The sequence below is a fragment of the Kitasatospora sp. NRRL B-11411 genome, from assembly GCF_000721345.1.
Taxonomy (GTDB): Bacteria; Actinomycetota; Actinomycetes; order Streptomycetales; family Streptomycetaceae; genus Kitasatospora; species Kitasatospora cineracea.
Genome location: NZ_JOGH01000017.1, coordinates 1 through 56355, shown reverse-complemented (window position 1 = coordinate 56355; position 56355 = coordinate 1). Strand labels below are relative to the sequence as shown.

General features: G+C 74.8%; 50 protein-coding genes, 2 pseudogenes and 1 riboswitch (1 of these 53 only partly in view). Of the genes and pseudogenes, 31 read left to right on the top strand and 21 right to left on the bottom strand.

The features are described 5' to 3' along the window. The 6 genes from IH44_RS0111240 to IH44_RS0111215 all read left to right on the top strand — a co-directional run. Nucleotides 1-1212, top strand: partial view of a protein meaA gene (locus IH44_RS0111240; protein ID WP_030459330.1) — the 3' portion only. 813 nt of this gene lie to the left of the window's left edge; 1212 of the gene's 2025 nt are visible here — the last part of the coding sequence; the start codon falls outside the window, past its left edge; the stop codon is at nt 1210-1212. A gap of 19 nt (nt 1213-1231) precedes the next feature. After that, complete coding sequence (locus IH44_RS0111235) at nt 1232-2191, top strand: CoA ester lyase (protein ID WP_030459329.1); 960 nt, start codon at nt 1232-1234, stop codon at nt 2189-2191. A 3-nt stretch (nt 2192-2194) separates the two neighbouring features. Further along, entirely contained in the window at nt 2195-2692 is a 498-nt protein-coding gene (locus IH44_RS0111230; protein WP_030459328.1) for a MaoC family dehydratase, read from the top strand. Nucleotides 2693-2833: 141 nt separating this feature from the next. Beyond that, nucleotides 2834-4036 carry an acyl-CoA dehydrogenase family protein gene (locus IH44_RS0111225; protein ID WP_030459327.1) on the top strand — a complete coding sequence of 401 codons (1203 nt, stop codon included), beginning with the start codon at nt 2834-2836 and terminating at the stop codon, nt 4034-4036. 432 nt (nt 4037-4468) lie between these two features. Then, nucleotides 4469-5146 (top strand): phosphatidylserine decarboxylase, encoded by a 678-nt coding sequence (locus tag IH44_RS0111220; RefSeq protein ID WP_030459326.1) that lies wholly within the window; start codon nt 4469-4471, stop codon nt 5144-5146. Further along, entirely contained in the window at nt 5133-6011 is an 879-nt protein-coding gene (locus tag IH44_RS0111215; RefSeq protein ID WP_369794935.1) for a phosphatidylcholine/phosphatidylserine synthase, read from the top strand. Before IH44_RS0111220 ends, IH44_RS0111215 begins: the two co-directional genes overlap by 14 nt. A gap of 83 nt (nt 6012-6094) precedes the next feature. Here the strand turns inward: IH44_RS0111215 and IH44_RS0111210 are convergent, their stop codons facing one another. The 4 genes from IH44_RS0111210 to IH44_RS0111195 form a co-directional block, all read right to left on the bottom strand. After that, on the bottom strand, nt 6095-7534 hold the full coding sequence (locus IH44_RS0111210) for a hypothetical protein (RefSeq protein ID WP_232794900.1): 1440 nt from the start codon (nt 7532-7534) through the stop codon (nt 6095-6097). A gap of 291 nt (nt 7535-7825) precedes the next feature. Further along, nucleotides 7826-8947 carry a S9 family peptidase gene (locus IH44_RS0111205; protein ID WP_030459323.1) on the bottom strand — a complete coding sequence of 374 codons (1122 nt, stop codon included), beginning with the start codon at nt 8945-8947 and terminating at the stop codon, nt 7826-7828. 112 nt (nt 8948-9059) lie between these two features. Further along, nucleotides 9060-9746 (bottom strand): helix-turn-helix transcriptional regulator, encoded by a 687-nt coding sequence (locus tag IH44_RS0111200; protein ID WP_107066510.1) that lies wholly within the window; start codon nt 9744-9746, stop codon nt 9060-9062. Nucleotides 9747-9857: 111 nt separating this feature from the next. Next, nucleotides 9858-10226 carry a VOC family protein gene (locus IH44_RS0111195; protein ID WP_030459321.1) on the bottom strand — a complete coding sequence of 123 codons (369 nt, stop codon included), beginning with the start codon at nt 10224-10226 and terminating at the stop codon, nt 9858-9860. 63 nt (nt 10227-10289) lie between these two features. Between IH44_RS0111195 and IH44_RS0111190 the strand changes: the two genes are divergently transcribed. The 7 genes from IH44_RS0111190 (at nt 10290) to IH44_RS0111160 (ending at nt 17903) form a co-directional block, all read left to right on the top strand. Beyond that, nucleotides 10290-10748, top strand: coding sequence for a MarR family winged helix-turn-helix transcriptional regulator (locus IH44_RS0111190; RefSeq protein WP_030459320.1), 459 nt, complete (start codon nt 10290-10292; stop codon nt 10746-10748). Nucleotides 10749-10801: 53 nt separating this feature from the next. After that, on the top strand, nt 10802-11011 hold the full coding sequence (locus IH44_RS49660) for a hypothetical protein (protein WP_369794934.1): 210 nt from the start codon (nt 10802-10804) through the stop codon (nt 11009-11011). Nucleotides 11012-11127: 116 nt separating this feature from the next. After that, nucleotides 11128-11211, top strand: a riboswitch (cobalamin riboswitch). 53 nt (nt 11212-11264) lie between these two features. After that, nucleotides 11265-12203, top strand: coding sequence for a cobalamin biosynthesis protein (locus IH44_RS0111180; RefSeq protein ID WP_030459319.1), 939 nt, complete (start codon nt 11265-11267; stop codon nt 12201-12203). Nucleotides 12204-12324: 121 nt separating this feature from the next. Then, nucleotides 12325-13875, top strand: a complete 1551-nt coding sequence (locus IH44_RS0111175) for a cobyric acid synthase (protein WP_030459318.1) — start codon at nt 12325-12327, stop codon at nt 13873-13875. Nucleotides 13876-13910: 35 nt separating this feature from the next. Next, nucleotides 13911-15914, top strand: a complete 2004-nt coding sequence (locus IH44_RS0111170; RefSeq protein WP_051816768.1) for a putative cobaltochelatase — start codon at nt 13911-13913, stop codon at nt 15912-15914. Between the two features lie 5 nt (nt 15915-15919). Next, nucleotides 15920-16516, top strand: a complete 597-nt coding sequence (gene cobO / locus IH44_RS0111165; protein WP_030459316.1) for a cob(I)yrinic acid a,c-diamide adenosyltransferase — start codon at nt 15920-15922, stop codon at nt 16514-16516. A gap of 13 nt (nt 16517-16529) precedes the next feature. Further along, nucleotides 16530-17903 (top strand): cobyrinate a,c-diamide synthase, encoded by a 1374-nt coding sequence (locus IH44_RS0111160; RefSeq protein WP_030459315.1) that lies wholly within the window; start codon nt 16530-16532, stop codon nt 17901-17903. Between the two features lie 70 nt (nt 17904-17973). Here the strand turns inward: IH44_RS0111160 and IH44_RS49070 are convergent, their stop codons facing one another. Continuing rightward, nucleotides 17974-19587 (bottom strand): DUF4190 domain-containing protein, encoded by a 1614-nt coding sequence (locus IH44_RS49070; protein ID WP_030459314.1) that lies wholly within the window; start codon nt 19585-19587, stop codon nt 17974-17976. 148 nt (nt 19588-19735) lie between these two features. Here IH44_RS49070 and IH44_RS0111150 point away from each other — a divergent pair, with 148 nt between their 5' ends. The 5 genes from IH44_RS0111150 (at nt 19736) to IH44_RS0111130 (ending at nt 26011) form a co-directional block, all read left to right on the top strand. Next, the gene (locus IH44_RS0111150) at nt 19736-20386 is read left to right on the top strand and encodes a GntR family transcriptional regulator (protein WP_030459313.1); all 651 of its coding nucleotides are present in this window, start codon (nt 19736-19738) and stop codon (nt 20384-20386) included. 5 nt (nt 20387-20391) lie between these two features. After that, complete coding sequence (locus IH44_RS0111145) at nt 20392-20874, top strand: OsmC family protein (RefSeq protein WP_030459312.1); 483 nt, start codon at nt 20392-20394, stop codon at nt 20872-20874. A gap of 96 nt (nt 20875-20970) precedes the next feature. Continuing rightward, a complete protein-coding gene (locus IH44_RS0111140; RefSeq protein ID WP_030459311.1) occupies nt 20971-21699 on the top strand; it encodes a WXG100 family type VII secretion target in 729 nt (242 codons plus the stop codon). After that, nucleotides 21696-25499, top strand: a complete 3804-nt coding sequence (locus tag IH44_RS0111135; RefSeq protein WP_051816763.1) for a DUF6531 domain-containing protein — start codon at nt 21696-21698, stop codon at nt 25497-25499. The genes IH44_RS0111140 and IH44_RS0111135 overlap by 4 nt, the downstream gene beginning before the upstream one ends. Then, nucleotides 25496-26011, top strand: coding sequence for an SUKH-3 domain-containing protein (locus IH44_RS0111130; RefSeq protein WP_030459309.1), 516 nt, complete (start codon nt 25496-25498; stop codon nt 26009-26011). The genes IH44_RS0111135 and IH44_RS0111130 overlap by 4 nt, the downstream gene beginning before the upstream one ends. A gap of 7 nt (nt 26012-26018) precedes the next feature. Here the strand turns inward: IH44_RS0111130 and IH44_RS0111125 are convergent, their stop codons facing one another. Both IH44_RS0111125 and IH44_RS0111120 read right to left on the bottom strand, forming a co-directional pair. Further along, entirely contained in the window at nt 26019-27650 is a 1632-nt protein-coding gene (locus IH44_RS0111125; protein ID WP_030459308.1) for an ABC transporter permease, read from the bottom strand. Beyond that, nucleotides 27647-28561 carry an ABC transporter ATP-binding protein gene (locus IH44_RS0111120; protein WP_030459307.1) on the bottom strand — a complete coding sequence of 305 codons (915 nt, stop codon included), beginning with the start codon at nt 28559-28561 and terminating at the stop codon, nt 27647-27649. The genes IH44_RS0111125 and IH44_RS0111120 overlap by 4 nt, the downstream gene beginning before the upstream one ends. Before the next feature lie 104 nt (nt 28562-28665). Here IH44_RS0111120 and IH44_RS0111115 point away from each other — a divergent pair, with 104 nt between their 5' ends. Next, a complete protein-coding gene (locus IH44_RS0111115) occupies nt 28666-29148 on the top strand; it encodes a GbsR/MarR family transcriptional regulator (RefSeq protein WP_035954719.1) in 483 nt (160 codons plus the stop codon). A gap of 7 nt (nt 29149-29155) precedes the next feature. Here IH44_RS0111115 and IH44_RS0111110 read toward each other — a convergent pair whose 3' ends face one another. From IH44_RS0111110 to IH44_RS0111100, 3 genes are read right to left on the bottom strand one after another with little or no spacing between them, the layout of a single operon-like run. Continuing rightward, nucleotides 29156-30250 (bottom strand): TolB family protein, encoded by a 1095-nt coding sequence (locus IH44_RS0111110; protein ID WP_369794933.1) that lies wholly within the window; start codon nt 30248-30250, stop codon nt 29156-29158. Nucleotides 30251-30291: 41 nt separating this feature from the next. Continuing rightward, the gene (locus tag IH44_RS0111105) at nt 30292-31578 is read right to left on the bottom strand and encodes an MFS transporter (protein ID WP_030459304.1); all 1287 of its coding nucleotides are present in this window, start codon (nt 31576-31578) and stop codon (nt 30292-30294) included. 6 nt (nt 31579-31584) lie between these two features. Then, on the bottom strand, nt 31585-32478 hold the full coding sequence (locus IH44_RS0111100; protein WP_030459303.1) for an alkaline phosphatase family protein: 894 nt from the start codon (nt 32476-32478) through the stop codon (nt 31585-31587). Between the two features lie 203 nt (nt 32479-32681). Here IH44_RS0111100 and IH44_RS0111095 point away from each other — a divergent pair, with 203 nt between their 5' ends. Further along, nucleotides 32682-33182 carry a cobalamin biosynthesis protein gene (locus IH44_RS0111095; protein WP_081966829.1) on the top strand — a complete coding sequence of 167 codons (501 nt, stop codon included), beginning with the start codon at nt 32682-32684 and terminating at the stop codon, nt 33180-33182. Beyond that, a complete protein-coding gene (cobC, locus tag IH44_RS0111090; RefSeq protein WP_035954717.1) occupies nt 33179-34237 on the top strand; it encodes an Rv2231c family pyridoxal phosphate-dependent protein CobC in 1059 nt (352 codons plus the stop codon). The genes IH44_RS0111095 and cobC overlap by 4 nt, the downstream gene beginning before the upstream one ends. Before the next feature lie 13 nt (nt 34238-34250). On the opposite strand, the gene IH44_RS0111085 is transcribed toward cobC, so the two are convergent. Genes IH44_RS0111085 through IH44_RS0111070 form a run of 4 tightly spaced genes read right to left on the bottom strand, consistent with a single transcriptional unit; the run spans nt 34251 to nt 37688 of the window. Further along, nucleotides 34251-35027, bottom strand: coding sequence for an MOSC domain-containing protein (locus tag IH44_RS0111085; RefSeq protein WP_030459300.1), 777 nt, complete (start codon nt 35025-35027; stop codon nt 34251-34253). Continuing rightward, nucleotides 35024-35560, bottom strand: a complete 537-nt coding sequence (locus IH44_RS0111080; RefSeq protein WP_030459299.1) for a hypothetical protein — start codon at nt 35558-35560, stop codon at nt 35024-35026. Before IH44_RS0111080 ends, IH44_RS0111085 begins: the two co-directional genes overlap by 4 nt. Continuing rightward, complete coding sequence (locus IH44_RS0111075; protein WP_030459298.1) at nt 35560-36717, bottom strand: M48 family metalloprotease; 1158 nt, start codon at nt 36715-36717, stop codon at nt 35560-35562. Before IH44_RS0111075 ends, IH44_RS0111080 begins: the two co-directional genes overlap by 1 nt. 29 nt (nt 36718-36746) lie before the next feature. Beyond that, nucleotides 36747-37688, bottom strand: coding sequence for a MerR family transcriptional regulator (locus tag IH44_RS0111070; RefSeq protein WP_030459297.1), 942 nt, complete (start codon nt 37686-37688; stop codon nt 36747-36749). Between the two features lie 88 nt (nt 37689-37776). Between IH44_RS0111070 and IH44_RS0111065 the strand changes: the two genes are divergently transcribed. Further along, a complete protein-coding gene (locus IH44_RS0111065) occupies nt 37777-38538 on the top strand; it encodes an N-acetyltransferase (protein WP_030459296.1) in 762 nt (253 codons plus the stop codon). A 94-nt stretch (nt 38539-38632) separates the two neighbouring features. Here the strand turns inward: IH44_RS0111065 and glnII are convergent, their stop codons facing one another. Beyond that, on the bottom strand, nt 38633-39655 hold the full coding sequence (gene glnII, locus IH44_RS0111060; protein WP_030459295.1) for a glutamine synthetase: 1023 nt from the start codon (nt 39653-39655) through the stop codon (nt 38633-38635). A gap of 209 nt (nt 39656-39864) precedes the next feature. Further along, nucleotides 39865-40803: an SCO1860 family LAETG-anchored protein gene (locus IH44_RS0111055; protein ID WP_035954714.1), complete on the bottom strand. Its 939-nt coding sequence runs from the start codon at nt 40801-40803 to the stop codon at nt 39865-39867. A 350-nt stretch (nt 40804-41153) separates the two neighbouring features. Between IH44_RS0111055 and IH44_RS47860 the strand changes: the two are divergent. Then, a pseudogene (locus IH44_RS47860) lies at nt 41154-41720 on the top strand (ATP-binding cassette domain-containing protein); the annotation flags it as partial. Nucleotides 41721-41945: 225 nt separating this feature from the next. Then, nucleotides 41946-43046: pseudogene (locus IH44_RS47855) on the top strand (SpoIIE family protein phosphatase); the annotation flags it as partial. A gap of 27 nt (nt 43047-43073) precedes the next feature. Here IH44_RS47855 and IH44_RS0111045 read toward each other — a convergent pair. Both IH44_RS0111045 and IH44_RS0111040 read right to left on the bottom strand, forming a co-directional pair. Continuing rightward, on the bottom strand, nt 43074-43748 hold the full coding sequence (locus IH44_RS0111045) for a uracil-DNA glycosylase (protein WP_030459292.1): 675 nt from the start codon (nt 43746-43748) through the stop codon (nt 43074-43076). Nucleotides 43749-43824: 76 nt separating this feature from the next. Continuing rightward, a complete protein-coding gene (locus tag IH44_RS0111040; protein ID WP_030459291.1) occupies nt 43825-44910 on the bottom strand; it encodes an amidohydrolase family protein in 1086 nt (361 codons plus the stop codon). Between the two features lie 125 nt (nt 44911-45035). On the opposite strand from IH44_RS0111040, the gene IH44_RS0111035 reads away from it, so the two are divergent. Then, nucleotides 45036-46124 carry an aminotransferase class V-fold PLP-dependent enzyme gene (locus IH44_RS0111035; protein ID WP_030459290.1) on the top strand — a complete coding sequence of 363 codons (1089 nt, stop codon included), beginning with the start codon at nt 45036-45038 and terminating at the stop codon, nt 46122-46124. Nucleotides 46125-46411: 287 nt separating this feature from the next. Further along, nucleotides 46412-48001 carry a TauD/TfdA family dioxygenase gene (locus IH44_RS0111025; RefSeq protein ID WP_030459289.1) on the top strand — a complete coding sequence of 530 codons (1590 nt, stop codon included), beginning with the start codon at nt 46412-46414 and terminating at the stop codon, nt 47999-48001. On the opposite strand, the gene IH44_RS0111020 is transcribed toward IH44_RS0111025, so the two are convergent. Further along, the gene (locus IH44_RS0111020; RefSeq protein WP_157852260.1) at nt 47998-50301 is read right to left on the bottom strand and encodes a PP2C family protein-serine/threonine phosphatase; all 2304 of its coding nucleotides are present in this window, start codon (nt 50299-50301) and stop codon (nt 47998-48000) included. The genes IH44_RS0111025 and IH44_RS0111020 overlap by 4 nt on opposite strands. An 86-nt stretch (nt 50302-50387) precedes the next feature. On the opposite strand from IH44_RS0111020, the gene IH44_RS0111015 reads away from it, so the two are divergent. Next, complete coding sequence (locus tag IH44_RS0111015; protein ID WP_030459287.1) at nt 50388-50639, top strand: hypothetical protein; 252 nt, start codon at nt 50388-50390, stop codon at nt 50637-50639. Here the strand turns inward: IH44_RS0111015 and IH44_RS0111010 are convergent. Together IH44_RS0111010 and IH44_RS0111005 are read right to left on the bottom strand one after the other, a co-directional pair. After that, entirely contained in the window at nt 50588-50995 is a 408-nt protein-coding gene (locus IH44_RS0111010; RefSeq protein ID WP_030459286.1) for a RidA family protein, read from the bottom strand. The genes IH44_RS0111015 and IH44_RS0111010 overlap by 52 nt on opposite strands. 139 nt (nt 50996-51134) lie before the next feature. Next, nucleotides 51135-51902: a GntR family transcriptional regulator gene (locus tag IH44_RS0111005; RefSeq protein ID WP_030459285.1), complete on the bottom strand. Its 768-nt coding sequence runs from the start codon at nt 51900-51902 to the stop codon at nt 51135-51137. Nucleotides 51903-52252: 350 nt separating this feature from the next. Between IH44_RS0111005 and IH44_RS0111000 the strand changes: the two genes are divergently transcribed. The 4 genes from IH44_RS0111000 to IH44_RS0110985 all read left to right on the top strand — a co-directional run. Continuing rightward, nucleotides 52253-53422, top strand: a complete 1170-nt coding sequence (locus IH44_RS0111000) for an ABC transporter substrate-binding protein (RefSeq protein ID WP_030459284.1) — start codon at nt 52253-52255, stop codon at nt 53420-53422. Nucleotides 53423-53430: 8 nt separating this feature from the next. Then, a complete protein-coding gene (locus IH44_RS0110995; protein WP_030459283.1) occupies nt 53431-54387 on the top strand; it encodes an ABC transporter permease subunit in 957 nt (318 codons plus the stop codon). Further along, nucleotides 54375-55202, top strand: coding sequence for an ABC transporter permease (locus IH44_RS0110990; protein ID WP_030459282.1), 828 nt, complete (start codon nt 54375-54377; stop codon nt 55200-55202). The genes IH44_RS0110995 and IH44_RS0110990 overlap by 13 nt, the downstream gene beginning before the upstream one ends. Before the next feature lie 23 nt (nt 55203-55225). After that, nucleotides 55226-56355: ABC transporter ATP-binding protein (locus IH44_RS0110985; RefSeq protein WP_232794899.1), on the top strand; the 1130-nt coding region annotated here is incomplete at its 3' end.

Below are 56355 nucleotides of genomic sequence, written 5' to 3'. Positions count from 1 at the left end.
CCGGAGAACAACGTCCAGCGGATCGTGCTGGAGATGCTGGCCGTCACCCTCTCCAAGGACGCCCGCGCCCGCGCCGTCCAACTCCCGGCCTGGAACGAGGCGTTGGGCCTGCCGCGGCCGTGGGACCAGCAGTGGTCGCTGCGGATCCAGCAGGTGCTGGCGTACGAGTCGGACCTGCTGGAGTACGGCGACCTGTTCGACGGCTCGCACGTGGTCGAGGCGAAGACCGCCGAGCTGCTGGCCGGCGCCGAGGCGGAGATCGCCAAGGTGCTGGGGATGGGCGGGGTGATCCCGGCCGTCGAGTCCGGCTACCTGAAGTCCGAGCTGGTCGCCTCGCACGCCGAGCGGCGGGCCCGGATCGAGGCCGGCCAGGACAAGATCATCGGCGTCAACTGCTTCGACAGCACCGAGGACAGCCCGCTCACCGCGGACCTGGACACCGCCATCATGGTGGTCGACCCGGCCTCCGAGCGCTCGGTGCTGGCCAACCTGGACGCCTGGCGCGGCAGCCGCGACGAGGCCGCCGTCCAGGGTGCGCTGGCCCGCCTGAAGGAGGTGGCCGCCACCGACGAGAACCTGATGGAGGCCACCCTGGCCTGCGCCCGGGCCGGCGCCACCACCGGCGAGTGGTCGTTCGCGCTGCGCGAGGTGTTCGGCGAGTACCGGGCCCCCACCGGCGTCGGCGGCGCCCCGGTCGCCGTCGCGGCCGAGCCGGGCGGCGAACTCGCCGCCGTGCGCGCGGCGGTGGCCGCCACCGCCGCCGAGCTCGGCACCGGCAAGCTGCGCCTGCTGGTCGGCAAGCCCGGCCTGGACGGGCACTCCAACGGCGCCGAGCAGATCGCCGTCCGGGCCCGCGACGCCGGGTTCGAGGTGGTCTACCAGGGCATCCGGCTGACGCCCGAGCAGATCGTCTCGGCGGCCGTCGCCGAGGACGTGCACTGCGTGGGCCTGTCCATCCTCTCCGGGGCGCACCCGGAGCTTGTGCCCGACGTCATACAGCGGTTGGGCCGGGCCGGGGTGGAGGATGTGCCGGTGATCGTGGGCGGCATCATCCCGGCAGCCGACGCGGAGGTCCTGCGGGCCGCCGGGGTGGCCGCCGTGTTCACGCCCAAGGACTTCGGCATCACCACCATCATCGGCCGGATCGTGGACGAGATCCGGCTGGCCAACAGGCTCCAGCCGTGGGCCGCGGCCACCGCCGCGACCAGCTGACCCGGAAGGAACACCCTCAATGACCGTGAACCGCCTCCGTCCGCGCCGTTCCTGCCTGGCCGTGCCGGGCAGCAACCCGCGCTTCCTGGAGAAGGCCCAGGGCCTGCCCGCCGACCAGGTCTTCCTCGACCTGGAGGACGCCTGCGCCCCGCTGGTCAAGGAGAGCGCCCGGCACCACATCGTGGACGCCCTGAACAACGGCGACTGGGGCGGCAAGACCCGGGTCGTCCGGGTCAACGACTGGACCACGCACTGGACCTACCGCGACGTGATCACCGTCGTCGAGGGCGCCGGCCAGAACCTGGACTGCATCATGCTGCCCAAGGTGCAGGACGCCCAGCAGGTGATCGCGCTGGACCTGCTGCTCACCCAGATCGAGAAGACGGTCGGCCTGGAGGTCGGCAAGATCGGCATCGAGGCGCAGATCGAGAACGCCAAGGGCCTGATCAACGTCGACGCGATCGCCGCCGCCTCGCCCCGGCTGGAGACCATCATCTTCGGCCCGGCCGACTTCATGGCGTCCATCAACATGAAGTCCCTGGTGGTCGGCGAGCAGCCGCCCGGCTACGGCGCCGACGCCTACCACTACATCCTGATGCGCATCCTGATGGCCGCCCGCGCCAACGACCTCCAGGCGATCGACGGCCCCTACCTGCAGATCCGCAACCAGGAGGGCTACCGCGAGGTGGCCCGCCGCTCGGCCGCGCTCGGCTTCGACGGCAAGTGGGTGCTGCACCCGGACCAGGTCGGCGCCGCGAACGAGATCTACTCGCCCGCGCAGGAGGACTACGACCACGCCGAGCTGATCCTGGACGCCTACGACTGGTGCACCTCGGAGGCCGGCGGCGCCAAGGGCTCGGCGATGCTCGGCGACGAGATGATCGACGAGGCCAGCCGCAAGATGGCCCTGGTCATCGCGGGCAAGGGCCGGGCCGCGGGCATGGAGCGCACCACCAAGTTCGAGATCCCGGGAGCCTGAACCATGCAGTTCGGACGCACCTACGAGGAGTTCGAGGTCGGCGCGGTCTACAAGCACTGGCCCGGCAAGACCGTCACCGAGTACGACGACCACCTGTTCTGCCTGCTCACCATGAACCACCACCCGCTGCACATGGACGCCAACTACGCGACCACCACCGTGCAGGGCAAGAACGTCGTGGTCGGCAACTACGTCTACTCGCTGCTGCTCGGCATGTCCGTCCCGGACGTGTCCGGCAAGGCGATCGCCAACCTGGAGATCGAGTCGCTGCGGCACGTCGCGCCGACCTTCCACGGCGACACGCTGTACGGCGAGACCGAAGTTCTCGACAAGCGCATGACATCCAAGCCGGATCGCGGCATCGTGTACGTCGAGACCAAGGGCTACAAGCAGGACGGCACCGTCGTCTGCACCTTCCGCCGCAAGGTGATGGTGCCGACCGAGGCGTACGTGAAGGAGCGCGGCGGCGAGCAGCCCGGCCGCCCCGAACCGCTCGCCTGACAGCCCTCAGAGCCCCGGACGGGCGGGCCGCCGTCATCGGCCTTCGCCCCTACCCGGTTCCCGGGGGCTCCGCGGCAGCCACGCGCCGCGGAGCCCCCCAACCCCCACCCTCATCTTCACGAGCATTCACGGAGCCGCACGATGGGACGCCTCGCACAGACCGACGGCCTCACCGAGATCCAGCGGGACATCCTCGCCACCGTGCGGGAGTTCGTCGACAAGGAGATCATCCCGGTCGCCACCGAACTCGAGCACCGGGACGAGTACCCGACCGCGATCGTCGAGGGCATGAAGCAGCTCGGCCTGTTCGGGCTGACCATCCCCGAGGAGTACGGCGGCCTCGGCGAGTCGCTGCTCACCTACGCCCTGGTGGTGGAGGAGATCGCCCGCGGCTGGATGTCGGTCTCCGGCATCGTGAACACCCACTTCATCGTGGCGCACATGATCAGCGCGCACGGCACCCAGGAGCAGAAGGACCACTTCCTGCCGAAGATGGCGGCCGGCGAGCTGCGCGGCGCCTTCTCGATGTCCGAGCCGGGCCTGGGCTCCGACGTGTCGGCGATCTCCACCAAGGGCGTCAAGGACGGGGAGTTCTACGTCCTGAACGGCCAGAAGATGTGGCTGACCAACGGCGGCACCTCCAGCGTCGTCGCGGTGCTGTGCAAGACGGACGAGGGCGGCAGCACCCCGTACAAGAACATGACCACCTTCCTGATCGAGAAGACCCCGGGCTTCGGGCCGAACGAGACGGTTCCCGGCCTGACCGTGCCCGGCAAGATCGAGAAGATGGGCTACAAGGGCGTCGACACCACCGAGTTGGTGCTGCAGGACGTCCGGATCCCGGCCGACCGGATCCTCGGCGGCGTCCCCGGCAAGGGCTTCTACCAGATGATGGACGGCGTCGAGGTCGGCCGGGTCAACGTGGCCGCCCGCGGCTGCGGGGTGGCCCGCCGGGCGTTCGAGCTGGGCATCGCCTACGCGCAGCAGCGCACCACCTTCGGCAAGAAGATCGCCGAGCACCAGGCGATCCAGTTCAAGCTGGCCGAGATGGCCACCAAGGTCGAGGCCGCGCACCAGATGATGGTGATGGCCGCCCGCAAGAAGGACAGCGGGCAGCGCAACGACCTGGAGGCCGGCATGGCCAAGTACCTGGCCTCCGAGTACTGCAAGGAGGTCGTCGAGGACTCCTTCCGGATCCACGGCGGCTACGGCTTCTCCAAGGAGTACGAGATCGAGCGGCTCTACCGGGAGGCCCCGATGCTGCTGATCGGTGAAGGTACGGCGGAGATCCAGAAGATGATCGTGGGACGCCGGCTGCTGGAGGAGTACCGGCTCGCCGACTGAAGACCCTCTCCCCGCACGGACGGTGGGCGTGCGGCCCGCCGTCCGTCGCCCGCCGCGTCCGGCCCCCGGCCTGGTCAGCCGACCCCGGGCCGGACCGGCGCCCGAGGCGACCCACCGGCGCGTTTCCCCAGGTGCGCGCCGGTGGGTCGCCTCCGCACACCGCGTGTCACGCCGCCGTCACTGAGACGTGAATCACCCGTGACCCGGGACCTCTTGGGGAACCGCCTCCGCTCCGGTTACGGTCGTATGCATAGCAGGTGCCCGACTCCGCAGGCAGGCGTAGTTCGACTAGCAGGCGGCTTGCCCAGATACGGGCAGGTCCCGATAGCATCCACCCGGACAGCAGCCGTCCACACAACTCGATCCCCGCGGTGGCCCCCAGTCCAGGGGCCATTCAGTGTCCCCGCGCGGGGCCGCGACTAAAGGTCCTCGATGCCCATCAGCCCGTCCCCTCACACCTCCGCCCAGGGTCCCGGACCCGAGGGTCGGCGTCCCCGCGTGACCATCGCGCGCGGTGCCACCCCCTGGTTCGTTCCCACGCTGGCCACCGCCGCCGTGACGACCGCCCTCACCCGGCGTTCCGGCAAGTGGGCCCTGGCGGCCGTGCCCGCCTGCGCCCTGAGCGCTGGCATGCTGTGGTTCTTCCGCGACCCCGAGCGCGAGATCGGCGCCGGCCGAGTCATCTCCCCGGCCGACGGCGTGGTCCAGTCCATCGACGAGTGGCCGGACGGGCGCACCCGCGTCGCCATCTTCATGAGCCCGCTCAACGTCCACGTCAACCGCGCGCCGCTGCCCGGCACCGTGACGTCCGTCGAGCACGTCGCCGGTGGGTTCGTCCCGGCGTTCAACAAGGACAGCGACCGCAACGAGCGCGTCGTGTGGCACTTCGACACCGAGCTCGGCGACATCGAGATGGTGCAGATCGCGGGTGCCGTGGCCCGCCGCATCGTCCCCTACGTGGACGCCGGCACCAAGGTCGAGCAGGGCGAGCGGGTCGGTCTGATCCGCTTCGGCTCCCGCGTCGACACCTACCTGCCGGCGGGCGTCGAGGTCGGCGTCACGGTCGGCCAGAAGACCACCGCCGGGGTGACTCGCCTTGACCGTGACTGATCCGGAAACCCTCATCGAGCTCGACGACGAAGAGTCGACCGAGCTCCGCCGCCGCCGCTGGGCCCGGGACCGCGAGCTGCGCGCCCCCCGCTCCCCCCAGCACCTGTCCACCGCCGACTTCCTGACCCTCGGCAACGCCGTCTGCGGCTTCCTGGCGATCTACTCGATCACCACCGGGATCCTCATGCCGCACCTCACCGACGAGTCGGCCGCCCCGGTCAAGCACAGCGCCGCCACCGCGGTGACGCTGCTGCTGATCGGCTCCATGTGCGACCTCTTCGACGGCCTGGTGGCGCGCAAGCTGCGCTCCTCCGCGCTCGGCGCCGAGCTCGACAACCTGGCCGACCTGATCAGCTTCGGCATCGCGCCGGCCTACTTCGTCGCGGTGTGGGGCCTGGTCTCCCCCGGCAGCAACCAGCAGCTCTCCGCGTTCATCGCGCTGACCGTGCTGCTGGCCGTGGTGCTGCGGCTGGCCCGCTTCTCGGCCGTGAAGATGCGGCCGGGGATCTTCCAGGGCATGCCCTGCCCGATGGGCGCGATGACCGTGCTGGCCATCGTGCTGCTCGACCCGCCGTTCATCCCGGGCCTGCTGATGATCCTCGGCGTGGCCTACCTGATGGTCAGCCGGATCGAGTACCCCAAGCCGCAGGGCCTGCTGGCCACCGCGACGCTCGCCTGGATCGTCGTCTCCATCGGCTGCCTCGCCTCCTGGGCGGCGGGCCTGCCCGGCGGCGACACCCTGATGCACATCGGCGCGGTCGCCCAGATCGCGCTGGCCGCGATGGCTCCGCTGCTGGTCATCCGCCGCAAGGTCGGCGAGAAGGTCGGCGTGGTGCGGGCGCGTCGCGCGGAGAACCGGGGCTGACCCGAGCCGAGACGCAACGCGAGGAAGCCGCCCTCCCGGAGATTCTCCGGGAGGGCGGCTTCCTCGTGTGCGGGTGTGCGGGCTCAGGCGCCGCCGTTGTGGACGGAGAAGGCGCTGCGGCGGGCGGCGCGGGCGACCGCCGGGTCGGGGTGGACGGAGGCGACGGCGGTCAGCACGCTGGCGGCGCGCGGGTGGCCGGACTGGCGGGCGCGGTGGAACAACCGGACCGGCTCGCCGGCCGAGGCGCCCTCGACGTGGCCGACCAGCAGGGCGGTCTCGCCGTGGTCGAGCACGGCGGCGGCGGTGTCCACCCACAGCCAGGCGGCGTCCTCGGCGCCCAGCACGTCGGCCGGGGACACCCCGTCCTCGTCCAGCTGTTCGGCCAGCCAGAGCAGCGCGTAGGGGCGCAGGACGGGCTCGTCGACGGCGGCCCGCACGCCCTGTTCGGCGGTGGAGCCGGCCACCACCCGGAGCGCCTCGAAGGCCAGGCCGCGGACGAGCGCGTCCTCGCCGCGGGCGGCTTCGAGGAGTTCGGCGACGGCGCGGTCGGCGGGGCGGGCGGCGACCCAGGCCCGGAACTCGGCGCGGGCCGGGCCGGGGCTGTAGTCGGCGCAGGCGCTGAGCAGTTCGGCGGCGCTCTGCTCGATGTGGCCGGCGGCGGTCTGCGCGACGGTGCAGATCTCCTCCAGCTTGGCCCGGACCGCCCAGTGGCCGAGCGGGGAGAGCTCGGCGGCCTCGTCGCGGCGGCCGAGCGCGCCGACGGCGGCCAGGCCGTCGAGCATCCAGTCGAGGACGGCGGCGACGTCGGCGGGCGAGTGCGGGGTGTCGATCTGCGGTTCGCGGCAGGTGCCGCGGACGGCGGAGACGGCGAACGCGGCGTGCGGGACGGGAGACAGCGGGAAGGTGCCGGAGCTGGGGCCGAGGCGGCGCTCGTCGAGGCCGCGGCGGAGCAGTTCGAGCAGTTCGCTGTCGACCACCGGGCCGTCCACCAGGTGCAGGAAGGACAGCAGCTGGGGGGCCTGGTCGACGGCCTGTCCGGCCAGCTGGGCGAACACGCCGCGCAGGGCGGCGGGCGGGACGGGGGCGAGCAGCGTCCAGGCGTCGAACAGCGCGGACCAGCCGCGGATCACCGCCTCGTCGTCGTGCTCCCAGGCGTGCAGCCGCCAGCCGGGCCCGGCGCCGCCGTCGCGGAGCTCGACCAGGCCGACCAGCAGGGCCTGGCCCCAGGCGTTGGCGGCGGCGCCGACGGTCATGGCGAGGGCGCGCCCGGCGGCGCGGGCGTCCTCGGGCAGGAGTTCGCCGCGCTTGTCGACCTCGGAGAGCTCACCGGCCCAGCGGGCCACCCGGACCGCGTCGGCGAGCATCCGGCGGGCCAGCGGGGCGAGCTCGGAGGGGGCCGGGAAGCCGTCCGGGACGGGCACCCGGCCGCGCCCCGGCTTCGCGGGGACCCGGCGGCGGTTGGCGGCGGCGGGGGGAGTGCCCTCCACACGACCGACGGCCGCCGTTCCGGGCAGACGGGTCACCGTCGCACCGGTGCGGTGGGGCGGGTGCGGGGCATCACGGTCGCGCGGGTTCCGAGACGTCACGCCGTGCAGTCTTCCCCTTGTACGGGCCTTCTGTCACATCGACTGCCGAGCTGTCTCGGCCCGATGTCCGAACGGATCGAACGGCGGGGGGACGAGTCGCCGCGAAACGGGAGGAATCACTCCGCTTTTCGACGTGGACATGGCGAATAAGGTGACCACTCCGTGACGGAGACGCGGTGCGCCGGGTTCCGGTTCCCGCTCCGGCCCGGCGCCGGGCCCTCCGCCGGGTCAGAGCAGCGGGGTGAGGAAGCGGCGCAGCGCCTCGGTGTACCCGTCCGGGTCGGCGTTCCACAGCGCGGCGTGCTCGGCGTGCGGCACCGGGTGCAGGCTGACCAGGTCGTCGCGGCCGTCGGCGAGGCGCTGCGCGGCGCTCCACGGGGCGACCGGGTCGTCGGGGCTGTGCAGCAGCAGCGCCGGCGAGGGCAGGTCGGCGCCGGAGGCGATCCGGGCGAAGTCGGCGAGGTCGACGCCGGTGCGGCCCCGGGCGGCGAGCGTGCCGAGTTCGCCGAGGGCCGGGGAGGACCAGGTCCGGGTGGTGCCCCGGCGGACCGTCTCGGACCAGTCGAGCACCGGGGAGTCCAGCACCAGCCCGGCGATCCGGTCGCGCCAGGTGGAGCGGGCGGCAGTGTGCAGGGCGATGGTCGCGCCGACCGACCAGCCGTACAGCACCACCTGGCCCGCGCCCTGGGCCAGCGCGTACCGGACGGCGACGTCGACGTCCTCCCACTCGGTCTCGCCGAAGTGGCCCAGGCCGTCCGGCGAGGCCGGTGCGTCCGCGTCGCCGCGGTAGCTGACGGTCAGGGTGGGCAGCCGCAGCGCGTGCAGCAGCGGCAGCACCGGCAGGGCCTGTTCGCGGTCGGCGCCCGGGCCGTGCACCAGGAGCACCCAGGTGCCGCGGATGCCCGCGGTGCGCCAGGCCGGCAGGTTGCCGAGGTCGCCGGCCACCGCGACGTCCGCGTAGTCCAGCCCGAGCGCGGTGCGCGGGTCGCCGAGCAGCACCCGCGGGGTGACCCGGACCTCGGTGCCGACCGCGAGGGTGCCGCCGTCGGCCCGCTCCAGCCGCCGGGTGACCCGGCCGCCGCCGCTGCCGAGCACCTCGCCGACCACGGCGTGGCCGTCCTCGCCCCACTCCAGCGCGTAGTGCCCGCGGCGCAGGGTGTCCGGCGTCGCGGTCAGCACCACCCGGCCCGGTCCGAGGTCGTGCACCTCGACCGGGGCGGGCGCGAACACGACCTGCGCGGAGCCGGGGCGCACCACCCGGTCCGAGACTCTCCGGCCGAGCAGCAGGAAGGCCGCCGCTCCGGTTCCTGCGGCGGCGGCTGCGACGACGGCTGCGGTTCCCCAACGCATGGCGGTCTCCCGGGTGCTGGCGGTCCTGTGCTCCCAGTGCACCTGCCCGGAGGGCGGACGGCGAATCGGGGCGGCGCTGCGGGTGACCGGCCGGGGCGGCGGCGCGGGGCGGTCAGGGCGTCCCGTCGGCCTCGGCCTCGGCCTCGGCGAGCAGGTGCCAGAAGCGGGCGGTGGGGTCGGGGCGGGTCGGGGCGGGGGCGGCGCCCCAGGAGGTGGGGGTGTGGTGCTCGGACTGGAGGGCGGCGAGGACGTGTTCGAGGACGGCGGGGGCGACCGGGACCAGGCGGGCGACGGGGTGGAGCTGGGCCTGCCAGCGGCCCTGGACGACCTGGCGGAGGCGGGCGTCGAGGTCGGCGGTGCGGCCGGTGAGGCGGATCAGGGTGGGCAGGTCGAGGGCGAGGACCCGGGCGAGCAGGCGGGTCTGGTCCTCGTTGCCGGTCCAGCGTCCGGTGGTCTCGGCCTGCCGGTAGGTGGTGGGAGTGAGGCCGAGCAGGCGGGCGGCCTGGTCCTGGGTGAGCTCGCGGGCGATCCGGTGGTCGCGCAGGGTGGCCGGGGCGGTGCCCATCAGCCGGGCGGGCGGGCACCACAGGGTGCGGGCGAGGGCGGTCAACTGCTCCTCGGTGGGCGGGAGCAGGCCGTCCTCCCAGCCGAGGACGTGCCCGGGCAGCAGCCGCACGCCGTGGGCGGCCAGCCCGTCCGCGACCTGCTCGACCGTCAGGCCGAGCGCGGTGCGGTGGGCGCGGGCGGCGGCCGGGGAGAACGGCACCGGCGCGGGGGCCGGCGGCTGTCTGCGTCGCATGCCTGCCGACGCTAGGCGCGGGGGGCGGTCGGGCCACAGCCGCGGATGGCACGAAACGGGGGCGCGGCCGGGGCGGGGCGGTTGGGCGAACCGACGACCGGGGCGGGCGGGTCAGGCGCGGTCGTGGAGGGTGATGTGGTAGCCGTCGGGGTCGGCGAAGGTGAAGGTCCGGCCGAAGGGGCCGTCGACCGGTGCGGAGACGATGGGGTGGCCGTCGGCGGCGAGGGCGTCGTGGACGGCCTGGACGTCGGTGGCGTGCAGCCAGAGCGCGGTGCCGAGGCCGGGCCGGGCGGCGGAGTCGAGGTCGGTGCCGGGGACGAGGTCGCGGAGGGCGAACGCGATCGGCCGGGTGGTGAAGACGACGGCGTGCGGGGGGCCGGCCGGTGAGCGGACCAGGCCGAGGTAGTGCTGGTAGAACGCCTGCGCGGCGTCGAGGTCGCGGACCTGCAGCGAGATGAAGTCGGGGCCGGTGACGGGCATGGCGGTGTTCCTCTCCTCTGTGTCAGATTCCTGACACGGATCAACGTATGTCAGACTTCTGACATGAGTCAAAGCGGCGGCGGCATCGATCTGGACACCTCACTGGGCTACCTGCTGAAGGAGGCTTCGAGCGTCCTGCGCTCGGCCATGGAGGAGGTGCTGCGGCCGCTCGGCATGACCGTGACGCACTACTCCTGCCTCGAACTGCTGGCCCAGCGGCCGGGCATGTCGAACTCCGAACTGGCGCGCGGCGCGTTCGTGACCCGGCAGTCGATGAACGTGCTGCTCCAGCACCTGGAACGGGAGGGGCACGTGGTCAGGCCCGCGGCGGCGCCGGTCGGGAAGGCCCTGCCGGCCCGGCTCACGCCCCGCGGGCGGCGGAGCCTGGAGAAGGCGAGCGCGGCGGTCCGCTCGGTGGAGGTCAGGATGCTGGCCGGGATGACCGCGGCCGAGCAGGCGGACGCGCTCCGGAGCCTGCGGAGCATGATCCACTCCCTGCGCGGGGGAAGTGCCGACGGCTGAGCCGGCGGCGCCGATCGGGTCCTCGACTGCCGCTGGGACAAGGCCGGTTGAGGATGCGGCGGCGACGGGAGGGAGGAGACCGGCTGCGGGGCGACGGCCGTGGACGACGGCGGGCGCGGCGGATCACCACGCCGGTGCACGGCGTCCGGTCCCGGGAGGCGGTGGCCCGGCAGAACACCGCGTACGACCAGCCGTCGCACCCGGGATTCTTCCGCGGCGACGGCGTGCCGGCCGCGCCGCGGCCCGCCGTGCACCCGCCCTGACCTGCCACCTTGCCCCGTGGCGGCCCCGGTGGCCGTATGTGACCAACCACTCCACCCGCTCGGTTGACTGCCCCGAACCGGGCGTGGTGGGATCTTTGGGCCAAACGGAGGCAAGCAGAGGAAGCCGGTGCGAGTCCGGCGCGGTCCCGCCACTGTGACCGGACCACCCCGCGCGGGGGTGACCGGAAGTCAGGAGACTCTGGCCCCCGTTCCGTCGATCCAGGGCGCGGACCCTGAGTGAGGACACGACGCCATGGGGGCTGCCCCGTACCTGGTGGGCGCGGCCGCGGGATACCTCGCGGACGCCCGGCTCGGAGACCCCCGGCGCGGACACCCCGTCGCCCTGTTCGGCACCGCCGCGGCCCGGCTGGAGCGCCGCCTGTGGCGCGACCACCGCGGGGCCGGGGCGCTGCACACCGCGCTCGCCGTCGGCACGGTCGCGGCCGGGGCGGCGCTGGCCGTCCGGGCCGCCCGGCGCTCCCCCGTCGCCACCGGGGCGCTGGCCGCCGGGGCCGCCTTCACCGTGCTGGGCGGGACGTCGCTGACCCGGGAGGCCACCGCGATCGGGCGTTCGCTGGCGGACGGCGACCTGGCCGCCGCGCGCGAGCGGCTGCCGCACCTGTGCGGGCGCGACCCGTCGGGCCTGGACGAGCAGCAGGTGGCCCGGGCGGTGGTCGAGTCGGTCGCCGAGAACACCGCCGACGCGGTGGTCAACGCCCTGGTGTGGGGCGGCGTCGCGGGCGTGCCGGGGCTGCTGGCGTTCCGGGCCGTCAACACGCTGGACGCCATGGTCGGGCACAAGTCGGCCCGCTACCGGCGCTTCGGCTGGGCCGCGGCCCGGCTCGACGACGTCGCCGGGTGGCCGGGGGCGCGGCTGACCGCGCTGCTGGCCGTCGCCGCGTCCGGCGCGCCCGGGCGGGCCTGGCGGGTCTGGCGGCGGGACGGCTCCGCGCACCCGAGCCCCAACGCGGGCCAGGCGGAGGCCGCGTTCGCGGGGGCGCTGGGCGTGCAGCTGGGCGGCACCCTGCGGTACGGCGAGCGGGTCGAGCACCGGCCGGTGCTGGGTGCGGGCCTGCCGCCGGTCGGCCCGGCCGACATCGAACGGGCCTGCCGCCTCTCGCGCCGGGTCGGCGCGCTCGCGCTGGCGGCCACGCTGGCCCTGCGGGCGCTGGGCGGACGGCGGCGCAGGTGACCCCGCCGCGGTGCGGGCTGATGGTGCAACTGACAGTGATGGCACGGGACTTCGGCATGCCGCCGTCCGCCGCGTGCGGTTCCGCGAGCCCCGGTCGGGGCGTCTCGAAAGGAGTTCGCCGGTGAACGGCGCGCTGCTGGTGGCCGGTACGACCTCGGACGCCGGGAAGAGTGTGGTGACGGCGGGGATCTGCCGCTGGCTGGCCCGGCAGGGGGTGCGGGTGGCGCCGTTCAAGGCGCAGAACATGTCGCTGAACTCGTTCGTGACGGTCGACGGGGCGGAGATCGGGCGGGCGCAGGCGATGCAGGCGCAGGCCGCCGGGGTGGCGCCGGAGGCGGCGATGAACCCGGTGCTGCTGAAGCCGGGCGCGGACGGGCGCAGCCAGGTGGTGCTGCTGGGGCGGGCGGTCGCGGAGGTCGGGGCACTCGACTACCGGGAGCGCAAACCGGTGCTGCTGGAGCGGGCGCTGGAGTGCCTGGCGGACCTGCGCTCGCGCTTCGACGTGGTGGTGTGCGAGGGCGCGGGCTCCCCGGCGGAGATCAACCTGCGGGACCGGGACATCGCCAACATGGGCCTGGCCTCGGCGGCCCGGCTGCCGGTCGTGGTGGTCGGGGACATCGACCGCGGCGGGGTGTTCGCGTCGATGTTCGGGACGCTGGCGCTGCTGTCGCCGGACGACCAGGCGCTGATCGCCGGGTGGTTCGTCAACAAGTTCCGCGGTGACGCCCGGCTGCTGGCGCCGGGTCTGGAGATGCTGCGGCAGCTGACGGGGCGTCCGGTGCTGGGGACGTTCCCGATGCTGCCGGGCCTGTGGCTGGACGCGGAGGACTCGCTCGGCCTGGCGTCGGTGGCGTCCCGCCCGGCGGCGGGCGGGCCGGCGGGCGCGGAGGTGCTGCGGGTCGCGGTGGTGCGCTTCCCCCGGCTGTCGAACTTCACCGACGTGGACGCGCTGGCCCAGGAGCCGGGCGTGCTGGTGCGCTGGGCGACCCGCCCCGAGGAGCTGGCGGACGCCGACCTGGTGGTGCTGCCCGGCACCCGGGCCACCGTCGCGGACCTGGCCTGGCTGCGCGCGCAGGGCCTGGCCGGGCCGCTGGCGGCCCGGGTCGCGGCGGGGCTGCCGGTGCTGGGGGTGTGCGGCGGCTACCAGATGCTGGGGCGGGAGATCGTCGACGCGGTGGAGTCGAAGTCGTCCGGCCCGGTGGCCGGCCTGGGGCTGCTGCCGACCCGGGTGGTGTTCGGCGCGGACAAGGTGCTGGCCCGGCCGTCGGGGGTGGCGCTGGGCGAGCCGGTGGAGGGCTACGAGATCCACCACGGGGTGGTGGCGGTGGAGGGCGGCGAGGTGTTCGTCGCGGACGCCGCCGGGCGGGCGCTGGACGGCTGCCGGACCGGCCCGGTGTGGGGCACCACCTGGCACGGCCTGCTGGAGAACGACGCGTTCCGCCGGGCGTTCCTGGCCGAGGTGGCCCGGGCCGCCGGGCGCTCCTTCGTCCCGGCGCCGGACACCTCGTTCGCCGCCGCCCGCGAGCGGCAGCTCGACGCGCTGGGCGACCTGGTGGCCGAGCACGCCGACACCGACGCGCTGTGGAAGCTGATCGAGAACGGGGCACCGGCGGGTCTGCCGTTCGTGCCGCCCGGGGCCCCGGCCCCGCTGGAGAGGGGAAGTGCCAAGTGACCGAGGCCCGTTATCCGTTCACGGCGATCGTGGGCATGGACGACCTGCGGCTGGGGCTGCTGCTGAACGCGGTCTCGCCGGCCGTGGGCGGGGTGCTGGTGCGGGGCGAGAAGGGGACGGCGAAGTCGACGATGGTGCGGGCCCTGGCGGGGCTGCTGCCGTCGATCGGGGTCGTGGCGGGCTGCCGGTTCGCCTGCGACCCGGCGGCGGTGGACCCGCAGTGCCCGGACGGGCCGCACCTGGGCGCGGACCGGGGCGAACGGCCCGCGTTCCTGGTGGAGTTGCCGGTCGGCGTGTCCGAGGACCGGGTGGTCGGCTCGCTGGACCTGGAGCGGGCCCTCGCCGAGGGCGTGAAGGCGTACGAGCCGGGGCTGCTGGCGAAGGCGCACCGCGGGGTGCTGTACATCGACGAGGTGAACCTGCTGCAGGACCACCTGGTGGACCTGCTGCTGGACGCGGCCGCGATGGGGCGCTCGTACGTGGAGCGCGAGGGCGTGTCGGTGCGGCACGCGGCCCGGTTCCTGCTGGTCGGGACGATGAACCCGGAGGAGGGCGAGCTGCGGCCGCAGTTGCTGGACCGGTTCGGGCTGACGGTGGAGATCGCGGCGACCCGGGACGCGGACGAGCGCGCCGAGGTGGTGCGCCGGCGGCTCGCGTACGACGCCGACCCGGCCGCCTTCGCGGCGCGCTGGGACGGGCCGGAACGGGAGCTGGCCGAACGGATCACCGCCGCACGGGAGTTGCTGCCGGACGTCGAGCTCTCCGACCTGGCGCTGCGTCAGATCACCGCGGTGTGCGCGGCGTTCGAGGTGGACGGCCTGCGCGCGGACATCGTGATGGCGCGCACCGCGGTGGCGCTGGCCGCCTGGGCGGGGCGCACCGAGGTGCTGGAGGAGGACGTCCGGACGGCGGCCCGGCTGGCGCTGCCGCACCGGCGGCGGCGCAACCCGTTCGACGCGCCCGGGCTGGACGAGGAGCAGCTGGACCGGACGCTGGCCAAGCACCAGCAGCCGGAGGAGCCGGACGGGCCGGACGGGCCGGAGGACGACGGCCCGGGCGACGGCGGTCCTGACGGCGGTGGCCCGGACGGCGGTGGCGCACCGGAGCCCGGTGGTCCCGACCTGCCGTCCTCCGGGGAAGCGGGTGCGGACGAGGCCCCCGTCCCGCCGCAGCAACGCCCGGGCGGCGGGCGGGAGTCGGCGCCGGTCGCGGCCGACCAGCCGTACCGCACCCGGCTGTTCAAGGTGGACGGCACCGGCCGGGGCGCGCAGGGCCGGCGCTCCCCCGCCGAGACGGACGCCGGGCACACCATCCGGGCCCGCCGTCCGCAGGGGCGGCTGTCCCGGCTGCACCTGAGCGCGACGCTGCGCGCGGCCGCGCCGCACCAGGCAGCGCGCGGGCGGGCCGGGCGGGCGCTGGTGCTGCGCCGGGACGACCTGCGCGAACAGGTGCGCCGGGGCCGGGAGTCGAACCTGGTGCTGTTCGTGGTGGACGCCTCGGGGTCGATGGCGGCCCGGCAGCGGATGACGGCGGTCAAGGGCGCGGTGCTGTCCCTGCTGATGGACGCCTACCAGCGGCGCGACAAGATCGGCCTGGTGACCTTCCGCGGCACGGGCGCGGAGCTGGCGCTGCCGCCGACCTCCTCGGTGGAGGTGGGTGCGGCCCGGCTGGAGCAGTTGCCGACCGGCGGCCGGACGCCGCTGGAGGCGGGCCTGCTGCGGGCGCGCGAGGTGCTGCGGGTGGAGCGGCTGCGCGACCCGGACCGGCGCCCGCTGCTGGTGGTGGTGACCGACGGCCGGGCCACCGGCGGCAAGGACGCGCTGCCCCGGGCCCGCCGGGCGGCCGGCCTGCTGGCCGCGCAGGGCGTGGCCGCGGTGGTGCTGGACTGCGAGTCCGGCCCCGTCCGGCTGGGCCTGGCACGGGAGTTGGCCGCGCACCTGAACGGTGACGCGGTGAGCCTGGACGAGCTGCGGGCCGAGGGTGTGGCCTCGCTGGTGCGGGAAGCACGGACGACGACGATGACGCGAAAGGCGGCGTGAGCAGCATGCCCAAGGGAGTGGCGGAGAACGTCCCGGACGACGGCCTGACGACGCGTCAGCGCCGGACCCAGCCGATCACGGCGGTGCACACCGGGCCGGGCAAGGGGAAGTCGACGGCGGCGTTCGGGATGGCGCTGCGGGCCTGGAACCAGGGCTGGCCGGTCGGGGTGTTCCAGTTCGTGAAGTCGGCGAAGTGGAAGGTCGGCGAGGAGAACGCGCTGCGGGTGCTCGGCGAGTCCGGGCAGGGCGGCACGGTGGCCTGGCACAAGATGGGCTCGGGCTGGTCCTGGGTGCAGCGCGACATCGAGTCCTCGGAGGAGGCGGCCCGGGAGGGCTGGGAGCAGGTCAAGCGGGACCTCGCCGCCGAGACGTACCGGTTCTACGTGCTGGACGAGTTCACCTACCCGCTGCACTGGGGGTGGATCGACGTGGCCGAGGTGGTCGAGGTGCTGCGGGAGCGGCCGGGCAGCCAGCACGTGGTGGTGACGGGCCGGTACGCGCCCGAGCCGCTGCTCGAACTGGCCGACCTGGTCACCGAGATGACCAAGGTGAAGCATCCGATGGACGCGGGCCGCAAGGGCCAGCGCGGCATTGAGTGGTAGCGGGTTGAGCAGCGTGATTCCCCGGCTGGTGGTGGCCGCGCCGTCCTCCGGGGCGGGCAAGACGACGGTGGCCACCGGCCTGATCGCGGCGCTGGCCGCGCGCGGGCTGAAGGTCTCCCCGCACAAGGTCGGCCCCGACTACATCGACCCCGGCTACCACGCGCTGGCCGCCGGGCGCCCGGGCCGCAACCTGGACGCCTGGATGAGCGGCCCGGAGCGGATCGCCCCGCTGTTCGCGCACGGCGCGACCGGGGCGGACGTCGCCGTGGTCGAGGGCGTGATGGGCCTGTACGACGGGGCCGCCGGGCGGGGCGAGCTGGCGTCGACGGCGCAGGTGGCGAAGCTGCTGCGGGCGCCGGTGGTGCTGGTGGTGGACGCCTCCTCGCAGTCCCGGTCGGTGGCGGCGCTGGTGCACGGCTTCGCGTCCTGGGACCCGGAGGTCCGGCTGGCCGGGGTGATCCTGAACAAGGTCGCCTCGGACCGGCACGAGACGCTGCTGCGCGAGGCCCTGGAGGAGGGCTCGGGCGTGCCGGTGCTGGGCGCGGTGCGCAGGGCCGGGGCGGTCGACACGCCGTCCCGGCACCTGGGCCTGGTCCCGGCCGTGGAGCGGTCCGCGGAGGCGCTGCGGGCGGTGCGCGAGATGGGCGAACTGGTCGCCCGGTCGGTCGACCTGGACGCGGTGCTGGCGCTGGCCCGGACCGCCCCGCCGCTGACCGACCGGCCCTGGGACGCGGCGGCCGAGGTCGAGCCGGTGGCCGGGCCCCGGCCGCGGATCGCGCTGGCGGGCGGTGCGGCGTTCTCCTTCTCGTACGCGGAGAACGCCGAACTGCTGGCCGCCGCCGGGGCCGAGGTGGTGCCGTTCGACCCGCTGCACGACGAGCGGCTGCCGGAGCGGACGGCCGCGCTGGTGATCGGCGGCGGCTTCCCCGAGGTGTACGTCGCCGAGCTGAGCGCCAACGCGGCGCTGCGGAAGGCGGTCGCCGAGCTGGCCGCGAGCGGGGCGCCGGTGGTCGGCGAGTGCGCCGGACTGCTGTACCTGGGGCGGGAGTTGGACGGCCTGCCGATGTGCGGGGTGCTGGACGCGAACGCCCGGATGACGCCCCGGCTGACCCTCGGCTACCGGGAGGCGGTGGCGCTCGCCGACTCCCCGCTCGCCGCGGCGGGCTCCCGGGTGCGCGGCCACGAGTTCCACCGCACCGCCACCGACCCGGCGGCCGGCCCGTCCCCCGCCTGGGGCTGGCGCACCCCCGCCGGACCGCACACCGAGGGCCACCTGCACGGCTCGGTGCACGCCTCCTACCTGCACCTGCACTGGACGGGCGCGCCCGCGCTGCCGTCCCGGCTGGTCCGGCACGCCGCCACCTGGGCGGCCGGGCAACCGGGCTGAGAGCGGCCGGGGCCGGGTGACGAGGTGTCACCCGGCCCCGGCGGCAGGCAGCGATCGGTGGCGGCGGCGGTCAGACCGCCTGGTTCGAGGGGTGCTTGGTCGGCTCCTCGTCCAAGGTGGACAGGCCGAGCTGGCGGCGCAGGTCGAGGATCAGGTCGTCACCCAAGTGCTGGTAGGCGGTGTTCAGTTCGCGCTCGGTGGCGGCGTCGTCCGGGGCGTTCGCGGCGGCCCGGAAGTGCTGGGCGGCCACCTTGGACTCGTTCACCAGCCGGTCGACGGTCGCCCGGTCGGCGGTGGTCCACCGGGCGTTGGACAGCGTGGCGGCCTGCTGGTCGGCCGCGGTGGCCAACTGCCCGGCCCAGGTGCGGAAACCCGCCGGGTCGTCCTGGACGTCGAGGTCCGTGCCCGGGCCCTCGCTCCAGGCCCGGTCGAACTGGTCGGTGGCCAGCAGCAGATGCAGCTGGTCGTAGGTCAGGTTGGTCTGGTCCTTGCGCAGCGAACCGGTGAGCTGCCCGCTGCCGGTGAAGAAGCAGACCAGCCGGCGGCCGGAGACCGCGTCCCAGCTGTTCCGGTCGGGGTACAGGTAGCGGTAGTCCATCGAGTCGCCGAGCGTCCAGGTGTCCATCACGTACTGGTCGACGTGGTCCTTGCAGCCCTTCTTCGCCTCGGCCTCCAGCACGCTGGGCAGCGGGTAGTCGCCCGTCTCCACCGGGATGCCGGTCCAGAAGACCTCGCCCTTGTGCGGCTTCGAGCAGTCCACCTTCTTGGCGACCAGCGTTCCCGCCAGGTCGAAGCAGTCGCCGACGTCCAGCCGCAACGGGGAGGCCGCCGGCAGGACCGGGGAACCGCTGTGCCGGGACGACGTGAAGCCCGAGGAGCCGTCCTCGCCGGTGTCGACGGAGAAGGCGTTGCCGACCACCCCCGCCGCGAAGACCACCAGCCAGAGCGAACCGATCACGATCCCCGCGATCGCCAGGCCCCGGCCGCGCTCACCGGTCCGCTTGATCTGGCGCAGCGCGATCGCGCCCATGATGATGCCGGCCGCGCCGACGAAGCACAGGAAGCTCACCACCAGCGAGGCGATCGCCAGCCCGTTGGTGTACAACTGCCGCTGCGCGTACGCCGGATGGACGGGCATCCCGTACGGCGCCGTTCCCGGCGGGAACGCCCCCGGCGGCAACGCGCCGCTCCCCCACGGCTGCTGGCCGCCGGGCGCCGGGGCCCACGGGTTGCCGACGGCCGCACCACCGGCCTCCGCCGGGCCGGGCACGGGACCGGGCACGGGGCCGGGGATCGGCGCGCCGGGGGCGGGGGGTGCCCACGGGTTGGCGGAGGCCGGTGGTGCGGCGGGAAGCGGGGTGCCAGGGGCGGGGGGCGCCCACGGGTTGACGGGGACGGCGGGCTCGACGGCTGTCGGGGCGGGGGCGGGGGCGGCATCCGCAACGGGAACGGCGTCCGCAGCGGGCTCGGTCGGCTCCACGTCCACGCCCGTGTCCGCGCCTGCCTCCGTGTCCGCGTCAGGCTTCGTGAACGAGACGGCCGGGGCGGGCTGTGCGGCGTCCGCGACGGAGTCGGCGGGCTCGGTCGGCCCGGTCGGCTCGGCGGGTGTTCCGCGCTTCTCCAGCGAGAGGGCGGGCGGGGCGTCCGGGCCGTCCTTCCCCGTGCCCTCCTGGTCGAGCGGCATGGCTAGTCCCCCCTGGGAGTGAAACGGTTCGCGGCTGCGCGAATATAGCGGACCGCGCCACCGGGGTCCCAACGGGTTCCGGACCTGCGGCCGGGCGCCTTGCGCACGGTCATTGCATACATTGCATACAGCGTTCTACGCTGGCCCCGTGCAGACCGAGAGCACCCGCGCGCGACTGCGGGAATTGATCCTGGACGGCCGCTACCCGCCGGGGGCCCGGCTGGGCGAGGTGGAGGTCGCCGGGGCCCTGGGGGTCAGCCGCACGCCGGTGCGGGAGGCGTTCCGGGCGCTGGCCTCGGACGGGCTGCTGGCGCCCGCCGGGCGGGGTGTGCGGGTGGTGCGGCTGGACGGCGCGGAGCTGGCGCACGTCTACCGGGTGCGGGCCGCGCTCGAGGCGCTGACGGCGGAGCTGGCCGCCGAGCGGCAGCGGGCCGGACGGCTGGCGCCGGCCGAGCTGGCCGATCTGTCCGCGCTCGCCGACCGCACCCACCGGGCCACCGCGGACGGGGAGTTCACCGCCGCGGTCCGGCTGAACCGGGCCTTCCACCGGCGGGTCGCCGAACTGGCCGCCAACCCGGTGGCGCTGCACAGCCTGGACCGGCTGTGGGACCAGATCCAGGTCTCCACCCGGCGCACCCTCGGCCCGCCCGAGCGCACCGCCCTGGTCGACGCCCAGCACCGCGACCTGCTCGCCGCGGTCACCGCCGGAGACCCGGACGCCGCCGCGGCGGCCGCCCGGCGGCACGTCCTGGACACCTGCGCGGCCGACCGACCGGCCGCGTCCGACGAAACGGAGTGATCCGCATGGCCTTCTCGCACGCCCACCACTACGCGGTCCGGGTCGAGTGGACCGGCAACCTCGGCACCGGCACCGACCACTACCGCTCCTACGCCCGCGCCCACACCGTCTCGGCCGAGGGCCTGCCGGACCTCCTGGGCAGCTCCGACCCGACCTTCCACGGCGACCGCACCCGCTGGAACCCGGAACAGCTGCTGCTGACCGCGCTCGCCCAGTGCCACATGCTCTCCTACCTGCACCACTGCGCGGCCAACGGCGTCGTCGTCCTCTCCTACGCGGACGACTCCACCGGCACCATGCACACCGAGGGCAACGGCGGCCGGTTCACCGAGGCGATGCTCCGCCCCCGGATCGAGGTCGCCGAGGAGTCGATGCGCGAGCAGGCGCTGGCCCTGCACGGCCCGGCGTCCCGGGACTGCTTCATCGCCTCCTCGGTGAACTTCCCGGTCCACCACGAGCCGGTGGTGACCGTTCACTCCGTCGGGTGACGGACCCACCCCTCGCCGGGCAACCGTTCCGCCGGTCGGCACGTCCGAGTATTTTGACTCCGACGCGCAGGTGCATATCAGGAAAACGGGGGCACTATGGCGATCGAACTGCCCGGTGAGGTGGTGGACTTCCTGTCCGTCATCGGGATCAACTGGCCGACGGTGAACGAGGACAAGGTCCGCGAGTTCGCGGGCCACGTGCGGGAGTTCGCGGACAACGTGGACGCCTCGCACCAGCAGTCGACGGCGACGATCCAGCAGCTGGGACAGGCCTACGAGGGCGCCTCCTACGAGGCGCTGCTGGCGAAGTGGGCATCGGTCTCCGACCAGCACCTGAACGAGTTGGTGCAGGCGTGCCACGTGGTGGCGACCGCGCTGGACGTGGCGGCGGACGTGATCGTGGCGATGAAGGTCGAGACGATCGGCGAGCTGATCGCGCTGGCCGCGGCGTTCATCGCCGACCAGGCCGCGGCGGTGGCGACGCTGGGCGCGGCCGAGGCGGCGGTGATCCTCATCGAGGAGGCCGCCAAGCGCCTGATCAACTACCTGGAACAGCAGTTGGAGCAGTACATCATCGGCCAGGTGATCGAGGCCGCGATCGGCCCGTTGGTGGACACGGTGGCGGGTGCGGTGTCGGGGATGGTGTTCCAGGCCGCCGAGTCCGCGCTGGGCGTCTCCGGCGGCGGGGGCGGGGGCGGGACGGGTTTCCGGATCGATCCGGACGCGCTGGACGAGCACGCGCGGATGATGCACGAGCACGCCGAGACCGTCGCCGGGCACGCGCAGGCGTTCCAGTCCAAGCTCGCCGGGGTGAGCTTCGAATGAGCAACCAGATCGTCAAGGCCCTCGAACACGGCGCGCAGAAGCTCGGCAAGACGCTGGCCGAGGACGCCGGGAAGGCCCTGAAGGGCTTCTACCGCAAGGCCGGCGACAACCTGAAGACCGTCGCCAAGAACACCCGCGAGATCGAGGAGAAGCACGCCAAGGACCTCGCCAAGATCCTCAAGGGCGAGGGCAAGGACGGCGTCCCCCACCCGCGTTCGAGCCCCGGCGGCGGGCGCGGTTCCGCCCCGCACAACGAGGGCCGGGGCCGGGACCGGGTCGCGGACCCGCACAAGCCGGGCCGGCCGCCCGAGTCGCGCTGCCAGGGCGGCGAGCCGGTCGACATGGCGACCGGCCTGATGTTCATCGAGCAGCAGGACCTCATGCTGCCCGGCGTGCTGCCGCTGCTGTTCAAGCGCTCCTACGAGTCCGACCACCAGGCGGGCTGGTGGATGGGCCCGCGCTGGTCCTGCACCTTCGACGAGCGGCTGGAGATCGACGCCGAGGGCGTCGTCCACCTCACCCCCGACCGCACCGCCCAGGCCTACCCGCACCCCGCGCCCGGCGAGCCGGCCCGGGCCGCCGTCGGCTCCCGGCTGGACCTCGAACTCGCCCCGGACGGCGGCTACACGCTGACCGACCACGCCGGCGGCCTGGTCAAGGAGTTCACCCGCCGCCCGGCCGGGGACGTCGCCCTGCTGACCGGCATCCGGGACCGGACCGGCCACCGGGTCGACCTGGTCCACGACGCCGACGGCGCGCCGCTGAGCATGGCGCACTCCGGCGGCTACCGGGTGCTGGTGACCGTCGACGCCGGCCGGATCACCGCGCTGCGCCTGGCCGGCGCGGGCGAGGAGGGCCGCGACCTGCTGCTGGCCCGGTACGGCTACACCGACGGGCACCTGAGCTCGGTCTACAACTCCTCCGGCAAGCCGCTGCGCTTCACCAACGACGCCACCGGCCGGATCACCGCCTGGACCGACCGCAACGGCACCGAGTACCGCTACACCTACGACGACCGGGACCGGGTGGTCGACGAGGGCGCCGCCGACGGCACCCTGCGCTTCCACTTCACCTACGGCGAACCGGACCCGGACACCGGCCTGCGGACCACCACCGAGACCAACGCGCTGGGCCGCACCACCACCTACACCGTCAACGAGCGCCACCAGATCACCGCGATCACCGACCCGCTCGGCCACACCACCCACTACGAGCGCGACGAGTACGACCAGCTCCTGTCGCGCACCGACCCGCTCGGCCGCACCACCCACTACGAGCGCGACGGCGTCGGCGACCTGATCGCCGTCACCCGCCCCGACGGCCTGCAGTCCACCGCCGCCTACTTCGGCGACACGAACCTGCCCACCGAGATCACCCGGCCCGGCGGCCAGACCTGGCTGCAGACCTACGACGAGAGCGGCCTGCGCACCTCGGTCACCGAACCGACCGGCGCCACCACCCTGTTCCGGTACGACGAGCACGGCCACCTGGCCGCCGTCACCGACCCGCTCGGCCACACCACCCTGGTCCGCTGCAACCCGGCCGGCCTGCCCGTCGAGGTCACCGACCGGGCCGGCGGCACCAGCCGCTACCAGCGGGACGCCTTCGGCCGGGTGGTCGCCGTCACCGACCAGCTCGGCCACACCACCCGGCTGGCCTGGACCGCCGAGGGGCTGCTGAGCTCGTACACGGCGGCCGACGGGGCCGCCGAGAGCTGGGCGTACGACGACGAGGGCAACCTGCTCGCGCACACCGACCGCCTCGGCCGGACCACCACGTACGAGTACACCCCGTTCGAGACGGTGGCCGCCCGGACCGACCCGGACGGCACCCGGCTGGCCTTCGGCTACGACGCCGACATGAACCTGGTCTCGGTCACCAACCCGCTCGGGCAGACCTGGACCTACACCTACGACGCGGCCGGGCGGCTGGTCGGCGAGCAGGACTTCCACGGCCGGACCGTCGGCTACCGGCTCGACGGGGCCGGGCAGTTGACCGCCCGCACCACCCCGACCGGCGGTCAGGTCCACTACGCCTACGACGTGCTGGGCCGGCTGACCGCCAAGGACGCCGACGGCGCCCGCACCGTCTACGGCTACGACCTGGCCGGGCACCTGGTCCGGGCCACCGGGCCGGACGCCGACGTGCTGCGCACCGTCGACCCGCTCGGCAACCTGCTCACCGAGACCGTCGACGGCCGCACCCTCACCCACACCCGCGACCCGCTCGGCCGCAGCGTCCGCCGCACCACCCCCGGCGGCCACGCCAGCGACTGGTCCTACGACCCGGAGGGCCGCCGGACCTCGCTGGCCACGCCGGACGGCGCCCTGGAGTTCCGCTACGACGCGGCGGGCCGGGAGCACGAGCGCACCATCGGCGAACGGCTCACCCTGGCCAGCAGCTGGGACGCCGAGCAGCGGCTGACCGGCCAGATCCTCCGCTCCGAGCACGGGGTCCTGCAGCGCCGCGACTACCGCTACCGCGCCGACGGGGTGCTGACCGGCATCGACGACCGGCTCAACGGCCTGCGGGAGTTCGAGCACGACGCCGCGGACCGGGTCACCGCCGTCCGGGCCGGCGACTGGCACGAGTCCTACGCCTACGACGCGGTCGGCAACCTCACCGACGCCGACTGGCCCGCGACCGGCGGCACCGAGGCCGCCGTCGGCGCCCGCACCTACAGCGGCTCGCAGCTCACCACCGCGGGCCGGGTCCGGTACGAGTACGACGCCGCGGGGCGGATCGTGCTGCGCCAGGTCACCCGGCTCTCCCGGAAACCCGACACCTGGCGCTACACCTGGGACACCGAGGACCGCCTCACCGGCGTGACCACCCCGGACGGCACCCGCTGGCGCTACCTGTACGACCCGTTCGGCCGCCGGACCGCCAAGCACCGGCTGGCCGCCGACGGGATCACCGTCGAGGAGCGCACCGAGTTCACCTGGGACGGCTCGGTGCTCGCCGAGCAGACCACCGAGGCCCCCTACCTCCCGGGCCCGCACACCCTCAGCTGGGACCACAAGGGCCTGCAGCCGCTCGCCCAGACCGAGTCCCTCACCGACCAGGACCAGGTCAACCGCCGGTTCTTCGCCATCGTCACCGACCTGGTCGGCACCCCCACCGAACTCGTCGACCCGGCCACCGACGCCATCGCCTGGCGCGCCACCCCCACGGTCTGGGGCCACACCACCTGGCCCTCCGACAGCACCACGTACACCCCGCTGCGCTTCCCCGGCCAGTACTTCGACCCCGAGACCCGCCTCCACTACAACCTCAACCGCTACTACGACCCCGAGACCGCCCGCTACACCAGCCCCGACCCGCTCGGCCTCTCCCCCGCCCCCAACCCCGACGGCTACGTCCACAACCCCCACACCTGGTGCGACCCGCTCGGCCTCACCGGCGAGGAGATCCCCGACCTCAAGAAGCACCTGATGGATCTGGGGAAGAAACGGGTCGCCAAGGTCGGGGAGGGCCTCGGCGAGAACGACAAGCCGCCGGGCGCCTACACGGTCGGCCGGGACCGCACCACCGGTAAGGTCTACTACGGTGAGAGCGGCCCGGAGACCGGGCACCACCAGAAGGTGTCCGAGGCGCTGCCGTCCGAATCGCAGCGGGAGGACCACCGCCCGCCCGGGGTGTGCGGCGAGCCCAGGATGTTCACCAACGCGATCAAGGACGGCGCGGATCCGAAGAACATCGACCTGGTGACCGTCAACCCCAAGGGCAAGAAGTTCAAGATGTGCGAGAACTGCGGAAGTTGGGTTCCCGACTTCGGAGGCGAGGTGCTGACCGGATGACCGGCAACGACGAGCGCGAGGGCCTCCCGGCCCTCCGGGAGACGCTGGGCGACGCGGCCCGGATCGAGGTGCATCCGCTCGACGTCGCGGACGCCTGCCGGCAGTACGTCGAGGACGGCTACGAAGTCACCGGCCTGCTGCGGGAGTTCCTCGCCGCCTGGGGGGAGCTCACGGTGACCTGGCAGTTCCGGGGGCGGGACGTGGTGCTCACCACCGCGGTCGGGCCGACGCTGGAGGCCGCCCACGCCACGCCGCGCAACCTGGGGATCTTCGGCCGGCGGCTGGGGCGGCGGGTCGCCCTGGTCGGGACGGTGTTCGACACCGAGGAGGCCGTCCTGTTCACCGAGGACGGGGACGTCCTGCTGGTCGGCGACGTCGGCTTCCAGCGGGTCGCCAACGGCTTCGCGGAGGCGCTCCGGCGGCTGGTCGCCGCCGACTACGACCGGACGTTCTTCTGGCCCGACCCGCCGGAGCCCGCCGCCGGACAGGACCCCCGCCGCAACCTGGGCTGACGGGCCGTCAGCCCAGGTCGCGGCGGCGCAGCGCGGCCAGCGCGACGGCCGCCGTGAGGGCGGTCAGCGCGGTGATCCAGAGCAGCGGGGCGGCGTCGATCCGGCCGCCGGGCAGGTGCGGGAGGTGGCTGAACGGGGAGAGGTCGAGGACGGCCTGCGGGAAGCGGAGGATCGGGCCGAGCCAGGCGACCAGCACGAACACGCCGTACCCGGTCCAGCCCGCGGCCGCCCGGTGCGGCAGCAGGGCGTACCCGGCGAGGGCGACGGCAGCGGTCAGCCAGACCGCGGGGAGCTGGACGAGGGTGGCGCCGAGCATCCGGCCGACCGCCGGGCCGGTGCCCCGGCCGAGCGCCAGCCCCTCGGCCAGGCCCGCGGTGAGGCCGGCGGCGGCCAGCAGCAGGGCGGTGCCCAGCAGCGGGAAGAGCAGGTGCCCGGCGGCCCAGCGCAGCCGGGAGACGGCGCCCGCCAGGACGGGTTCGGCCCGGCCGGAGACCTCCTCGGCGCGCATCCGCAGCACCGCCTGGACCGCGTACACGGCGGCGACCATGCCGAACACGGTGGCGATGCTGGACAGGTAGGCGTTCAGTACGCCCTGCTGCCCGCCCATCCGGGCCAGCACCTCGGCCATCTGCCGGTTGTCGCCGACCAGGTCGGTCACGCCCTTGGCGACGCCGCCGAACACCGCGCCGCCGGCCGCCAGGGCCGCCGTCCAGCCGAGCAGCGGGCCGCGCTGCAGGCGGCGGGCCAGGGCGGCGGCGCTCGCCAGCGCGGGAGCGGCGGCGGCCGGGCCGGGGCGCTGCGGGAGCAGTCCGGCGCCCAGGTCGCGGCGGGCGACCAGGGTGCGGGCCAGGGCGGTGAGCAGGGCGGCGCCGGCCAGCGGGAGCAGCAGCACCCACCAGCGGTTCCCGGCGAACGCCCGGACCTGCTCGGACCAGCCGATCGGGGACAGCCGGCCGAGCCAGCCGGTGCCGGTGCCGGAGTCGCCGATCGCGCGCAGCACGAAGGCGGCGCCGATGGCCGCGCCGGCCAGGCCGTTGGCGGCCCGGGCGGTCCCGGCGAGCTGGGCGGTGACGGCCGCCAGCGCGGCGAAGAACAGGCCGGTGGCGCCGAGCGCGAGGCCGAACGCGAGCGATCCCGCGGCGTCCTGACCGGCCGCCAGCAGGGCGGCGGCGACCAGCGCGGCCAGCGCGGTGTTGGCGGTGAGCGCGGCGGCCAGGGCGGCGGTGAGCGGGGCGCGGCGGCCGACGGCGCCCGCGCCGACCAGTTCCAGGCGGCCGTCCTCCTCCTCGGCGCGGGTGTGCCGGACGACCAGCAGGGTCGACATCAGGGCGGCCAGCACCGCGCCGAACACGCCCATCCGCCAGGCGGTCAGGCCGCCGGTGGTGGAGCCGTCGAAGACCGGGCCGTACAGGGCGCGCAGCGAGCCGTTGCCGTCGATGCCGGCCGCGAAGGTCCGCCGGGAGGCTTCGTCGGCGTACAGCTTGTCGAAGGAGAAGGCGGTGGAGGCGACCATGGCGGTGCCGAGGTACACCCACACCGGGAGGGCGATCCGGTCGCGGCGCAGGGCGAGGCGGTAGAGGACGCCGGTGCCGGTGAGGTCGTGGCCGCCGCCGGTGGCGGTCGGGGCGGCGCCGCTCACCGGACGGCCGCCGCGGCGGGTTCGCCGGTGCCGCCGCCGTCGCCCTCGTAGTGGCGCAGGAACAGCTCCTCCAGCGTGGGCGGGCGGCTGGCCAGGGTGCGCACGCCCACCGCGTTGAGTGCGGTGAGGAGTTCGCCGAGCCGGTCGGTGTCGACCTGGCAGCGCAGCCGGTGGCCGTCGACGACCAGGTCGTGGGCGTAGTCGGGGCGGGGCGGGGGCCCGGCGAGTTCGGCGTCAATCGAGGTGCGGGTGAGGTGGCGCAGGCCGGCCAGGGTGCCGGTCTCCACGGTGCGGCCGGCCCGGATGATGGAGACCCGGTCACACAGGGCCTCCACCTCGGACAGGATGTGGCTGGAGAGCAGCACGGTGGTGCCCCGGTCGCGGGCCTCGGCGACGCAGGCCCGGAACACCTCCTCCATCAGCGGGTCGAGGCCGGAGGTGGGTTCGTCCAGGATCAGCAGGTCGACGTTGGAGGCGAACGCGGCGACCAGGGCGACCTTCTGGCGGTTGCCCTTGGAGTAGGCGCGGCCCTTCTTGGTCGGGTCGAGTTCGAACCGCTCCAGCAGGGCGGTGCGGCGGGCCGGGTCCAGGCCGCCGCGCAGCCGCCCGAGCAGGTCGATCGCCTCCCCGCCGGAGAGGTTGCGCCACAGCGTCACGTCGCCGGGCACGTAGGCGAGCCGGCGGTGCAGCGGCACTGCGTCGCGCCAGGGGTCGCCGCCGAGCAGGACGGCGCTGCCGGAGTCGGCGCGCAGCAGGCCGAGCAGGACGCGGATGGTGGTGGACTTGCCGGAGCCGTTGGGCCCCAGGAACCCGTGGACCTCGCCCTGTTCGACCGTGAGGTCCAGACCGTCCAGGGCGCGGGTGCGGCCGAAGGCCTTCACCAGGCCGGACACCGAGATGGCGGTTGTCATGGGATCGACGCTACTCTTGTTTCACAGATTCGTGAAGTTACTGAAAGCTGTGGATCTCCGCGGGTCGGCGGGGAGCCGCGGAGCGGGCGAGAGGCGGGCGGGACGTGGGCGACGTGGACGGGAGCGGGCAGCGGGATCCGGCGGTGGTGGCCGAGTTCGTGGAGCGGTTCGCCACGATCCTGGTCGACGCGGGCTTCCCCCGGATGCCCGCCCGGGTGCTCACCGCCCTGCTCACCTCCGACTCCGGCCGGCTCACCTCCGCCGAGCTCGGCGAGCTGCTCCGGGTCTCCCCCGCCGCGGTCTCCGGCGCCGTCCGCTACCTCGCCCAGGTCGACCTGGTCAGCCGCGAACGCGAACCCGGCTCCCGCCGCGACCGCTACCGGGTCCACGACCACGTCTGGTACGAGGCCACCGCCAACCGCGACCGCACCCTGCTCCGCTGGGAGGCCGGCCTGGCCGACGGCGTCGAGGCGCTCGGCGCGGACACCCCCGCCGGGCGGCGCCTCGCCGACTCCCTGGAGTTCTTCGGCTTCCTGCGGGTCGAGCTGGCCGGCATGATGCAGCGCTGGCGCGAGTGGCGCGCCTGACGGACCGTCAGCCCAGGTAGGCGGGGGCGACGGCGGAGCGGACCAGGCGGACCGGCGCGCCGGTGCCGTCGGCGGGGACGGTCCACAGGTCGGAGCCGTAGTCGCCGGGCATCGAGTACAGCAGGGTGCGGTCGTCGGACCACAGGGCCTGGTCGTCGATGTCGCGCTGCTCGGCGGTCGCGGTCTCGGCCATGGTGGCCAGGTCCAGCACGTACAGCCGCCAGGGGGCGGCCGGGTCGGCGCCCTCCACCCGCTTCTTGTAGGCGATCCGGGTGCCGTCCGGCGACAGCGAGGGGCACTCGACGTTCTGGTGCAGGGTGGTGAGGGTGCGGGTCGCCAGGTCGCCCCTGACCAGGTGGGTCCGGCCGCCGGTGGCGACCGTCGCGTAGAAGCCGCCGTCGTCGGCGAAGGTGACGCCCCAGACGTTGACGTCGGACGCCTGCACCGGGTGCCCGTCCTCGATCAGCCGGAAGTTCTCCAGGTTGTCGTAGAACTGCCAGGTGCGGGTGTCGACGATCGCGGTGCGGGTGGAGAAGTTCGTGCCCGCGTACGAGTCGCCGCTGACGAACACCGTCCAGCCCACCAGGTGCCCCGACGGGGAGACCCGGGCCCGGGTCGGGATGCCCGGCGCGGGGAAGCGCCTGACCTCGTGCAGCGAGGAGTCCAGCACCGAGGCGTGGTACGTGTCGTCCAGCGCTCCGTGCTCGGCCTGCAGGCAGATGCCGGTGCCCGCGGCGGCGTGGAAGCGCAGGCACTTCACCCCGGAGGCGGTGCGCGGGCCGTCCGGGTCGGCGGCGGGCACCGCGGCGATCTCGTCCCGGTGCGGGCCCCAGGCCAGGTTGCGCAGCAGCAGCTGCCGGCCGCCCGCCCCGTCCAGCGAGACCCGGCCCTCGCGGACCGGCGGCCCGCCCGCCTGCTCCTGGTCCCGGCGGTCGGCGCGCTGCCCGGCCCACCACACCGCGCCGGTGCCGACCCCGGCCAGCAGCAGCACGGCGACCAGCAGCACCAGCAGCTTGCGCCGGACGGACACCGGCGCGGGCCCGTCCGGGCCGGGCTCGGGCGTCCCGTCGGAGACGGGGTCGACGGTGGCGGGAGCGGTCATGCCGGGTCCTCCGGGCGGGTGGGGGGAAGGGTGACGGGTGGTCAGCGGGCCGTGGGGCGCAGCAGCCAGGTCGCGGCGAGGGCGGCGGCGGCGAGGGCGGCCGCGGTGGCGGCGAGGGCGGGGCGGGGGCCCCAGAGCGACCAGGCGGCGCCGAAGGCCAGCGAGCAGGTGAAGCGGGCCAGCGCCTGGCCGGTGCCGACCAGGGCCTGGCCGGCGCCCTGCTGCCCGTCGGGGACGGTGGCGGCGGTGGCGGCGGCGAGGACGCCGTCGGTGGCGGCGTAGAAGGTGCCGTGCAGCAGCAGGACCGCCGCGGCGGCGGGCAGGCCGGACAGCGGGGAGAGGACGACGGCGTAGCCGCAGAGCAGGACGGCGTGGCCGAGCAGGAACAGGGTGCGGCGGCCGATCCGGTCGGCGACCAGGCCGAGCGGGACGGCGAGCAGCAGGAAGACCGCGGCGGTGCCGAGCGGCAGCAGCGGGAACAGGTGCGCGGGCAGGCCGAGTCGGCGCTGCAGCAGCAGGTAGAGGAAGGAGTCGCTGACGGTGGTGAGGCCGAGCAGCACGGCGGCCAGGGTGAGCCGGCGCAGCGCGGGCCGCGACAGCAGGGCGAACGCGTCGCGCAGCGTGGGCTTCGGGGCGGGGGTGTCGGCGGGCGGCTGTCCGGCCCGGGTGATCCGGCCGGGGACGAACAGCACCAGCAGCAGCACGCCGAGCACCGCGACGCAGCCGGAGACGGTGAACACGGCGCCGTAGCTGGAGAGTTCGGTGCGGTCGTCGGCGATCCGCAGGACGGCGAAGGCCAGCAGCGGGCCGATCAGCGCGCCGGTGGTGTCCATCGCGCGGTGCACGCCGAACGCCCGGCCGCGGTGCTCGGGGGCGGTGGCCAGCGAGATCATCGCGTCCCGGGGGGCGGTGCGCAGGCCCTTGCCGGTGCGGTCGACCGCCAGCACGCCGCTGATCAGCGGCAGGGTGTGGACCAGCAGCAGCAGCGGCTTGCACAGCGCGGACAGGCCGTAGCCGAGTCCGGCGACCAGTTTGTGGCCGCGGCCGCCGCGGTCGGCGAGGTGGCCGCCGAGCAGGCGCACCAGCGCGCCGACGCCGTTGTTGATGCCGTCGAGCAGGCCGAAGCCGAGCGGGGACAGGCCCAGCGCGGTGACCACGTACAGCGGCAGGACCGCGCTGACCATCTCGGAGGAGACGTCGGTGACCAGGCTGACCGCGCCGAGCGCGAGCACGGTGCCGGGGACGGCGGCGCGCCGCCCCGAACCGGAGTTCGGGGCGACGGCCGCGGCGCGGTCACTCTTCGTGGAGCGGGCGTCCGCGAGGTACATCGGGCGTCAGTTCCAGATGCCGGTGACGTCGGTGGCGGAGGCGGCGTTGCCGGCGTGGGCGGTCAGGCCGGCCAGGTCCTCCAGGGTGCGCAGCACGTTGTAGTGGTTGTAGGTGGTGGCGCTGCTGGAGCCCGGGGTGACGTGCTGGCCGTAGAACAGGGTCGGGATCCGGTTGCCGGAGAGGCTGTTGTCCTCGTCGAAGGTGACGACCAGCAGGCTGTTGTGGGTCTGCGCCCAGGTGGCGTAGGCGCCGAGGTTGTTCTTGATCCAGGTGTCGCCGGTGGTCACCGAGCAGTCGTGCATGTCGTTGCACAGGTTCGGCACCACGAAGGAGACCTTCGGGAGCTTGGTGTAGTCGGTGGGGAACTGGGCCATCGTGTACGCGGTGCTGGTGGGCACGTTGGAGAAGCCGAACCACGGGTTGTGCTTCTGCGCGTACTTGCCGCTGGAGTTGGAACAGGTGGTGGAGCCCTGGCTGGGCAGGCCCTCGTTGTAGGAGCCCCAGCTCTGGCCGGAGGCGATCAGCTCGGAGGCCAGGTTGGGCGCGGTCATCGAGCCGACGGAGACGCAGCTGTCGTCGGTGCGGCCCTGGTTGGAGCCGGAGAACAGCATGTAGTAGTTGGGCTCCGACGGGTGGGTCAGGCCGTAGGACTGGGTCAGGTTGGCGCCGCCCGCCTTGATGGTGTTGTTCAGGTACGGGGCGCTGGAGCTGCCGATGACCTGGCTGTACGCGTGGTTCTCCATCACCACGACGATCACGTGGTCGGGGGTGGGCAGCGCGGCGGCCTGCGCGGTGCTGCCGGCGGCGGCCCACAGGCCGAACGAGGTGGCGGCGAGGGCGACGGCGCTGCCGGCCGCGGTCAGGCGGCGCTTGGTGCGGCGGCTGAGCTGAGCGGACATGTCGGTGGTCCTCCGTGGCGGGGAAGGTGCCGGACAGGGTGGTGGAGCGCCCGAAAGGCTAGGGCGGGGTCCGTGGCCGCCGGGACTTTTGACACATGAAGAACAAGCGAACGGTTGGCTGGGCAACTTCGGCCCGCCGACGCTTTTCGGCCAGCCGGGCGACGCTTCTCACACCCGTCCCGATTGACCCTGCTCGGACCGACATGGTGGGATTCCTGGCGGCCCGGCGGCACGCCCGGCCCGGAGCGGAACGGACGGGGAGGGCCGAGCAGCACGTGGACGCGGACGGCGCACCCGACGGCCCGGCGCGCGCCCCCCGGCTGGCGCTCGGCCTCGGCCTGCGGCGCGGCACCCCCGCCGCCGACCTGCTGCGCACCGTCGACGCGGCGCTCGCCGCCCTCGGCCTCGACCGCACCGCGCTGGGGAGCGCCGCCACCCTCGACAGCAAGCTCACCGAGCCCGGACTGCTCGCCGCCGCAAGGGAGTTGGGCCTCCCGCTGACCGGCCACCCGGCCGCCGTGCTGGCCGCCGTCCCGGGGCCCGGCGGCTCCGCCCGGGTCGCCGCCGCGGTCGGCACCCCCAGCGTCGCCGAGGCCGCCGCCCTCGCCTCGGCCGGGCCCGGCGCACGCCTGCTCGCGCCGCGCACCGCCACCGCCTCGGCCACCGCCGCGCTCGCCGCCCCGCCCCAGGAGGACAACAGGTGAACCAGCAGCCCGATCTGCGCCATCACGGCGACGCCGAGGTCCGCTCCGCGGGCCTGGTCGACCTCGCCGTGAACGTCCGCACCGGCACCCCGCCGACCTGGCTGCACGCCCGTCTCGCCGCGACCCTCGCCGACCTCGCCGCCTACCCCGACGGCACCGCCGCCCGCGCCGCCGTCGCCGCCCGGCACCGCCGCCCGGTCGGGGAGGTGCTGCTCACCGCGGGCGCGGCCGAGGCGTTCGTGCTGCTGGCCCGGGTGCTGCGGCCGCGCCGCGCCACCGTCGTGCACCCGCAGTTCACCGAACCCGAGGCGGCGCTGCGGGACGCCGGGCACACCGTCCACCGCGTCCTCCTCACGCCGGAGCAGGACTTCCGCCTGCCGCCCGGGGCGGTCCCCGAGGACGCCGACCTGGTGGTGGTCGGCAACCCCACCAACCCCACCTCCATCCTGCACCCGGCCGCCGCCCTGGCCGAGCTGGCCCGGCCCGGGCGCACCCTGGTCGTCGACGAGGCGTTCATGGACACCGACCCCGGCGAGCGCCAGAGCCTCGCCGCCGTCCGCGACCTGCCCGGCGACGTGGTCGTGCTGCGCAGCCTCACCAAGACCTGGGGCCTGGCCGGCCTGCGGATCGGCTACCTGCTCGCCCCCGCCCCGCTGGTCGCCGCCCTGGCCGCCGCGCAGCCGCTGTGGCCGGTCTCCACGCCCGCGCTGGCCGCCGCCGAACTCTGCTCCGCCCCGGCCGCCCTGGCCGAGGCCGAGCAGGCCGCGCGCACCACCGCCGTCCACCGCGCCCACCTGCTGGCCGGCCTCGCCGCCCTGCCCGGCGTCCGGGTCCACGGCACCCCCGCCGCGTCCTTCGTCCTGGTCCGCCTCCCGGACGCCGCCGCCGTCCGCACCCGCCTGCGCGAGGCCGGCTACGCCGTCCGCCGCGGCGACACCTTCCCCGGCCTCGGCCCGGACTGGCTGCGCATCGCCGTCCGCGACCCGGCCACCACCGACGGCTTCCTCGCCGCGCTGGCGAAGGCGCTCCCGGACGCCGCGCCGGCGGGTCGCTGACGGCCGGGGGCGCTCAGTACAACCGCACCCGGTCGCCGGGTCCGACCGTGCCCGGGGTGAGCACCTGGGCGTAGACGCCCAGGCACGGGAGGGGCGGCAGTTCGGGCAGCGGCCGGACCCGGTTGTGCCGGGCCGGGCGGCGCAGCGCCTCCGGGTCGGCGGGCAGCGGGCCGTGCGCGAGGGTGGGGACGGCGCAGCGCGGGGTGCGGGCGATGATCCGCAGGCGCAGTTCGGCGCCGACGGCGAGTTCGCGGCCGGTCCAGTCGTTCTCCGACCAGGGCTCGCCGTCGTGCTCGATCACCAGGTTGGGGCGGTAGCGGGCGGCGGGGGCGCCGGCCAGCGTGGCGGTGGTGACCAGGTGCAGCGGGGCGAAGTCGAAGAAGCTGCCGGGCTCCGCGGCGCTGCCGAACTCCTGGACGGTGTAATCGACTTCGGCGTCGATCCCGGCGGCCAGCACCTGCTCGGGGACGGAGCGGCGCAGGGTCGAGCCGGGCGGCCGCTCGTCGATCAGCCGGACGGGGCGGCCGAGCAGCGCGGAGAGCGCGGCGTCGTCGAGTTCGGCGCCGTCGGGGCCGGTGATCCGCACCCCGGTGTCCTTGCTCTCGGCGCGCAGGGTGAGCAGGCGGCGCCAGGTGCGGGGCTCCTTGGCACTGGCGATCCGGCCGTCGGTGAGGTCGAGCAGCGCGTAGCGGCGGTCGCCGTCGAGGCCGCGGCCGTCGATCCGGGCCCGGGCGACCTCCTCGCCGAGCAGCGATTTGACCGGGTGGCGGCGCAGCGTGTGGAGGATCAACTCCCGTTCCTTCCGGCCCAGTCGGCGAGGGCGGTGAAGTCGGCCGGCCGCAGGCCGACCCGGTGGTCGACGGTCAGGGTCAGCGCGGGGGCCGGGTGGTGGGCGGCGATCCACGCGGCGTCCTGCGGCCCGCTCTCGTCGTCCACCCAGGCGAACGGCCGACCGGCGGCCCAGGCGACCAGGTGGCGGGTCTTCCAGTGCAGGTCGTCGGGGTCGCCGTGGTGCATGAACGGCCAGTCCACGTACGGGAGTTCGGGCAGCCCGAGCAGCGGGGCGAGGTGCTCGTTGGCCTCGTCCTTCCAGGTGGTGGCCCAGACCAGTTCGTAGGGCAGGGCGCGCAGCGCCGGGCCGTGGTCGGGGTGCAGCCAGACCCGCAGCGGTTTCGGGTTGCGGATGCCGGCGGCGCGCTGGCGCTCGTGCCAACTGCGCACCGGGACGCGGTGGGTGAGGTAGCCCTCGGGCCGGCGGTAGGGGCTGCCGACGTACGGGGCGAGCGGGCCGTCGACGTCGAGCATCAGCAGCGGGCGGGTCATCAGGCCGCCTTCGCGGCGAGCCAGGCCCGGGCGGCGGCGATCCGGCGGCCGGTGCTGGGGTGGGTGGCGAGGAGCAGTTCGACGGCCCGGGGCGGGTACGGGTCGGCGACGTTGGTGACCGCGAGGCGGCGCTGCATGGCGATGAACTGCTCGGCGTCGCCGGTGAGTTCGAGCGCGTGCCGGTCGGCGCGGGTCTCGATCCGGCGGCTGGCGGCGCACTGTGCGGGGACGCTGAGCGCGCCGAGCAGGGCGGCGAGGGCGGCCAGCAGCGGCAGCGAGCGCGGGTCCTGGGCGTCGGCGGCGCCGGCCGCGTCCAGCAGCGGGCGCCAGGCCAGCAGCGCAGCCAGCACCGGCACCGCGACGGCCGCGCCGAGCGCGCCGAGCGCGGTGCCGGTGGCGACGTCCCGGTGCTTGACGTGGCCGAGTTCGTGGGCGGCGACCAGTTCGATCTCGCGCGGCTCGGCGGTGGTCAGCAGGGTGTCGTAGACGACGATCCGCCGGGTCGGGCCGAACCCGGAGACGTACGCGTTCAGCGCGGTGGTGCGGCGGGAGGCGTCGGCGACCAGCACCTCGCGCACCGCGATGCCGTCCCGGCGGGCCAACTCCAGCAGGGCGGTGCGCAGTTCGCCCTCCGCCAGCGGGGTGAACCGGTTGAACAGCGGCTCCAGCACCAGCGGGTGCAGGAAGGACAGCGCGACGGCCAGCAGCGCGGCCCCCACCGCCCCCGGCACCCACCAGCGGTCCGGCGACCACCCGATCAGCGCGTACAGGCCCAGCGTCAGCGGCAGGAACAGCGCGAGCGTGACGGCGGTGCCGCGCAGCACGTCCACCGCCCAGCCGCCCCAGCCCTGGGTGACCAGGCCGTACCGTACCGAGACCGCCCGCACCCGGGCCGAGAACGGCAGCGTCACCGCCCGGCCGAGCAGCACCAGCGCCGCACTCCCCGCCAGCACCTGGGCCGCCCAGCTCCCGCCGAACCACCCCCCGACCGCCCCCACCAGCCCCGCCCCGGCCGCACTGAACCCCAGCACCGCACTCAGCCCCAGCGAGGCCAGCTGCCCGCCCAGCACCCACGGCAGCCGGGCCCGGCGCAACGCCCGGCCACGGGCCAGCTCCGACGGAGTGAAATCGGCGTCGGTGGACGCGGTGTCAGCCATGGCCCCAGCCTAGGACGCCCCGCACCCGGTTATCCCGCCGCACGCAGCGCCGCCGTGAACCAGCCGAACACGGGGGCCAGTGCGGGCGGGGCGGGCCAGCCGTTGATCCGGGCAAGCAGCGACCAGTAGCGCTCGACCCGCGGGTCGGCGGCCACCTCAAGGCGGCGCAGGATCCACCCGCGCAGGGCGGCGTCGTCCGGGCGGCCGAACACCTCGGCGTAGCGGGCGGTGAGGGCGGCCAGCGCGGTGGCGGCGGCGGGGGTGCCGGGGGCGGTGCCCGCAGCGAGCGCGGCGGTGACCACTTCCCGTACCTGCTCGGTGAGTTGGTGGTGCAGGCCGGTGCTGTCGCCCTCGGCGCGCTGTTCGGCCTGGTAGGCGGCCATCCGCCGGATCGAGGCCCGGAAGTCCGGGTCGCGGGTGAGTTCGGCGAGTTCGGCCCAGGCGGTGACCTGGTCGGTGGTCGGCTCCTCGGGCAGTTCGGGCACCGCGGCGCGCAACAGGGCGACGAGTTCCGGGTTGGCGTCGGCGGTGCCGAAGGTGTCGTCGACGAACTCCTCGATCAGGCGCCGCCGTTCCTCGGCGGACAGCCGTACCAGTCGGTGCATCAGCTCGGTCTCCTCGGGGTCGGTTCCTCGTTCGGCCACGGCCCGGAGCACGGCGCGCTGCTGCCGCAGCGTCCGGATCCGCAGGTCCAGTGCGTCGGCGTGCGCCCGGGCCACCTCGGCCAGGCTCGCCTCGCGCTCCAGCACCCGGCGCACCGCCTCCAGTCCGATCCCCAGCTCGCGCAGGGTGCGGACGAGTTCGAGCCGGGCCACCGCCTCGGCGCCGTAGCGTCGGTAGCCGGCCGCGGTGCGGTCGGTGGACGGCACCAGTCCGGTGTCCGAGTAGTACCTGACGGTCTTCACCGTCAGCCCGGTGCGCCGGGCCAGTGCGCCGATCGACATGAGTCCGTCGCTGTCCGTGCCGTTCATGGCTCCACTGTGCCGTCTCCCCCGGCGGGAGGCTCAAGCGGCGGCAAACCCTTCGAGCCGGGCGGAGGGGGCGGCCTACGATGGCCGGATGGTCGAGGAGAGCTTGCGGGTGGCGCTGGAGTTCCGGCGGGCGTTCGCCCGGCGGCAGGCTGCCGAGGTGGTGGAACTGCCGGGCGGTTTCGCGGTGTTGAGCGAGGAGTTCGGGTACTCGCACGAGCACAACCAGCTGGTGCTGGACGCCCCGCCGGGCGGGGTGGACGTGGCCGGGCTGGCCGAGGACGTGCTGGGGCACCTGGAGCACCGGCGGATCTCGGTGTTCGACGACGCGTCCGCCCTGGCGCTGGCGCCCGGGCTGGCGGCGGCCGGGTACCGGCACGAGACCGAGGTGGTGATGGTGCACCGGGGCCCGGTGCCGCCCGGCGGCGGCGCCGGGCCGGTCGCCCTGGACGAGCTGGCCCCGGCGCTGGAGCGGCAGTGGCGCTGCTGGCTGCCGTGGGCGGCGGACGAGTCGATCGCCCAGCTGGTCGGCCGGCGCACCGCGCGGGCGGCGGGCGCCGAGCGGGTGCTGACGCTGGCCGCCCGGGACACCGACGGCGAGTTCGGCTCCTGGGCCGACCTGTACCAGGACGCCGCGGGCACCGCCCAGATCGAGGACCTGGCCACCGCCGAGCACCACCAGCGCCGCGGCCTGGCCGACGCCGTGCTGGCCACCGCGCTGCGGCTGGCCGCCGACCGCGCCCCGGACGGCCTGCGCTTCCTGGTCGCCGACGCCGAGGACTGGCCGCAGCAGTGGTACGCCCGGCGCGGTTTCGGCCCGGTCGGCCGCACCCACGGCTTCGTCCGGATGTAACGGCAGCGGCCGGACGGGACGACGCAACGACGAGCGCCCGCCGACCCCCTGCGCGGGGGAGCGGCGGGCGCTCGTCGTGCGGTGCGGAAGCGGATCAGACCTGGCCGGCCTTCTCCAGGGCCTCGCAGCAGGTGTTGACGATCAGGCGGGTGACCACGTACGGGTCGACGTTCGCGTTCGGGCGGCGGTCCTCGATGTAGCCCTTGCGGTCCACCTCGACCTGCCACGGGATGCGGACCGAGGCGCCGCGGTCGGACACGCCGTAGGAGTAGACGTTCCACGGGGCGGTCTCGTGCTTGCCGGTCAGGCGGGACTGGATGTCGTCGCCGTACTGGTTGACGTGCTCCAGGACCTTCTCCTGGGAGGCGCCGAGCGACTCGCAGGCGGTGATGATGGCGTCGTAGCCCTCGCGCATCGCCTTGGTGGAGAAGTTGGTGTGCGCGCCCGCGCCGTTCCAGTCGCCGCGGACCGGCTTGGCGTCGAGGGTGGCGTCGATGCCGAACTCCTCGGCGGTGCGGTAGAGCAGGTAGCGGGCGATCCACAGGTCGTCCGAGACGGTCAGCGCGTCGACCGGGCCGATCTGGAACTCCCACTGGCCGGGCATGACCTCGGCGTTGATGCCGCAGATCGCCAGGCCGGCGTCGATGCAGCGGTCGAGGTGCAGCTCGACGATCTCGCGGCCGAAGACCTCCTCGGCACCCACGCCGCAGTAGTAGCCGCCCTGCGGGGCCGGGAAGCCGCCCTCGGGGAAGCCGAGCGGGCGGGAGCCCTTGAAGAAGGTGTACTCCTGCTCGATGCCGAAGATCGACTCCTGGGCGGCGTAGCGCTCGGCGACCTCGCGCAGCGCGGCGCGGGTGTTGGTGACGTGCGCCTCACCGTTGGTCTCGAAGACCTCGCACAGCACCAGGATGTTCTCGCCGCCGCGGATCGGGTCCTTGACGACCTTGACCGGCTTCAGCACGCGGTCCGAGGCGTGGCCCTCGGCCTGGTTGGTCGAGGAACCGTCGAAGCCCCAGGTGGGGATCTTGTCGGCGTTCGGCAGCACCCGGGTCTTGGAGCGGAGCTTGGCGGTCGGCTTCGTGCCGTCGATCCAGATGTACTCGGCCTTGATCGCCATTGCGGTGATCCTCACTGCTCGGGTGGTGGGTGCCCGCGTAGCGTCGCAAGCCGCCGTTTCCCGGTTGTTCCTCCTATGTAACGCCCATGTGAACCAACGGTCCGCAGCGGCACGCTCACCCACGGAGAGTGCCCGTCTCGACATCCGGGCGCAACACCGGGACGGAAGGGGCGGAACGGGCGCCCGGCCGGCGCCCGTTCCGCGTCCGGTCAGCGGTGCCGCGCGTGCGCCGCCCGCCGCCGGCGGGTCATCCACACCGCGGCGCCGCCGGCCACCAGCAGCGTCCCGCCGCCCGCGGCCAGCACCGTGCTGCCCGAGGAGCCGGTGTACGCCAGTTCCTCGCCGGCTTCCTTCGGCACCGCCCGGTTCTGCGCGGAGGCCGGGGCGGAGGGCGCGGTCGACGGCGCGGGCGAGGAGGCCGCCGCCGGGGCGACCGCCGGCACCGGCTTGCGGCAGGACACCGAGGCGACCGTGACGGTGCCGTTCACCTTCGCCACGTTGAGGTTCAGCGGGTTCAGCGCGATCTTCACCTCCAGCGCGGAGGCCGCCGCCGTGCTGCTGGTCACGGTCTTCCTGGCGAACTCGACGTCCACCGTGCCGATCGCCGGAACGTCCACGTGGGTGGGCGAGTTGAGGCCGACCGTGACCGGCCTGCCGAGCACCGTGAGCCTGGCGGGGGCGGTGACGTTCGCGGTCGGCTGCCCGTCCACCGGGCAGTTGGCCTCGGCGCTCATCGCCTCCAGGCCGAGCAGAGTGGTCAGCGGCAGGCCGGGCACGTGCACGTCCGCGTTGACCAGCTTCACGGACGCGGTGGCCAGCCGGTCGTCCGCCTTCGTCACCGACGTGCCCACCTCGGCCTTGACCAGCGTCACCGGCCGCCCGCCGTCCACCCCGTCCACCTTGGCGGTCAGCATCGCGCCGTCCCGCTGCGCGGGCGACTCCACCTTGTTCAGCGCCACGTCGACCGGCACGTTCACCGTGTTCAACAGCGTGACGTCCAGCGCCAGTTGGGCCGTCACCGCACTGGCCTTCCCGGGCTGCGCGGGCGTCCCGCCGGCCTCGGCGGCGGAGGCCGCGGGCAGCGGCAGGGCGACCGCGAGGGCGGCCGCCGCGAGAGCCGGGGCGGCGACCGAACGCAGAACAGACATGACAGGAACCCCCACACGTGGTGAACGGAAGAGCGCGCCCGCGACCTCACCCGGCGCTCCGCACGGGGAGGGGACTCGCGCTCTCGACTGGCGCCAGTCTCTTCGAACAGTGCGTCACTCCAGCAACACGGAGCGTCAGTTCACTCCTTCGGGTGAGGTTGACGCTCCGGACTGACCGTTTCCGGAAACATTCCGGCCAGCGGGGAAAGCCCCGGCGGACACCGCCCGGCCCCGGCCGCCGGCCCGCGCCCGGCCCGTACCGCCGAACGGGGTGCTCCCGCGTGTCCCGTCCGCGCCGCCCGCGGCACCGGTGCCAGGGTGGGGAGCCCGTGCCACCGGCCCTCCGCCGGATGGCCGGGGCCGGACGGCGGAACGACTGCCGCCCGGTGGGCCGCGGAGAGGGTGGAGGTGGGCGCGTGCCCCGGGTTCCGCTGTTGTCGCTGCGCGGGATCAGCAAGTACTACGGCGCCGTCCGGGCCCTCGACTCGGTCGACCTCCAGGTGGACCGCGGCCAGGTGCTCGGCCTGGTCGGCGACAGCGGGTCCGGCAAGAGCACCCTGGTGAAGGCCGTCTCCGGGGTCGGCCCCCCGGACGCGGGCACCATCGAGTGGGAGGGCGTCCCGGTCGAACTGCGCCGGCCCGCCGACGCCCGGCGGCTGCGGATCGCCACCGTCTACCAGGACCTCTCGCTGGTCGACCGGCTGGACGCGGTCGCCAACCTCTACCTCGGCCGCGAGCTGCGCCGGTTCGGGGTGCTGCGGGAACTGGAGATGGAGAAACGCTCCCTCGCCCTGTTCGACGAACTCGAACTCCCCCTGCCCAGCGTCCGGGTCCCGGTGGGCTCGCTCACCCTGGGCCAGCGCCAGGCCGTCGCCATCGCCCGGGCCCTGATCGGCCGGCCCGAACTGGTGCTCCTCGACGAGCCGACCGTCGCGCTCACCGTCGAGCAGACCGTGCAGATGCTCGACCTGATCCGCCTGCTGCGCTCCCGGGACCACGCGGTGATCATGGTCAGCCACAACCTGGACGACGTCCAGGCCGTCGCCGACCGGATCGCCGTCCTGCGGCTCGGCCGCAACGGCGGCCTGTTCGAAGCCCGGTACACCAGCCAGGAGCAGCTCGCCGCGGCCATCAGCGGCGGCCACCCGCTCGCCGTCACCCTCCAGCAGAGCCTGCTGCCGCGCGACCTGCCCGCCCAGGACGCCGTCGAGGCCGCGCACCGCTACCTGCCCGCCCACGCCGGGGTCGGCGGCGACTGGTTCGACGTCATCCCGCTCTCCGGCGCCCGGGTCGCCCTGGTGGTCGGCGACGTGGTCGGCCACGGCCTGCACGCCGCCGCCACCATGGGCCGGCTGCGCACCGCCGTGCACAACCTCGCCATGCTCGACCTGCCGCCCGACGAACTCCTCACCCACCTCGACGAGGTGGTCGCCCGGATCGACGAGGAGGAGAGCGCCGGCGGCCGGGAGGGCGCGATCATCGGCGCCACCTGCCTCTACGCGGTCTACGACCCGGTCTCCTGCCGCTGCCTGCTCGCCCGGGCCGGGCACCTGCCGCCCGTCCTGGTGCACCCCGACGGCACCGTCGAGATCCCCGACACCCCCGCCGGGCCGCCGCTGGGCCTGCGCAGCCTGCCGTTCACCACCGTCGAGCTCGCCGTCCCCGAGGACAGCCGGCTGGTCCTCTACACCGACGGGCTGGTGGAGTCCCGCACCCACGACATCGACGTCGGCCTGGGCCGGCTCTGCACGGCCCTCGCCCACCCCGGGCGCAGCCCCGAACAGACCTGCCGGGCCGTGCTGGACGCGATGCTGCCCGCCGACTCGGCCGACGACATCGCCCTGCTGGTCGCCCGCACCCTGGCGCTGCCGCGCGACCGGATCGCCGAGTGGAACGTCCCGCCCGACCCCGCCGCGGTCGCCGCCAGCCGGGCCGCCGCCACCGCCCGGCTGCGCCGCTGGGGCCTGGAGGAACTGGTGATGGGCACCGAGCTGATCCTCAGCGAACTGGTCACCAACGCCGTCCGGCACGGCAGCCCCCCGATCGGGGTGCGCCTGGTGTACGGGCGGACCCTGATCTGCGAGGTCGCGGACGCCAGCAGCACCTCGCCCCGGGTCCGGCTGGCCGCCAGCACCGACGAGGGCGGGCGCGGCCTGTTCCTGGTCGGCCAGATCGCCCAGCGCTGGGGCACCCGCTACACCGAGGCCGGGAAGGTCATCTGGACCGAGCAGAAACTCCCCTGACCGGCCCCGGCGGCCACGCGTCCGGGCTCAGGCCAGCCGCCAGTCCACGGGCCGGCCGCCCTGCCGGACCAGCAGGTCGTTGGCCCGGCTGAACGGCCGGGAGCCGAAGAAGCCGCCGTCCGCGGAACGGGGGCTGGGGTGGGCGGACTCGATGCTGGGCACCTGGCCGAGCAGCGGCCGCAGTTCGCGGGCGGGACGGCCCCAGAGGATCGCCACCAGCGGGCCGCCGCGGGCCGCCAGCGCCCGGATCGCCTGGTCGGTGACGGCCTCCCAGCCCTTGCCGCGGTGCGCGTTGGTCACCCGGGCCTGGGTGGTGAGCGACCGGTTGAGCAGCAGGACGCCCTGCTGCGTCCACGGCGTGAGGTCGCCGGTGGTCGGCACCGGCAGACCGAGGTCCTGGTTCAGCTCCCGGTAGATGTTCTCCAGGCTGTACGGCGGCCGGACCCCGGGCGCCACCGAGAAGCTGAGCCCCACCGCGTGCCCGGGCGTCGGGTACGGGTCCTGTCCGACGATCAGCACCCGGACGTCCGCGAACGGCTGCTGGAAGGCCCGCAGGATCTGCGGGCCGGGCGGCAGGTAGGTGCGTCCGGCCGCGAGTTCGGCGCGCAGGAAGTCGCCCATCGCGGCGACCTGTCCGGCGACCGGCGCGAGGGCCTGGGCCCAGCCGGGTTCAACGATTTCGTGCAAGGGTCGAGCAGCCATGACGGAAGCCTATCGGCCGCGCTGACAACCGGAGTTCGCGCGGCCCCTCACCCCTCGGCACCGGCCCGCCCCGCGCTCACGCCACCCGGCCGTTGAGCACCACGCGGGTCGGCGCGGCCAGCACCCGCAGATCGGCGCGGGGGTCGGCCTCGTAGAGGACGAGGTCGGCGGGGGCGCCCTCGGTCAGGCCGGGGCGGCCGAGCCAGCTGCGGGCCGACCAGGTGGCGGCGGCGAGGGCCTCGACGGGGGTGAGCCCGGCCCGGGTCAGTTCGAGGACCTCCTCGGCGACCAGGCCGTGGGCGAGCGAGCCGCCCGCGTCGGTGCCGACGTAGACCGGGATGCCGGCGTCGTGCGCGGCGCCGACGGTGTCGTAGCGGCGGGCGTGCAGCCGGCGCATGTGCGCGGACCAGGCCGGGAACTTGGCCTCGCCGCCGTCGGCGAGCTTCGGGAAGGTGGCGATGTTGACCAGGGTGGGGACGATGGCGACGCCGCGTTCGGCGAAGGCCGGGATCAGCTCCTCGGTCAGGCCGGTGGCGTGCTCGACGCAGTCGATGCCGGCGGCCAGCAGGTCGGGCAGCGAGTCGGTGGCGAAGCAGTGCGCGGTGACCCGGGCGCCCTCGGCGTGGGCGGCGGCGATCGCCTCGGCGAGGGCGTCGCCGGGCCAGCAGGCGGCGAGGTCGCCCGCGCCGCGGTCGATCCAGTCGCCGACCAGCTTGACCCAGCCGTCGCCGCGCCGGGCCTCGGCGGCCGCGTACGCGGCGAGGTCGCCGGGCTCGATCTCGTGCGCGTAGTTGCGGATGTAGCGGCGGGTGCGGGCGATGTGCCGCCCGGCCCGGATCAGCTTCGGGAGGTCCTCGCGCTCGTCGATCCAGCGGGTGTCGGCGGCCGAGCCCGCGTCGCGGATCAGCAGGGTCCCGGCGTCCCGGTCGGTGAGCGCCTGCTTCTCGCTGGTGTCGCGGTCGACGGCGCCGTGCGCGTCCAGGCCGACGTGGCAGTGCGCGTCGACCAGGCCGGGCAGCGCCCAGCCGGTGAGGGTGGCGGACGGCTCGGCGGCGGGGCGCTCGAAGGTCACCCGCCCGTCCACGGCCCAGAGTTCGTCCCGGACGTCGTCGGGGCCGACCAGCACCCGGCCCTTGATGTGCAGCACCGCACGGTCTGTCATGCCTGGCACTGTACTCGGCGCCGGTCGCGGCCCGGCGGGCGATCTGCGGCAGACTGTTCGACGGCGACCCTCCGCCCCGCCGGCCCGTCCCGGCGGCCCTCCGCCGCACCGAAAGGCCCGCCCGCATGCTGCTCGACCTCCCCCCGATGACCGCCGACCGGTTCGCCGCGATCGAGGACGGGGTGGCGGCCCTGCTGCGCACCCGCAACGACGTGATCGTCACCCAGGGCGAGGCGCTGCTCCCGCTGGAGGCCGCCGTCAAGGGCGCGGCGCACCCGGGCTCGACCGCGCTGAACGTCGTCACCGGCCCGTACGGGCAGACCTTCGGCGGCTGGCTGCGCGACGCCGGCGCGGAGGTCGTCGACCTGGCGGTGCCGTACGACGCGGCGGCGGGCGCCGAGCAGGTCGCCGCGGCGCTGAACTCGCACCCGGAGATCGACTTCGTCTCCCTGGTGCACGCCGAGGCCGCCACCGGCAACACCAACCCGGTCGCGGAGATCGCCGAGGTGGTCCGGCAGCACGGCGCCCTGCTGATGCTGGACGCGGTGGCCTCGGTGGCCGCCGAACCGCTGCTCACCGACGAGTGGGGCGTCGACCTGTGCGTGATCGGCGGCCAGAAGGCGATGGGCGGCCCGGCCGGCGTCTCCGCGGTGTCGGTGAGCGAACGCGCCTGGCAGCGGATCGCCGCCAACCCGGCCGCGCCGCGCCGCTCCTACCTCTCCCTGCTGGACTGGAAGGAGCGCTGGACCGACGCCGGCCGCACCCAACTTCCGCACGCCCCCGCCCAGGTGGAGATGCTGGCGCTGGAGGAGTGCCTGGCCGCGATCGAAGCCGAGACCCTGGACGCGGTGATCGCCCGCCACCGCGCCGCAGCCGCCGCCACCCGCGCGGGCGCCCTCGCCCTCGGCACCCTCACCCCCTACGTCCGGCGCCCCGAGCACGCCGCCCCGGTCGCCACCACCCTGCGCACCCCCGACGGCGTCGACGCCGCCGCCCTGGCCGCCGAACTCCGCCGCCACGCCCCCCAGTTGCCCGTCCAGGCGGGCGGCGGCCCACTGTCCGCCACCATGCTCCGCCTCAACCACTACGGCCCGGCCGCCACCCCGGAGACCGTCATCGCCACCCTGGAACTCCTCGCCCAGGCCACCGGCACCCCGGCCGCAGCAGCGGTCGCGGCGGCCACCGGGGCGTGGGAGCAGGCGGTCAGCTCCTGAACCAGGAGACCTCGATCTGCTCGCACAGCGCATCCAGCGCCTCCTCGCCGGTGGCCCGCAGCGCCGGCCAGGAGTCGTCCTGCACCGCCAGGCGGCGGTGCGGTCGGTGAGTGCGGCGGGCAGGTCGCGGGGGAGGTCGAGCGTCATGCGGGCAGGTTAGGCCCTGGTGGGGACAGGGTTCGGCTGCCGGTGGCCCGGCGTTCACCGGGTGGGCGGGTGGTGGACGCCCGGGCGGTCTTGGCTGAGCAGCCCCCGCGAAGTTGGCTGTACAACCGGAGGCTGACCCGATGTCCGTGCCCAACCCGTACTGGCTGCGCGACAACTGCCCGTGCACCGAGTGCCGAGACCCGCGCGGCGGGCAGAAGCGCTTCCAGATCGGCGACCTGCCCGACGGCCTGACCGCCGTCGGGGCCGTCGAGGACGCCGCCGGCCTGACCGTGCACTGGTCCGACGGCCACCGCTCGCACTACCCGGCCGGCTGGGACGCGCCCGCCGCCCCCGACGAGCGCACCGAGCACGCCAAACGGCTGTGGCGGGCCGCCGACTTCGCCCGCGGCCTGCCCGAGGCCGACTGGGCCGCGTACCTGGCCGACCCGGAGGAGCGGATCGCGGTGCTGGCGGCCGTCCGCCGCTCCGGCTTCGCGCTGCTGCGCGGCGTCCCGGCCGAGCCGGGGCGGGTGCTGGAGGTCGCCCGCAGCTTCGGGTACGTCCGGGAGACCAACTACGGCGAGCTGTTCGACGTCCGGGTCGAGCCCGACCCGGCGAACCTGGCGTTCACCGGCCTCGCCATCGCCCCGCACACCGACAACCCCTACCGGGACCCGGTGCCCACCCTGCAGTTGCTGCACTGCCTGCGCAACGACTGCGCGGGCGGCGACTCCGGCCTGGTCGACGGCTTCCGGGCCGCCGACCTGCTGCGGGCGGAGGACCCGGCCGCGTTCGCGCTGCTGGCCCGCACACCGGTGCCGTTCCGCTACCGCGACCGGGGCACCGAACTCGCCGCCGAGAAGCCGCTGATCGGTCTCGACCCGCGCGGCGCGATCCGCGAGGTCCGCTTCAACAACCGCTCCACCGACACCGCCGCGCTGCGCGCCCTGTCCCCCGCCGGGCTGGACGCCTTCTACGCCGCCTACCGCCGGTTCGCCGCGATCACCCTGCGCCCGGAACTGCGGCTGGACTTCCGGCTCGCCCCCGGCGACTGCCTGCTCTTCGACAACACCCGGCTGCTGCACGCCCGCACCGCCTTCGAGACCGGCGACGGCACCGGCCACCGCCACCTCCAGGGCTGCTACGCCGACCTCGACGCGCTCTCCTCCACCCTGGCCGTGCTGCGCCGCCGCACCGCCGCCCTGGACGAACTCGAGGAACTGTTCGAGGGCGAGGGCGCCGGCGAGTACCTCGGCGAGGCCGTCACCCTGGCCGCCCACATGCTGCAGGCCGCCGCCCTGGCCCGCGCCGCGGGCGCCCCGCCCGCCCTGGTGGCCGCCGCCCTGCTCCACGACACCGGCCACTTCCGGGGCAGCGGACGGGAGTTGATGGCCGGCACCGACAACCGCCACGGCGCCACCGCCGCCGCCCGGCTCGCCCCGCACTTCCCGCCCGCCGTCACCGAACCGGTCCGCCTGCACGTCGACGCCAAGCGCTACCTGTGCGCCACCGAACCCGGCTACCTCGACCGCCTCTCCCCCGCCTCCGTCCACACCCTGGCCCTCCAGGGCGGCCCGATGCCCCCGGCCGAGGCCGCCGCCTTCGCCGCCCACCCGTTCAGCGCCGACGCCGTCGCCGTCCGCCGCTGGGACGAGGCCGCCAAGGACCCGGCCGCCGCGACCCCCTCGTTCGCCGAATTCCGGCCGCTGCTGCTGGATCTGATGCGCTAGCCGGGCAGCGGCGACAGCTCGAACCAGACCTTCCGGCCGTAGGAGCTGCGTTCGGCGCCCCACCGGTCGGCGAGCCTGCTCAGCAGCAGCAGGCCCCGGCCGGCCCCTTCCTCCGCGAGCGGGTCCACCTCCGCCAGGGCGGGCAGTTCGCGCTGGTCGTCGGTGATCTCGACCAGCAGCCGGTCGGTCCACACCAGCCGCAGCCCGATCATCTCCTCCGCCGTCGCGACCGCGTCGGTGACCAGTTCGCCGACCAGCAGGGTGGCGGTGTCGGCGATGGAGCCCAGCCCCCAGGCCGCGAGCTGCCGGCGCACCAGCCGGCGGAGCAGCGGCACCTCCACCGGCCGGGGCAGTATCTCGTAGCGCTCCTCCTCCGCCCGGGGCGCGCCGTCGAACGCGGCGGCCAGCACTGCGAGGTCGTCCCGGCGCTCCACCGCGCCCGGCTCCTCCAGCACGAAGTCGCACACCTGCTCCGGCAGCCACCCCGATCCGGTCAACCCGGCGCAGTGGTCGGCCAGTTCGACCCGGTTGCCGCTGCACAGCACCAGCACGGAGCCGTCCGGCACCTCGATGGTGCGGGCCGCGAACGGGACGCCGCCGACACCGATCGGGGCGTTCGCGGGCAGGGCGACCTCCGTGCTGCCGCCGCCGGGGTGCAGCAGGACGGGCGGCAGGTGCCCGGCCGAGGCGAGTTCGCAGGTGCGGGCGACCGGGTCGTAGACCGCGTACAGGCAGGTGGCGAGGTGGTCGTCGCCGAGCCGCTGGGCCAGGTCGTCCAGGTGCCGCAGCAGCCGGGCGGGGGGCACGTCCAGCAGGGTGAAGGCCTGCACCCCGGCCCGCAGCCGGCTCATCGCCTGGACGGCGGGCAGGCCGTGGCCCAGTACGGCGCCGACCACCAGGGCGACCCGGTTGCCGTGCAGCGGGACGGCGTCGACCCAGTCGCCGCCGGCCCCGCCCCGGTGCCCGCCGGGGCGGAAGCGGTGTGCCAACCGCACCCAGGGCGTGCCCGGCAGGGTGTCGGGGATCATCGAGCGCTGCAGCGCCCGCGCCAGCCGGGCCTCGGCCCGGTGCATCCGGGCGCTGTCCAGCAGCAGCGCCCCGCGCTCGGCCAGGCCGGCCAGCAGTTCGGCCTCGGCCCGCCCGTACGCCGCCCGGCCCCCGTCGCCGCCCGCGCCGCCGCCCGCGCCGCCGAACAGCCGGAGCACGCCGAACACCTCGCCCCGGACGGCCAACGGCAGTGCCAGCACCGGGCCTTCGGGCGAGTCGGCGTGCACCGGCGCGCCCTCCCGGAGGATCCGTTCGGCCTGTGCGCGGGGGACGACCACCCGGTCGCGGTCCTCCCCCGCGGCGCCGGCCGTGCCGAGGCGGTGCAGCAGCAGGCCGTCCGGCGTCCAGCCGTCGGGGGCGCCGTCCTCCCCGACGAACGCGGCGCGCACCTCGACGGCGGCCGCGGCGGCCCAGCCGGGGACGAACACCGCGCACAGTTCGGCGGCGGTGGTCTCCGGGTCGGCCCCGGTGCCGACCGTCCGGGCGAACTCCCGGGTGAGCACCGCCGCGGGCGACTCCAGCTCCGCCCGGTAGTCGAACTCCCGCTCCCGGCGCGCCCGTTGGGTGGTGAGCGCGGCCTCGGCGGCGAGCAGCCGGGCCTCCAGCCGGACGCACTGCTCCTCGGCGTCGTGGCGCAGCGCCTGGGCCCGGGCGAGTTCGGCCCGCAGCAGGTCCAACTCCCGTTTCAGTGCCCGCAGTTCCTCCCGGGCGAAGTCGGCGCCGGATCCGTCCGGCCGACGCTCCAGCGCTCCGGGGCCGGTCTCGTAGCGGGCGGCGGCCCGGTCGGTCTCCAGCTGCCGGTAGCGCTGTTCGGCCTGCGCGGCCTGCGCCTCGGTGGCCTCCAGGGAGCGCAGCAGGTGCCGTTCCCGGACGCCCGCGAGCTGGAGTTCGCGTTCGGCCGCGCCGAGCCGCTCGCGGAGCTCCTCGACCTCGTGCCGGGAGGCGTTGCGCACCCGCAACGCCGCCATCCGCAGCCGGTGGGCGTGCTCCTGGACGTCCGGCGAGACCGACTGCCCGGTGGTCTCGGCGACCTGCCGGAGCAGTTCGTCGACGAAGTCCTTCGGGGCGATCCGGGCTCCGCTCAGGTAGCGCGAGACGCTGCCCTTGTCGCGGTTGCACCGGGCGGCGTACCGGGTGAGCGAGAGGCCGAGGGCCCGGAACAGCTGGCCCAGGAAGGCGGTCAGGGCCGCCACCTCCGGTTCGCCGCCCGGCAGTTCGAGCGCCATCGCCTTCCCTCCCCCGTTGCCGGACATCGGCAATCCGTTGCGTCTGGCGCAACGCCCGGTCCGTTCCGAAGAGTAGGAGGAATCCGCAACTCCCCGCAGCGAAAGGCCCATTGATGTTCACCGAAGCCGTCCGCGCCCTGGCCTCCTGCCAGCGCGCGGTCATCGTCGCCCTGGCCCTGCTGCCGGTGCTCCTGGTGACGGCGGCCTGCCTGCCCGCCGTCCTGCTGCTGCCCGCCTTCCCGGGCGGCGTCCGCCGGCTGGCCGTGCTGCTGGCCCAGCTCCGGCGCTGGACGGGGGAGGTGCTGACCCGGAGTCAGCCCGGCAGCGCCGCCGTCAGGTCGATCTCGACCAACTGGCCGGTGTAGCCGAGGGCGGCGACGCCGAGCAGGGTGGAGGCGGTGGTGAGGGCGGGGGCGAGCGGGGAGGCGGCCAGGCGGTGCCAGGCGCCGGCGAGGACCTCGCTGCGGTCGCCGACCACGTAGACCACCGAGCGGACCACCCGCTCCGGCCCGATGCCGATCGCGGCCAGCGCCGTCAGCGCGTTGGCCACCACCTGGTCGATCTGGGCGTCCAGGTCTCCCGCGCCGACCAGCTTCTCGTCCGCGTCCAGCGGGCACTGCCCGGCCAGGTGCGCGGTGCGCCCGGCCTCCACCACCGTGATGTGCGCGTAGCCGGAGGTGGGGTGGAGTTCCGCCGGGTCGATGCGCGTGATGTCGGTCATCCGGCGATTCTCACCGCCGGCCGCCCCTGCGGCACCCGGTTTTCCGGCACCGCCCGGCACCGCCCGGCCACCGACCAGCCACCGACCAGCCACCGACCAGCTGCCGCCCGGCCGTCCGCCCGTTCGTTGCGGCCACCGCTCAGTCGTCGTCCCGGGCGTGCCGCGAAAGGGCCGAGGACGCCAGCGAGTTGTGGATGGAGAAGGCGACGGTGCCGGGCAGGTAGCGGTCCTGGGACCACTCGACGGGGGTGCCGGTGGGGTCGGTGGTGCGGCGCTTCTCGCGCAGCAGCGGGCTGCCGCGGCTGCAGGAGAGCAGGCGGGCGTCGTCGGCGTTGGCGGCGACCACGTCGATGGTGTGGTCGGCGTCGGTGAACAGGATGCCGTGCTCGCGCAGGGGTTCGGTGTGCGAGACCACGTCGGGCGGGAGCTGGGCGACCACCTCGCCGACCCGGGGCGGGTAGACGGTGCGCTCGACCATGACGGGGGTGCCGGAGAGGGTGCGCAGGCGGAGCGTCACGTAGACCTCGGTGCCGGGTTCGAGGCGCAGCTGCTCGCGTTCGGCGGCGTCGGCGGGGCGGCGGATCAGCGATTCGAGCCGGCCGCCGGGCTCCTCGCCCATCGAGCGGGCCCAGTGGGTGAAGGAGAGCAGCTCGGAGAAGGACTGGACGCGGGCGCTGCCGAGGACGACCCGGCGGGTGCCGCGGCGGGAGGTGACCAGTCCGTCGGCGCGCAGCATGGCGAGGGCCTGGCGGACGGTGCCGCGGGAGACGCCGTACTGCTCGGCGAGGGCGCCCTCCGCCGGCAGGCGTCCGGCTTCGCCGAACGAGCCGGAGGTGATCGCTTCGCGCAGGTCGGCGGCCACCTTGCGGTAGAGCGAGCCGGCGGCGCGGTCCTGGTCGAGTGCCACGTGCGTCGAGTTCCCTTGGTCGGTGGGGAGTCCGGCCGGGGAGCCCGGCCGGCAGGAGGCCCGGTCGGCAAGGAGCCCGGCCGGTAAGGAGATTGGGCCGTGTCCGCGCCGTGATCGCGCGTACACCACGGACTCTAGCCCTTGCGGCCGGTGCCTCCGGCTCCGGGCGCGACCGTTCCCGCAGCCGACCCCCGGCCTGGGCCGTCCGTTCACCTTCCCGTCACCGGCCTCGGGCGTACTTGCTTCCGGCGCCGGAAGTTGGCTGGCCAACTTGGCCGGACAACCGGCCGCGCCGCGCACCGAACACTCCCGTGATCTCTGCAGCTCCACTTCCTCCAGGAGACCCTCCCGTGACCGTGCACCGCCACCGCGCCGCCGCCCTCGCGGCCGTGCTGACCGCTGCCGCGCTCTCCCTCTCCGCCTGCGGCTCCGCCGGCTCGACCGCCAAGTCCGGCGACGCCGCGAAGGGCGGTGCCAAGGACGCGAAGACCGCGACCTCGCTGGCCGACTTCGGCGGCATGGACGGCCTGGTGGCCGCCGCGAAGAAGGAGGGCAAGCTGCACGTCATCACCCTCCCGCGCGACTGGGCCAACTACGGCAAGCTGATGGACGGCTTCAAGGCGAAGTACGGCATCGAGATCGAGGACGAGAACCCGGACGGCTCCAGCCAGGACGAGATCAACGCGATCAAGTCCCGCAAGGGCCAGGACCGCGCCCCGGACACCGTCGACCTCGGCTCGGCGTTCGCGCTCTCCGCCGCGAAGGAGGGCATCCTCGCCCCCTACAAGGTGGCCGGCTTCGACAAGATCCCCGCCACCATGAAGGACCCGAACGGCCTCCAGGTCAACGACTACGGCGGCTACGTCTCGATCGGCTGCGACGCCAAGAAGGTCGCGGTCTGCCCGAAGACCTTCGCCGACCTGCTCAAGCCCGAGTACAAGGGCCAGGTCGCCCTGAACGGCAACCCGACGAAGTCCGGTTCGGCGTTCGGCGGCGTGTACGCGGCCGCGCTGGCCAACGGCGGCTCGCTGGACAACATCCAGCCCGGCATCGACTTCTTCGCCAAGCTGAAGCAGTCCGGCAACTTCAACCCGGTCGAGTCCACCCCGGCCACCGTCGAGAAGGGCGAGACCCCGATCTCGATCGACTGGTCGTACCTGAACGCCGGCTACACCGACGAGTTCAAGGGCAAGGGCATCGACTGGCAGGTCGCCGTCCCCACCGACGGCTCCTACGCCCAGTACTACAGCCAGGCCATCAACAAGGACGCCCCGCACCCGGCGGCCGCCCGCCTGTGGATCGAGTACCTGTACTCGGCCGAGGGCCAGAACGGCTTCCTGGGCGGCTACGCCACCCCGGCGCTGTTCGACGCGATGAAGGCGGACGGCACCCTGGACGCCACCGCCGCGGCCAAGCTGCCGGTCGTCGAGAAGCCCTTCACCACCTTCCCCAGCCCGGAGCAGGTCGACGCGGCCAAGAAGGTCGTGACCGACAACTGGGCCAAGGCCATCGCGGGCTGATCACCGACATGACCACGGCTCCCACCCCGGTGCCGGCCCCGGCCGCCGCTGACCCCAGCGGCGGCCCGGGGGCTCCCGGCGCCGCCACCGCCTCCCCCACCCCGCGCCCCGCCCGGCGCCGCCCGCGCGGCGGTGCCTGGCTGGCCACCGTGCCGCTGCTGGCCTTCTTCCTGATCGGCTTCGGCCTGCCCGCCGTCGCCATCGTCACCGGGGCGTTCACCGTCTCCAGCGACGCGGAGACCGGCGCCGGCTCCTTCACCACCGCCAACCTCACCGACTCGGTGCAGGGCGCGTACTGGACGGCGCTGCTCTCCAGCGTGAAGCTGTCCGCGCTGACCGCGCTGATCGGCACCGTGCTCGGCGTCCCGATCGCCCAGGCCGTGCTGACCTCCCGCTTCCGGCTGCTGCGCGAGGCGGTGCTGACCGCCTCCGGCGTGCTCGCCAACTTCGGCGGCCTGCCGCTGGCGTTCGCCTTCGTCGCCACCCTGGGCAACGCGGGCGAGGTCACCAAGATGTTCCACCTGACCGACCACGGCTGGTCGCTGTACAGCTTCTCCGGCCTGACCGTCACCTACCTGTACTTCCTGGTGCCGCTGATGGTGCTCACCATCACCCCCGCGCTGGAGGGCCTGCGGGTCCAGTGGCGCGAGGCCGCCCAGAACAACCGGGCCACCGCCCTGCAGTACTGGCGGCACGTCGCGCTGCCGATCCTGTTCCCCTCGCTGCTCGGCGGCTTCGTGCTGCTGTTCGGCTCCGCGTTCGCCGCGTACGCCACCGCCGCCGCGATGGTCGGCGCGACCGTCCCGCTGATCAGCCGTCAGATCGCCGACGCGCTCTCCGGCAACGTGCTGGTCGGCCAGGGCAACCTGGCGCTGGCGCTCAGCCTGGACATGATCATCGTGGCCGTCCTGGTGATGGCCGTCTACCTGCCCCTCCAGCGCCGGAGTGCCCGATGGCTCAGCTGATCTCCCGCCTGCGGGTCTGGCGCGGCGCGGTCCTGCTGCTGGCCGGCCTGTACTTCCTGGTGCCGCTGGCCGCCTCGGTCTGGTTCTCGGTCGACGACCCGAGCGGGATCTCCTTCGACGCCTACACCGGCCTGCTCTCCGCCCCCGGCTTCACCGACAGCCTGGTGCTCACCCTGGAACTCGCCGCCGTCACCGTCGTGGTGCTGCTGCTCCTGCTGGTGCCCGCGATGATCGCGGTCCGGCTCGGCGCGCCGAAGCTCCGCCCGGTCCTCGAAGTGGTCTGCACCCTCCCGCTGGTGGTGCCGCCGGTCGCCCTGACCGCCGGCCTGATCGGCGTGCTGCGCTGGGGCCCCGACTACCTGATGGACACGCCGTTCTTCCAGACCTTCGTGTTCGTCCAGCAGCCGGAGTTCCCGCTCGTCCTGGTCATCGCGTACGTCCTGATGGCCCTGCCGCTCGCCTACCGCGCCCTGGACTCCGGGCTGCGCGCCGTGGACGTGCGCACCCTGGTCGAGGCCGCCCGCAACTGCGGCGCGAGCTGGCCGCGGGCCGTGCTCTCGGTGATCGTGCCGAACCTGCGCGGCGCGCTGCTGAACGCCGCCTTCCTCACCCTGGCCCTGGTCCTGGGCGAGTTCACCACCGCCTCGATCCTCGGCTACCAGCCCTTCGCGGTGTGGATCTACTCGGTCGGCAACAGCCAGGGCCAGATGTCCGTCGCGGTGTCCGTGCTCAGCCTGCTGATCACCTGGGTGCTGCTGCTCCTGCTGGCCGCCGCCGGCCGCGAGCGCCGCCACAAGACCGCCGCCACCTCCTGAACCGCTCCCGGAGACCGCCACCCATGAGCACCGCCACCACCCTCCTCGCCAAGGACGCCGCCACCGGCAGCGCCACCGTCGAATTCCGGTCGCTGCGGCGGCAGTTCGGCGCCACCACCGCCCTCGACGGCCTCGACCTGACGGTCCGCCCCGGCGAACTGCTCGCCCTGCTCGGCCCGTCCGGCTGCGGCAAGACCACCGCGCTGCGGATCCTGGCCGGCTTCGAGACCCACGACTCCGGCGAGGTGCTGGTCGACGGCGAGGACATCACCCGGATCCCCGCCCACCGGCGCGACGCCGGCATGGTGTTCCAGTCCTACAGCCTCTTCCCGCACCTCACCGCCGCCGACAACGTCGCCTTCGGCCTGCGGATGCGCGGCGTCGGCAAGGCCGAACGGCTGCGCCGCGCCCAGGAGTTGCTGGAACTCGTCGGCCTCCCGCAGCGCGCCGCCCACTACCCGCACCAGATGTCCGGCGGCCAGCAGCAGCGCATCGCGCTGGCCCGCGCCCTCGCCCTGCAGCCGCGCGTCCTGCTGCTCGACGAGCCGCTCTCCGCCCTGGACGCGAAGGTCCGGCTCGCGCTGCGCGAGGAGATCCGCCGCCTCCAGCAGGAACTCGGCATCACCACCCTGTTCGTCACCCACGACCAGGAGGAGGCCCTCTCGATGGCCGACCGGGTCGCCGTCCTGCGCGCCGGCCGCCTCGAACAGTGCGCCACCCCCTCGGAGTTGTACTCCCGGCCGGCCACCGCGTTCGTCGCCGAGTTCGTCGGCACCATGAGCCGCATCCCGTGCTCGCGCACCGCCGACGGCCAGGTCGAGGTGCTCGGCCGCCGCCACCCCGTGGACGGCGCCCTCCCCGCCGACGGCGACCTGCACGTCCTGGTCCGCCCGGAGAACGTCCGGCTCACCCCCGCCGAGGACGGCACCGCCCTGGTCGTCGCCGCCTCCTTCCTCGGCGCCGTCACCCGCCTCACCGTCCGCCTCCCCGACGGCACCGAGATCAAGTCCGACCTCCCCACCGAAACCGCCGCCACCCTCCCCCTCGGCAGCCGCGCCGCCCTCACCCTCCCCGACCGCCCCGTCCTGGTCGACCACGCCCCGACCACCCCCTCCTTACCCCACACCCCCCGCACCCCCTCCCGCGCCCCGCC

Coding starts and splice junctions, on each gene's coding strand:
- IH44_RS0111035 (WP_030459290.1), top strand. CDS start 45,036: ATGCTGCTCGACCTCCCCCCGATGACCGCCGACCGGTTCGCCGCGATC.
- IH44_RS0111205 (WP_030459323.1), bottom strand. CDS start 8,947: ATGCGTTGGGGAACCGCAGCCGTCGTCGCAGCCGCCGCCGCAGGAACC.
- IH44_RS49070 (WP_030459314.1), bottom strand. CDS start 19,587: ATGCCGCTCGACCAGGAGGGCACGGGGAAGGACGGCCCGGACGCCCCG.
- IH44_RS0111080 (WP_030459299.1), bottom strand. CDS start 35,560: ATGACCCGCCCGCTGCTGATGCTCGACGTCGACGGCCCGCTCGCCCCG.
- IH44_RS0111045 (WP_030459292.1), bottom strand. CDS start 43,748: ATGGCTGCTCGACCCTTGCACGAAATCGTTGAACCCGGCTGGGCCCAG.
- IH44_RS0110990 (WP_030459282.1), top strand. CDS start 54,375: ATGGCTCAGCTGATCTCCCGCCTGCGGGTCTGGCGCGGCGCGGTCCTG.
- IH44_RS0111065 (WP_030459296.1), top strand. CDS start 37,777: ATGGTCGAGGAGAGCTTGCGGGTGGCGCTGGAGTTCCGGCGGGCGTTC.
- IH44_RS0111095 (WP_081966829.1), top strand. CDS start 32,682: ATGGTGGGATTCCTGGCGGCCCGGCGGCACGCCCGGCCCGGAGCGGAA.
- IH44_RS49660 (WP_369794934.1), top strand. CDS start 10,802: ATGCGGCGGCGACGGGAGGGAGGAGACCGGCTGCGGGGCGACGGCCGT.
- IH44_RS0111025 (WP_030459289.1), top strand. CDS start 46,412: ATGTCCGTGCCCAACCCGTACTGGCTGCGCGACAACTGCCCGTGCACC.
- IH44_RS0111130 (WP_030459309.1), top strand. CDS start 25,496: ATGACCGGCAACGACGAGCGCGAGGGCCTCCCGGCCCTCCGGGAGACG.
- IH44_RS0111200 (WP_107066510.1), bottom strand. CDS start 9,746: ATGCGACGCAGACAGCCGCCGGCCCCCGCGCCGGTGCCGTTCTCCCCG.
- IH44_RS0111020 (WP_157852260.1), bottom strand. CDS start 50,301: ATGTCCGGCAACGGGGGAGGGAAGGCGATGGCGCTCGAACTGCCGGGC.
- IH44_RS0111120 (WP_030459307.1), bottom strand. CDS start 28,561: ATGACAACCGCCATCTCGGTGTCCGGCCTGGTGAAGGCCTTCGGCCGC.
- IH44_RS0111110 (WP_369794933.1), bottom strand. CDS start 30,250: ATGACCGCTCCCGCCACCGTCGACCCCGTCTCCGACGGGACGCCCGAG.
- IH44_RS0111225 (WP_030459327.1), top strand. CDS start 2,834: ATGGGACGCCTCGCACAGACCGACGGCCTCACCGAGATCCAGCGGGAC.
- IH44_RS0111145 (WP_030459312.1), top strand. CDS start 20,392: ATGGCCTTCTCGCACGCCCACCACTACGCGGTCCGGGTCGAGTGGACC.
- IH44_RS0111190 (WP_030459320.1), top strand. CDS start 10,290: ATGAGTCAAAGCGGCGGCGGCATCGATCTGGACACCTCACTGGGCTAC.
- IH44_RS0111055 (WP_035954714.1), bottom strand. CDS start 40,803: ATGTCTGTTCTGCGTTCGGTCGCCGCCCCGGCTCTCGCGGCGGCCGCC.
- IH44_RS0111195 (WP_030459321.1), bottom strand. CDS start 10,226: ATGCCCGTCACCGGCCCCGACTTCATCTCGCTGCAGGTCCGCGACCTC.
- IH44_RS0111180 (WP_030459319.1), top strand. CDS start 11,265: ATGGGGGCTGCCCCGTACCTGGTGGGCGCGGCCGCGGGATACCTCGCG.
- IH44_RS0111075 (WP_030459298.1), bottom strand. CDS start 36,717: ATGGCTGACACCGCGTCCACCGACGCCGATTTCACTCCGTCGGAGCTG.
- IH44_RS0111170 (WP_051816768.1), top strand. CDS start 13,911: ATGGACGACCTGCGGCTGGGGCTGCTGCTGAACGCGGTCTCGCCGGCC.
- IH44_RS0111040 (WP_030459291.1), bottom strand. CDS start 44,910: ATGACAGACCGTGCGGTGCTGCACATCAAGGGCCGGGTGCTGGTCGGC.
- IH44_RS0111135 (WP_051816763.1), top strand. CDS start 21,696: ATGAGCAACCAGATCGTCAAGGCCCTCGAACACGGCGCGCAGAAGCTC.
- IH44_RS0111105 (WP_030459304.1), bottom strand. CDS start 31,578: ATGTACCTCGCGGACGCCCGCTCCACGAAGAGTGACCGCGCCGCGGCC.
- IH44_RS0111070 (WP_030459297.1), bottom strand. CDS start 37,688: ATGAACGGCACGGACAGCGACGGACTCATGTCGATCGGCGCACTGGCC.
- IH44_RS0111100 (WP_030459303.1), bottom strand. CDS start 32,478: ATGTCCGCTCAGCTCAGCCGCCGCACCAAGCGCCGCCTGACCGCGGCC.
- IH44_RS0111010 (WP_030459286.1), bottom strand. CDS start 50,995: ATGACCGACATCACGCGCATCGACCCGGCGGAACTCCACCCCACCTCC.
- IH44_RS0111235 (WP_030459329.1), top strand. CDS start 1,232: ATGACCGTGAACCGCCTCCGTCCGCGCCGTTCCTGCCTGGCCGTGCCG.
- IH44_RS0111140 (WP_030459311.1), top strand. CDS start 20,971: ATGGCGATCGAACTGCCCGGTGAGGTGGTGGACTTCCTGTCCGTCATC.
- IH44_RS0111015 (WP_030459287.1), top strand. CDS start 50,388: ATGTTCACCGAAGCCGTCCGCGCCCTGGCCTCCTGCCAGCGCGCGGTC.
- cobO (WP_030459316.1), top strand. CDS start 15,920: ATGCCCAAGGGAGTGGCGGAGAACGTCCCGGACGACGGCCTGACGACG.
- IH44_RS0111230 (WP_030459328.1), top strand. CDS start 2,195: ATGCAGTTCGGACGCACCTACGAGGAGTTCGAGGTCGGCGCGGTCTAC.
- glnII (WP_030459295.1), bottom strand. CDS start 39,655: ATGGCGATCAAGGCCGAGTACATCTGGATCGACGGCACGAAGCCGACC.
- IH44_RS0110995 (WP_030459283.1), top strand. CDS start 53,431: ATGACCACGGCTCCCACCCCGGTGCCGGCCCCGGCCGCCGCTGACCCC.
- IH44_RS0111220 (WP_030459326.1), top strand. CDS start 4,469: ATGCCCATCAGCCCGTCCCCTCACACCTCCGCCCAGGGTCCCGGACCC.